The organism is uncultured Gulosibacter sp. (assembly GCF_963509965.1).
Classification (GTDB): domain Bacteria; phylum Actinomycetota; class Actinomycetes; order Actinomycetales; family Microbacteriaceae; genus Gulosibacter.
The window spans coordinates 1-55,413 of sequence record NZ_CAUPDE010000010.1; the positions used below are offsets into that span (position 1 = coordinate 1).

Below are 55,413 nucleotides of genomic sequence, written 5' to 3' on the forward strand. Positions count from 1 at the left end.
CAGCCAGCGCTCGCTGGACAGGGAAGCAGGTAGGAACGAAACCCAGGGCGATTCACTATGTGCAGGATGGCGAGTGGGTCTGTAAAGAAGTGACCGCCGTCGATGCCGACGGAAAACCACGCGAGCTCGGTAACTCGGTCGCGGTAAGCGATGCCCGGATTTCGGTGCCCGCAGGTAAGCATGTGCAATGTGCGATCACCAACGCCACAGCTGAACTCACAGTGCTCAAAGAGGTGCCAGATGACCTGGAACCCAAAGCCACCTTCGTTGAAAGCGACTTCACGCTCGATATTGACCCGGGAGCCAATGATTACGGCCTGACACCAACAGCAGGCATCGTCGGGTCGAATACGGCTACAGGCGAAACCAGCATCGCGGTGCGGCCCGGGCACAAATATCGGATCACCGAGAAAAGCAACGACGAAAAGCTCGCCTATGTCAACGTCAGGGTTGAAAAACTCAACGACGACGGTAGTTGGAACGAAATTGACCCCACAGCGGTCACGGTTGAAGCCGGAGAACATCTCACCATCCGCTTCGTCAACGTCCCGCCCGGGTCAGTGCCGCTACCGCTTACGGGAGCCTTCGGCAACCCGGCAACGATGATCGCCAGCGCAGCGGTGCTCGCCGTAATCGCGGCATCGGCCTGGTATGTGATGCGTCGAAAACGCGCCACCCCGGCTGCAACCACCCTGCTTGACGACTAGCCCATCCACCTAACAACTTCACACCGAGACGTTCCCGGCGCGACCGCGCAGTGGGACATGAGAGAAAGAGAAACTATGAGAGCACGATTCACCGCGCTTACTAAGCGCGTAACCGCAATCGCTGGCGCGGTCGCGCTGACCACGGCCGCGCTCCTTGCCGGCGCGGGTGCCGCGGCGGCAGACCCCATCGGCCCCGGAAACATCGACTTCGATGCGCACGGCAGCATCACTGTGCACAAGCACGAGCAGCCGAACCCGCAGGGTGAGGTTGGCGACGGCAGCCTTCAGAACGTCGACTCCGCTCCGATTGAGGGCGTGGAGTTCACGGTTGAGCAGCTCGACATTGACCTGCGCGATCCGGAGGTCTGGGAACGACTCAACGACATTGATCCGGCCAACCCGGGCCCTAGACTCAGTGGTACTAGAGCCGGTCAGACCAAACCCGACTGTACTGTGACATTCGAAAACCTCCCTGTCGGTGTTTACCTGGTGACTGAGACTAACGGTCCTAGCAACGTCGTCACGAAGGCCGCACCGTTCATCGTGGTTGTCCCGATGCCGGTCAAAGGTAACTGGACCTACGACATCCACGCCTACCCGAAGAACCCGGTGTCGACTCTCGACAAGACGCTTGACGAGACAGCTGGGCAGGCTGCGCTCGGCCAGGGCGACGAGGTCGTCTGCAACGTGAAGTCGACTGCCTCGCACTCGCCAACAACGACACCCTCAAGAAGTACGAAATCAACGACTTGCTTGATGGCCGTCTTGGCTACGTGAATGTCACCGACGTTCAGTACGACGGCACTGCGCTCGACCCGACCGACTACACGGTGACCGCACCGGCTGCGAACCAAACCGGTGAAGTAGCCGTTGCGTTGACCGAGCAGGGCCTCAACAAGGTCAAGGCCAACTCGGGTAAAGATCTCACGTTCAAGCTCGTCACCGTGGTAATCGACGACATCGATGATGGCGCGATCCCCAACAATGCCACCCAGATCACCAACATTAACGATCAGGAAACCAAGATCGAGTCGAACGAAGACATCACCTACTGGGGTTATGTCAACGTGCTCAAGCAGGACAAGGCAAACGCCAAGAAACTGGTCGGCGCCGAGTTCCAGGTGTTCCCAACCGAAGCCGATGCGAAGGATGGCACGAATGCAATCACCATCAGCGGTGAGACTACCTTCACCACCGCGGCCGACGGCACCCTGAAAATTGGTGCCCTGAACTTCGGTGCTGATGGCACGCAGCGTGACTACTGGATCAAGGAAACCAAGGCGCCCACCGGATACGTGCTTGACGAGACTGTCCACAAGGTGACCGTAAAGCCCGGCCAGAACGCTGATGTTGTTTACACCATCGACAACGTGAAGCACGACGTGCCCGACCTGCCGCTGACCGGTGCTACTGGCACGGCCCTCTTCGCTGGAATAGCCAACCTGAGGTCATGATGTTCACAAGCCTGAGTCGCCATCGGTGGCGAACTATTGCGCAGGTAGCCGTCGCGGTTGGGCTGGTAGTTAGCCATCTTGCGTGCAGCATCGCCGCACGCGCGCACGCCGTGACAGGCACCCCCGTGCCCACCGAGCCGACAGTCGTTGACCTCCCCGTCAACACCGGTGGTTTAGCTGCTCAGGGGTTCTATATCGTCGGCGGACTGTTGCTGGCCGGAGCGCTCGTACTGGTGCTGGTGGTTGCACTTCGGAGCCGACGCCGATGACTCGCCTGCAACGCTGCCAGCACGCATCCACCGTCACCAGCTCGCGCGCGAGTCGCATCCTCATCGGGGTATTCCTGCTGGCCGGCGTCTGTATCGCTATCTACCCGATGACAGCGCGCTGGTTCAGCCAGCTCGCACAATCGGAACTCATCGGTAACTACAGTGTCGAACTCAGCTCGGTAAGTCAGGCATAGCGGCGCGAGGCACTCGATGCCGCCACTGAATACAATGCGCAACTCAATAGCGGCAGTGCCTTCGACCCATTCACTCAGGGCATCGCGGGAACTGACTCGCCGCAATACCGCGACTATCTCGCACACCTGTCAGGGGTGCCCACTGGGGTGATGGCGCGCATCGTCATCCCAGCCATTGAAGTCGATCTGCCCATCTATCACGGCACTAGCGAAACGGTGCTCAACAAGGGCGTCGGGCACCTATTTGGTACGGCACTGCCCGTTGGTGGCGCCGGCACCAGGTCGACACTTACCGCGCACTCGGGTCTGGCCGACGCGGTGCTGTTCACCTTCCTCGAACGTCTCAAACCGGGTGACGTGTTTCATATCGAGGTATATGGCGAGCGGCTCAGCTATCGAGTGTTCGAAATTAAACAGGTTGAACCGCACGACACGCAGACAATTGCCCCGGTTCCCGGACGCGACCTGGTGACGCTCGTCACCTGCACACCAATTGGCATCAATAGCCATCGGCTGATCGTCACGGGCGAGCGAATCGCGACCATTGTCGATGAAGATCACCCCGTACCCGCCGAGATTGACCTGCCCGGATTCCCCTCGTGGGTAGTTATTCTTGGCGTCTCGCTGCTGCTGGTGATCGCCTACGCGGCGCTTGGCGGCGGTAAGGGCGCGCGCCACAACGCCTACGCCGGTGACCCCAAACTCAGTGCTGTCAGCGAAGACGAACTCGGCACGCAACTGCGTTATCCGTTCGGTGCGATCGAAACCGGTACCGAAACTGGTTAGTCGAGCACTGTGTGTGCTCGGCCGGCGTGTATCGGTGGCGCGAGGCTCGTGGTATATCTCAATCGCCGGATGTATCTGTGCACGGTTTGGGGATCTTTGTTAACACTGACCATTGGTAATCGCTAGCCTGTACTCTGACCCGTACTACGAGGGGATGCAATGAACAACGAGTCGATGGGAAACGTGCCCGAAAATACCGGCCAGAACCCACACCAGTCGCGGCAGGCCGATGCACAATCACCGCTACCACCGCTGCCACAACCCGGCACACAGCAGCCACAGGGCTGGAATCAGGCGCAACCTGCGGGTGCCCAATACGGTCAGCCGCAACCACAGTACGGGCATGCTGAAACGCATCCGGTTACGGAAGTGCTGCCACCGCTTCCCGAGACCAATCAGCTGCAAGACCGCACCGCCAAACGGCGCCGACGCAATGGCTGGATAGTGGGCATCTCGGCCGCGGTCGTGGTAATTCTTGCCCTCGGAGCGTGGGGAGTGCTCGCGCTCACCTCTCGATCGGGAGCCGATAGCCCGCAGGCCGCGGCAGAGAAGCTGTTGCGCTCGGCCGCAGAGTTTGATGTCGTCACCGTCAGCCAGATGGTCGCACCCAGCGAGCTGGGCGTAGTGAGCGGCCCCGCCCAAGAAGTGATGAAAAGCGGCGGTGGCGGAAACCCCGACGCCGACATTCCAGGAGTGCAATCGGCGCTGCAAGAACTCAACGCGGCTGGCAGCTCCAGACTCGAGAACTTCCAGACCGACAACACCGACATTGCCGATGGGGTGGTGGCAATGCACGTTCAATCGGGCGAACTCGTTATCGAGGGTGATAGCGAACGCTACCAGCAGGCGCTCAATGATCTGCAGACGGCAATGGCATACGAGTCGGCTCTGCTCGAAGGCGCGAGCGAAGACGAAGCGGTGCGTCGCGCGAAAGAAGACGTCGAGCCGGTGACCGATCTCACGCTGCCCAAGACCATCGATCTCACGGAACTCAATGAGACCCCAACGATGGGCATGGATATGAAGCTGAGTCTTGTGGCAGTGCAAGAACGCGGACGCTGGTACATCAGCCCGGTCATGTCGATGATCGAAACCATCAACGTTTCTAGCGGTAACCCCGTCAAGCACGGCAATGAGGTTCTGCCGGCAAAACCCGCAAAAACTCCCGAAGAAGCCGGGATGCAGTTCGTTGACAACCTGGTGGGCGACGTCATTGGCCTCAGCCAGGGCTCTGGCACGCTGGACGGCACGATCGGTTCGTTGGCTCTGCCCGAACGACGTGTGCTCTCGATCTTCGTGCTACCGATGCTTGAACAGGCCCTGGGTAGCGGCGGGGGGGTTGGTGGTCGCCTGCCGCAAGTGACGCTCAGCGGTGAGTTCGAACGTGTGTCGGGCTTGGGCGAGGTCATGGTGCTGCCGAAGAATGTGAAGGTCAGCGTCGGAGGACAAACGCAGGTGACACTGACGGGAACCTGTGCACAACTGGCAATGGGCGGGCAGAAAAGCTGTCTGAGTGACACCGTTCCAGGCTTCAAGGCACTCGGTCTCGACAAACTCGGTCTTGTGACTGTGAAAGAAGACGGCGGCTATGTAGTGAGCATCTACGACACCGTGCGGGTATGGGCCCAGACCGCGGGCGAGAACTACCTCAAACTGCGCGATGCCGGCGAACTCGACAAATTGAATGGCTGAGACACTGCGGTAGTGCAGGGGCGCGCGACCACTTCTCAGATGAAAGGAAAACCATGATCGTAACCACCACGAACTCCGTAGAGGGGCACCCGGTCACGCAGTATCTGCGCGTGGTCTCGGGCGAAACCATCGTCGGTATCAACATGTTCAAAGACATCGGTGCGGGCTTCCGCAATATCGTCGGTGGCCGCAGCGCGGCCTACGAGGGTGAGGTGCAGCAGGCACGTGAGACGGCGCTCGGTGAGATGGTGCAGCGTGCCATTGAGCTGGGGGCTCAGGGTGTTGTTGGTGTTGACATCGATTACGAGTCGCTCGGGCAGGGCGGCATGATGATGGTGTGCGCCAGCGGCACCGCCGTTCGGTTCCAGTAGCGCCCACCGCACGCTAACATTCGCTGAGCCTGCTTGAAGCGTTGTTCGCATAGGCTCAACTCGACTCGACCACTGGCGAGTCATCTCTCACACAATAAAAAGGAGCCCATCATGGCAGACCTCAACGGCGACGGCAAAGAAAGCTTCGGCGAAAAGGTACAGAGCATCGGTAAGACCATCGGTGAAAAGGCCGGCGAACTGCGTGACAGCGAGGGCGTGCAGAACGCCATCCACGGTGCCGGTGAAGCGGCCAAGAAGGTTACCGGTGGCAAGTTCGACGACAAGATCGACGAGGTCGTTGACAAGCTCGACGGCCCCAACAACTAGTCACCGCGCCCCAAAACTGCGAGCGCCCCGGCAATCGGTTCGATCCGATCGGCCGGGGCGCTCGCACGTATTCGTGGCCGCTACATCGTGTCGATCAACTGCTGGGCCAGTTCGACAGTTGTGCCTGGATTCACGATGGCGAACCGCATGATTGGTTCGCCACGGTGTGACGATGGGGTGACGAATGCCAGCTGTTCATCAAGCATGCGCTCGCTCCAGCGCTCGTAGTCGGCAAGATCCCAACCGATACGGCGGAACGCCACCACCGACAGATCCGGCTCGCGCACCAGCTCGAGGTTCGGGTGCTGACGCACTCGCTCAGCAATCGCATGGGCGGTGGTGATGCACTGTTCGATCGCAGTGCGATAGGCACCAGCACCGTAGGTCGCGAGCGAGAACCACAGCGGCAGCCCGCGTGCTCGGCGCGAGAGTTGGATACCGTAGTCTGACGGGTTCCAATCGTCGCCCTCGAGGGTGTCGAGATAGCCCGCCTTCTGCGTGTGGGCGATGCGCGCCAGCTGGGGTTCGCGGTACAGCAGCGCACACGCATCAAAGGGGGCGAAGAGCCACTTGTGCGGGTCAACAATGAGTGAGTCGGCGGCATCGATGCCGTTAAACCGCTCTCGCATCGCGGGTACGAGCGCGGCCGCCAGGCCGTAGGCGCCGTCAATATGCAGCCAGAAATCGTAGCGCTGTTTCAGTTCGGCGATCGAGGCAATGTCGTCGACGATGCCGAGATTGGTTGACCCGGCGGTCGCAACCACTGCAACCACCGCATCCCCGTATTCAGCAAGCGCCGCCTCGACAGCTTCGCCGGATAGGCGACCGAGGTCGTCAACCGGCGCGGTCACCACATCCACGTCCATCACTTGGGCTGCTGACACCACCGATGAGTGGGTCTCGGCGCTGCAGATCACGACCCAGCGCGAGGGAAGTGCGCTACCCGACTCGGTTAGTCGGCGTCGGTGTGCGTCGCGAGCGGTGACCAGCGCTGAAAGGTTACCGATGGTGCCACCCTGCATGAACGCGCCGCCGGCGGTTTCGGGTAGACCAAACTCGCGGGCGAGAAAGGCGAGCACCTCGTTCTCGGCGTACACGGCACCGGCGCCATCGAGCCAAGAGCCACCAAACACAGAGGAAGCCGACACCACCATGTCGAAAGACACGGCGGCTTTCGTGGGCGCCGAGGGGATAAAAGCAAGGTTGCTGGGGCTATCGGTCGAAACGCAGGCCGGCGCGAGCACTCCCTCGAACATCGCCAGCGCCCGTTCAGAGCCGATGCCGTCTTCGCAGATTGAGCCGGGAGCCAGCCGCCGGAACTCTTTAAGGGGGAGCGGCTTATCGAGTGGCACATCAAAGATGAGACGCCGTCGCGAGTAGTCGATCACGCGGTCGATCATGGTGAGCATCTCGGGTGAGACCTCGTGCATCCGGGTAGCGCCGGTGGGTTCAGGCAGAGCGTGGGTTGCGCTCATCGTCGAGCGTTCCTTTCGTTACAGGATGCGGTGCCGATAGGGATGGTGCGGCACCGGTTACGACCGTCGCTGGTCGCCGGCATATAGCCTAGGACTGGGTGTTAAAAATTGCATCGGGATGCACGCGCCGAGAGCAAAATCGAGGCTCAGGAAATTCCGACACGCCCGGGTTGCACGAACAGTTCAAGCCGGGCTAAGATTCTTGAGTTCAATACTTCGGACGGGCCCGGCGCTCTTCGCCGTGAATCCATCCGAATCACTGCCGAGTCAGTGCAACGCCGTACCGGGTACAGGCGCTGCCGCCGGTAGCAGAGCACGGCTCGGATGGGCCCAGACCCAAGTGTCTGACTCACCCTGCCGTCACATCTGCCCGAGTGTAATCGCGCTCCGGGTCGGTGAACTTGACAGATACATAGTGGTGCACGCCGACTGCAGCGCAGTCCAAATGCAAGTGAGGCCGACCACGGCCGATTCGATCAAGGCCGCAGGCCAGAGAAACAGGAGTGGACATGGCGGGACAGAAGATCCGCATTCGACTGAAGTCGTATGACCACGAAGTCATCGACAACTCCGCGCGCAAGATCGTCGACACGGTTACCCGCGCAGGCGCATCCGTCATCGGGCCCGTCCCGCTGCCGACCGAGAAGCAGATCATCACCGTGATCCGCTCACCTCACAAGTACAAGGACAGCCGCGAGCAGTTTGAAAAGCGCACCCACAAGCGGCTGATCGACATCGTCGACCCGACCCCGAAGGCTGTCGACTCGCTCATGCGTCTCGACCTTCCGGCCGACGTCAACATCGAGATCAAGCTCTAGAGGAATCCATGGCTACCGCAACGAAGACATATAAGGGGCTGCTCGGCACCAAGCTGGGCATGACCCAGATTTGGGACGAAGAGAACCGCATGGTTCCCGTCACCGTCATCCAGGTGAGCCCGAACGTCGTGACCCAGATCCGCACCCTCGAAAAGGACGGATACGAGGCTGTTCAGATTGCCGCGGGTGCGATTGACCCGCGCAAGGTGAACCAGCCCACTGCCGGTCACTTCAAGGCCGCGGGTGTCACCCCGCGCCGTCACCTCACCGAGATCCGCACCCCGGATGCATCCGAATACGAACTCGGTCAGGAACTCAACGTCGACATCTTCGAGGTTGGCCAGGTCGTAGACGTGGTCGGCACCTCGAAGGGTAAAGGCTTTGCCGGCACCATGAAGCGCCACAACTTCGCAGGTGTGGGCGCATCGCACGGTCAGCACAAAAACCACCGCAAGCCCGGTTCGATCGGTGCTTCGGCCACCCCCAGCCGCGTGTTTAAGGGCACCCGCATGGCCGGCCGCATGGGTAGCGACCGCGTTACCGTGCAGAACCTCACCATTCAGGGCGTCGACGTCGAGCGCGGTCTGCTGCTCGTCAAGGGCGCCGTGCCCGGCGCTAAGGGCCGACTCGTATTCGTTCGTAACGCAGTGAAGGGAGCCTAGCCAGATGGCTACCAACACCATTGACGTTCTCGACTCGACCGGTAAGAAGACCGGCACCGTTGAACTCCCAGCCGAGCTCTTCGACGTCGAGATCAGCATCCCTCTTGTGCACCAGGTCGTTGTGGCCCAGCAGGCCGCAGCCCGCCAGGGCACGCACAAGACCAAGAACCGCGGCGAGCGTCGTGGTTCGGGCCGCAAGCCCTTCAAACAGAAGGGCACCGGTAACGCCCGCCAGGGTTCGGTGCGCATGCCGCAGCACCGTGGTGGCGGTATCGTTCACGGCCCCGTACCGCGCGACTACTCGCAGCGCACCCCCAAGAAGATGATCGCCGCCGCCCTGCTGCAGTCGCTCTCAGACCGCGCTCGCGGTGGCCGCATCCACGTGTTCACCGAACTCGTCACCGGCGAAGTGCCCTCAACCCGCACCGCCAAGGCTGCCGTTCGCACCGCTGCCCAGGGCCGCAACGTGCTCGTGGTGGCCGACCGTGAAGACACGCTCACCCGCAAGTCGGTGCGCAACCTCGAAGAAGCCCACATCATCGCCGCCGACCAGCTCAACGCATACGACGTGCTGGTTGCTGACGACGTTGTCTTCTTGAAGGACGCCTTCGACGCGTTCGTCGCGAGCAAGACCAACACCACCGTTGAGGAGCAGTAGACATGAGCGCAATCAACAAAGACCCGCGCGACGTGATCATCGCCCCGGTGATCTCTGAGAAGAGCTACGGCCTCATCGACCAGGGCCAGTACACCTTCGAGGTAGACCCCCGCGCCAACAAGACCGAAATCAAGATCGCCATCGAGCGCATCTTCGATGTTGAGGTCGCAAGCGTTAACACCATCAACCGCAAGGGCAAGACGCGCCGGACTCGCTTCGGCATCGGCAAGCGCAAAGACACCAAGCGCGCCATCGTCACCCTGAAGTCCGGCTCGATCGACATCTTCTCGAACGTCGGCTAACCGGAGAACTAGAGGAAGAACCATGGCGATTCGCAATTACAAGCCCACGACCCCGGGTCGTCGCGGCGGTTCGGTCTCGGAGTTCACCGAGATCACCCGTTCGACCCCCGAGAAGTCGCTGCTGAAGCCGCTGCCGAAGACCGGTGGCCGCAACAACCAGGGACGCATCACCACCCGCCACATCGGCGGTGGCCACAAGCGTCAGTACCGCGTCATCGACTTCAAGCGCAATGACAAGGACGGCATCAACGCCAAGGTCGCTCACATCGAGTACGACCCGAACCGTACCGCCCGCATCGCGCTGCTGCACTTCGTTGACGGCACCAAGCGCTACATCATCGCACCGAACAAACTCAAGCAGGGCGACATCGTTGAGTCGGGTCCCAACGCCGACATCAAGCCCGGTAACAACCTGCCGCTGCGCAACATCCCCACCGGTACCGTTGTGCACGCCGTTGAGCTGCGCCCAGGCGGCGGTGCCAAGCTCGGCCGCTCGGCCGGCGCCTCGATTCGTCTCGTTGCTAAGGACGGCCCCTACGCGCAGCTGCGGCTGCCCTCGGGTGAAGTTCGCAACGTCGACGCTCGCTGCCGCGCCACCGTCGGTGAGGTTGGTAACGCTGAGCAGGTGAACATCGACCTAGGTAAGGCCGGCCGCAAGCGCTGGCTCGGTGTTCGTCCCACCGTTCGTGGTGTCGTGATGAACCCGGTCGACCACCCGCACGGTGGTGGTGAGGGTCGCACCTCTGGTGGCCGCCACCCGGTGAGCCCCTGGGGTCAGAAGGAAGGCCGCACCCGCAAGCCGAACCTCGAGTCTGACAAGTACATCGTTCGTCGCCGTCCGACCGGCAAGAAGCGCAAGTAGTAGGAGTTCAAGAAGATGCCTCGCAGTCTGAAAAAGGGCCCCTTCGTCGACGAGCACCTGCTGCAAAAGGTGCTGAAGCAGAACGACGCTGGGTCGAAGAACGTGATCAAAACGTGGTCGCGCCGCTCGATGATTGTGCCCGACATGATCGGCCACACCATCGCCGTGCACGACGGCCGCAAGCACATCCCGGTGTTCGTCACCGAATCGATGATCGGCCACAAGCTCGGCGAATTCGCGCCGACCCGCACCTTCCGCGGCCACGAGAAGGACGACAAGAAGGGTCGCCGTCGCTAACGCGAGGGCACAAAGGAGGAAATCATGGTGGAAGCGATCGCGCGTGCGCGTCACATCCGCGTCACCCCTCAGAAGGCTCGCCGCGTCGTCGACCTCGTCCGCGGCAAGCAGGCGCTCGAAGCGCTCGCCATTCTGAAGTTTGCGCCGCAGGGCGCATCCGAACCGGTCTACAAGGCAGTCGCATCGGCAGTCGCGAACGCTCGCGTCATCGCCGACAACTCGAACGAATACCTCGACGAGCGCGACCTGTACGTATCGACCATCTACGTCGATGAGGGCGTCACCCTCAAGCGCTTCCGTCCGCGCGCCCAGGGCCGTGCCGGACGCATCAACAAGCGCACCAGCCACATCACCGTCGTCGTCTCGACCCCCGAGACCGGCGCCGACGAGCAGAAGGCGGAGAAGTAATGGGACAGAAGATCAATCCGTACGGCTTCCGTCTCGGTATCACCACCGACCACCGGTCGCGCTGGTACGCCGACTCGACCAAGCCGGGCCAACGCTACGCCGACTACGTGGCTGAGGATGTGCGCATCCGTCAGCACCTCAACGAGTCGCTCGACCGCGCTGGTGTATCACACATCGAAATTGAGCGCACCCGCGACCGTGTCCGCGTAGACATTCACACCGCCCGCCCGGGCATCGTGATCGGTCGCCGTGGTGCCGAAGCTGAGCGCATCCGTGGTGAGCTTGAAAAGCTCACCGGCAAGCAGATTCAGCTCAACATTCTTGAGGTCAAGAACCCCGACCAGGATGCACAGCTGGTTGCTCAGGGCATCGCCGAGCAGCTTGCCGCCCGGGTGGCCTTCCGTCGCGCAATGCGCAAGGGCCTGCAGGGTGCACAGCGTGCCGGTGCCAAGGGCATCCGAATCCAGGTGTCGGGTCGACTCGGCGGCGCCGAAATGAGCCGTTCAGAGTTCTACCGCGAGGGCCGCGTGCCCCTGCACACCCTGCGAGCCAACATCGACTACGGCTTCTACGAGGCAAAGACCACGTACGGCCGCATCGGTGTGAAGGTGTGGATCTACAAGGGTGACCTCACCAACAAGGAGCTTGCTCGCGAGCAGGCAAACATGAAGTCGCCGCGCGACCGCGGTGACCGTTCGCGCCGCAACCGTCGCAACGACCAGGTTGCTGCTGGATCGGAGGCGTAACCCATGCTGATTCCCCGTCGAGTCAAGCACCGTAAGCAGCACCGTCCCAACCGTAAGGGTCAGGCAAGCGGTGGCACCCGCGTGATGTTTGGTGACTACGGCATCCAGGCACTCTCGCCCGCCTACGTCACCAACCGACAGATTGAGGCTGCGCGTATTGCGATGACCCGCCACATTAAGCGTGGCGGTAAGGTCTGGATCAACATCTTCCCAGACCGCCCGCTCACCAAGAAGCCCGCCGAAACCCGTATGGGTTCTGGTAAGGGTTCGCCCGAGTGGTGGGTCGCGAACGTCAAGCCCGGCCGCGTGCTGTTCGAGGTGGGCGGTGTTGACGAGCAGCTCGCTCGCGAAGCGCTCACCCGCGCGATTCACAAGCTGCCCCTGAAGGCGCGCATCATCACCCGTGAGGAAAGCGAGTAAGCAATGGCGATTGGATCGAAGGAGCTCGCCATCAACGAGCTCGACACCATGGAAGACGCCCGTCTCGCCGAAGAGCTGAAGAAGGCCAAGGAGGAGCTGTTCAACCTCCGCTTCCAGTCGGCTACCGGCCAGGGCGAAGAGCGCGGCCGCCTCAAGGCAGTCAAGCGCGACATCGCGCGCATCTACACGGTGCTGCGCGAACGTGAGCTGGGCATCCGCACCGCTCCCGCACCCGCCGAGCCCAAGGCCCGCAAGCGCGGTAAGAAGGCAGAGGCAGAAGCCGAGGCCAAGGAGGAGACCAACTAATGGCTGAAAACACCGTATCGGCAGCCGACAAGGTCGCCGCCGACAAAGACGCTGCGCAGAACCGCAACTACCGCAAGACCCGCCGCGGCTACGTCGTGAGCGACAAGATGGATAAAACCATCGTCGTGCTCGTTGAAGACCGCGTGAAGCACCCTCTCTACGGCAAGGTGCTGCGCCGTTCCACCAAGATCAAGGCACATGACGAGCAGAACACCGCCGGCATCGGCGACCGCGTGCTCGTCGCCGAGACCCGTCCCCTCAGCGCCGACAAGCGCTGGCGGCTGGTCGAGATCCTCGAGAAGGCGAAGTAGGCCCCGCCTACCCGCTGTAACAGCCAAGGAGACTGAGACATGATTCAGCAGGAATCGCGACTCCGTGTCGCCGACAACACCGGTGCCAAGGAGCTGCTCGCCATCCGCGTGCTCGGGGGTTCGGGAAAGCGCTACGCCGGCCTTGGTGACGTGATCGTCGCCACGGTTAAAGACGCCATCCCTGGCGGTAACGTCAAAAAGGGCGATGTCGTCAAGGCAGTAGTCGTTCGCACCAAAAAGCCCACCCGTCGCGTTGATGGTTCATACATCAAGTTCGACGAGAACGCCGCCGTCATCCTGAAATCAGACGGCGAACCGCGCGGTACGCGTATCTTCGGCCCCGTGGGCCGTGAGCTGCGCGACAAGCGCTTCATGAAGATCATTTCGCTCGCCCCGGAGGTGCTCTAACAATGGCGAAGATTCGCAAGGGTGACCTCGTCGAGGTCATTACGGGCGCAAAGCAAGAACGCGGCGGCGACCGCGGTAAGCAGGGCAAGGTGCTCGAGGTGCTCACGCAGCAGAACCGCGTGATCGTCGAGGGCATCAACCTGGTTACCAAGCACAAGCGCCCCCAGCAGACCGCAGCAGGCGCAACCGCCGGCGGTATCGAGGTTGTCGAGGCACCCATTCACGTTTCAAATGTGATGCTCGTCGACCCCGACACCGGTAAGCCCGCTCGCGTGGGCTTCAAAGAAGAGCAGGTTACCAAGGACGGCGTGACCAAAACCGTTCGCACCCGCTACTTCAAGCCCTCGCGTCGCGCTGCAGCCGAACCCAAGAAGAAGGCTGCCGCGAAGAAATCCACCAAGTCGACTGCAAAGAAGACTGAGAAGAAGGACAACGAGTAGCGCATGACTGAAACCGCTGTGGAGGCTGGCAAAATCCAGCCCCGACTCAAAGTCAAGTACCGCGACGAACTGCGCGCCAAGCTCCAAGAAGAGCTCGGCCTGAAAAACGTCATGCAGGTGCCCGGCCTCACCAAGATTGTGGTGAACATGGGTGTCGGCGACGCCGCTCGCGACAGCAAGGTAATCGAGGGCGCGATCAACGACCTCACCCTCATCACCGGCCAGAAGCCCAAGGTGAACCGTGCCCGCAAGTCGATCGCACAGTTCAAGCTGCGTGAGGGCCAGGCAATCGGTGCCAACGCGACCCTGCGCGGCGACCGCATGTGGGAGTTCCTCGACCGGTTGCTCTCGCTGGCACTGCCGCGTATCCGCGACTTCCGCGGGCTCTCTGAGAAGAACTTCGACGGGCACGGCAACTACACCTTCGGACTCACCGAACAGGTTATGTTCCACGAGATCGACCCCGATAAGATTGACCGTCAGCGCGGTATGGACATCACCATTGTGACCACCGCCGACAACGACGATCATGGCCGTGCGCTGCTGCGCGCACTCGGCTTCCCGTTCCACTCACGCACTGGTCGCGAGTAGGACAACCCTAATAAACCCGACCCGGCAACTTCCGGGTCGGGTTCCACCACAGGTCGGCGTCCCCTGGCCGGGGCGTCGAAACCAGGCGAAAGGAAAACCGCGTCATGTCAATGACCGACCCCGTAGCAGATATGCTCACGCGTCTGCGTAACGCGAGCAACGCGCACCACCTCTCGGTGACGATGCCGGGCTCGAAGCTCAAGAAGAACATCGCCGAAATCCTCAAACGCGAGGGCTACATCACCGATTGGAGCGCCGAAAGCGCCCGCGTCGGTGAGAACCTCAGCATTGAGCTGAAGTTCGGCGACGACCGTCGCCCCGCCATCACCGGCATCAAGCGCGTGTCGAAGCCCGGTCTGCGTGTCTACGCACGCTCAACCGAACTGCCCACCGTATACGGTGGCCTCGGCATCGCCATCATGTCCACATCCTCGGGTCTGCTTACCGACCGTGAGGCTCAGCAGAAGGGCGTGGGTGGGGAAGTCCTCGCCTACGTATGGTGATCGAATATGTCGCGAATTGGTCGTCTCCCCATCGAAATTCCAGCCGGCGTCGAGGTCAAGGTCGACGGTCAGCTGGTGAGCGTTAAGGGCCCCAAGGGTCAGCTTGAGCTGACCGTGGCAAACCCCATCGAAGCGAAGGTCGAAGACGGTAACGTCGTCGTCTCGCGTCCGGATGATGAGCGTGACTCGCGTGCGCTTCACGGTCTCACCCGCACCCTGATTTTCAACAACATTGTCGGTGTCACCCAGGGCTACTCGAAGGCCCTCGAGGTGGTGGGTACCGGCTACCGCGTGCAGCAGAAGGGCAGCGATCTCGAGTTCGCCCTCGGATTCTCGCACCCGGTCAAGTTCGCCGCCCCCGACGGTATTCAGCTCAAGGTTGAAGGCCAGAAGGTCACCGTTGAAGGCATCGACAAGCAGCTGGTCGGTGAAGTAGCCGCCAAGATTCGGAAGATTCGTCCGCCCGAGCCTTACAAGGGCAAGGGCATCCGTTACGAAGGCGAGCACATTCGTCGCAAGGCCGGAAAGGCTGGTAAGTAAGCATGGCTCACAAGAGCAAGCAGGCAGCCCGTGCCCAGCGGCACGCCCGGCTGCGCAAGAAGATTATCGGCACCGCAGAGCGTCCTCGCCTGTGCGTCAGCCGTTCAACCCGTCACGTATTCGTTCAGGTCATCGACGACGCCAAGGGCCACACGCTGGTTTCGGCTTCGACCCTCGAGGCCGAACTGCGCGACTTCGATGGCGACAAGACTGCCAAGGCCCGCCGCGTAGGCGAGTTGATTGGCGAACGCGCCAAAGCCGCCGGAATCGAATCGGTCGTTTTTGACCGCGGCGGTAACAAGTACGCCGGTCGCGTTGCGGCCATCGCCGATGGAGCACGAGAGGCAGGGCTGAACCTGTGAGCGAAATCATCGAAAACAGCGAAAACATGTCGGAAGCCCCCGTCGAGACCGCTGCTTCGAGCGAATCGAACCAGCGCGACGAGCGAGGTGGACGTCGTTCGGGTAACCGTGACCGCGCTCAGCAGGAGCGTGGTGGTCGTGGCCGCGGCCGCGGTCGTGGCCGCGATGACCAGTCGAACGAGTTCCTCGAGCGCGTGGTCACCATCAACCGTGTTTCGAAGGTTGTGAAGGGTGGTCGCCGCTTCAGCTTCACCGCCCTGGTTGTCGTCGGTGACGGCAATGGCCTGGTGGGTGTTGGTTACGGCAAGGCACGCGAGGTGCCGCTGGCCATCTCGAAGGGTGTCGAGGAAGCGAAGAAGAACTTCTTCCGCGTTCCGCGCGTCCTCAAGACCATCCCGCACCCGGTGCTCGGCAGCGCAGGTGCCGGTGACGTGCTCCTGCGTCCGGCTGCGCCCGGTACCGGTGTTATCGCCGGCGGCCCGGTGCGTGCCGTTCTCGAATGCGCCGGTGTACACGACGTGCTGAGCAAGTCGCTCGGTTCGTCAAACACCATCAACATCGTTCACGCGACGGTCGACGCCCTGCGCCAGCTCGAAGAGCCCCGTGCAGTAGCTGCCCGTCGTGGTCTCGACGTCGAGCGTGTCGTGCCCGAGCGCATCCTGCGCGACCAGGCACGCGAGGCCGACGAGGCCGCCAAGGCTGCAAAGGCTGGTGCGTAATGGCAACCTCAATCAAGGTGACCCAGATCAAGTCGGTCATCAGTGAAAAGCAGAATCAGCGCGACACGCTGCGCTCGCTCGGACTGAAGCGTATCGGCGACAGCGTTGTTCGTGAAGACTCGCAGCAACTGCGTGGATACCTCCGCGCGGTCGCGCACCTGGTCAAGGTGGAGGAGGTCAACGAATAATGGCGAACAACGACAACGTGCAGGAATTTGAGGATGGCGGTCTGAAGCCGCACCACCTGCGTCCCGCTGCCGGTGCAAAGAAATCGAAGACCCGCGTGGGTCGCGGTGAAGCTTCGAAGGGTAAGACCGCCGGTCGCGGTACTAAGGGCACCCGGGCACGCACCACCGTGCGTCTCGGCTTCGAGGGTGGCCAGATGCCGCAGCACATGCGCACTCCGAAGCTGCGCGGCTTCAAGAATCCGTTCCGCGTCGAGTACCAGGTTGTCAACCTGTACCAGCTCGCCGAACTGTACCCCGAGGGCGGCGACGTGACCGTGGCCGACCTCGTGAAGAAGGGCGCGGTTCGTAAGAACGAGTCGGTGAAGGTGCTCGGTACCGGCGAGATCACCGTGAAGCTGAACGTCGAGGTCGACAAGGTCTCGGCTTCGGCCAAAGAAAAAATTGAGGCTGCCGGCGGTAGCGTCAAATAGAACTCACTGTGCAATTGTGGGGTCGGTGCGCGAAGCACCGGCCCCGCGGTTGTTTTCCGCATCCGGCGATCGTGCCCGCGGCCGTCAGTGCACCGCTCACTGTCGACAAGTTCGGTGGCGGCAAGGTATTCGTGCGCTGGCAACGCCAAATAAAGACGAGTTGCACAAAACGGATGCGAAAAATCAGTGGGCCGTTATTCTCACTGTTGGCGAGATTACCGTTAAACTGGAGGTTGCGGTGCCCAAAAACCGGGCCCGCAGTCGTGCAGCGACACCACTTCCCGCCGCCAGTGGGCGGCCCCGAATGACCAGAAATCGAAAGCAGGATCCGCAGCGTGTTCAACGCCATCGCCCGGGTGTTTAAGACACCTGATCTCCGCAACAAGATTCTGTTCACGCTCGGCATTATCGTGATCTACCGTCTCGGAACCACGATTCCCGCACCGTTCGTGAACTTTGTGAACGTGCAGGAGTGTATTGCCGGTGTCGGCCTCGACGGCAGCGCCAACCTGCTCAATATGCTCAACATGTTCTCGGGTGGTGCGCTGCTGCAGCTATCGATCTTCGCGCTAGGCATCATGCCCTACATCACCGCGTCGATCATCATCCAGCTGCTGCGCGTGGTGATCCCGCGCTTTGAGACGCTGCACAAAGAGGGCCAAAGCGGTCAGCAGACGCTAACCCAATACACGCGGTACCTGACCATCGCCCTGGCGCTGCTGCAGTCGACCACGCTGCTCACCATGGCGCGCACCGGCGCGCTGTTCGGTGGAAACCAGTCGGCAGCGTGCCGCGGCGTTGTCAGTCTCGTCCCCGAGGCCGGTGCCGGTGATGTTGTCACCAACGTTGTGCGCATGCTGCTCATTGTCGGCACGCTCACCGCGGGCACCGCGGTCATCATGTGGTTCGGTGAGCTCATTACCGAGCGCGGTATCGGCAACGGTATGTCGCTGCTGATCTTCACGTCGATTTGCGCGAGCTTCCCGCAGGCCATGTGGTCGCTTGTCAGCGGTGCCGGTGGAGCGCTCACCTTTAGCATCATCACGGTGCTGGCATTCGCCATCCTCGTTGCCGTGGTGTTCGTCGAACAGTCGCAGCGACGCATCCCGGTGCAGTACGCGAAGCGTATGGTGGGCCGTCGCACCTACGGTGGCCAGTCGACCTACATTCCGATTAAGGTGAACCAGGCCGGTGTGATCCCGGTGATCTTCTCATCATCCATTCTGATGCTGCCGGCCATTGTTGCCCAGTTCGCACAGCCCGCGCCCGGCCAGCCGCCGGCAGAGTGGGTCGTATGGGTGCAGAACAACCTCATCTCGGGCAACTCACCCGTGTACATGGTCGCCTACTTCCTGTTGACAATCGCGTTCGCGTACTTCTACGTGTTCATCGCGTTCAACCCCGACGATGTGGCAGAAAACATGCGCCAGCAGGGTGGGTTTATCCCCGGAGTACGTGCGGGTCAGTCGACCGCCGGCTACCTCACCTACGTGCTCAACCGCATTACCTTCCCCGGTTCGATCTACCTCGGCATCATTGCGATGCTGCCGCTGATCGCACTGGCCACGGTGGGCGCCAACCAGAACTTCCCGTTCGGTGGCGCATCAATCCTGATCCTCGTGGGCGTGGGTCTTGAAACGATGCGGCAGATCGACGCCCAATTGCAGCAGCGCGAATACGAAGGACTTCTCCGATGAGCAACGCAGTACGTCTTCTGATTGTTGGTGCCCCCGGCGCGGGCAAAGGCACCCAGGCAACGGGTCTCGCCGAAGCATTCGGCGTACCGGCCATTTCAACCGGCGATATCTTTCGGGCCAACATCAAAAACGGCACTGAGCTGGGCAAGAAGGTGCAGGAAATCACCGCACAGGGCCAGCTCGTGCCCGACTCACTCACCAACGAACTCATTCGCGACAGGCTCTCACAGCCCGATGTCGCGCCTGGTTTCTTGCTCGACGGCTACCCCCGCACTGTTGGGCAGGTGGAGTTTCTCACCGAACTGCTCGCAGCCGACGGCGCGGCAATCGACGCAGTGGTGCAGTTGGTGACCGACACTGATGCTGTGGTTGCGCGACTGCTCAAGCGTGCCGAAGAACAGGGCCGGGTTGACGACACCGAAGAAGTGATCCGGCACCGCCAGCAGGTGTACGCCAACGAGACCGCGCCAGTGGTCGAGGTATACCGTGAACGCGGCGTCGTTGTAGATGTTGACGGTATGGGCACAGTTGAAGAGGTTGCTGCGGGTATCCTCGCTGCACTCGCAGACCGCGGGCTTGAACCGCGCGCCTAATCATACAGTTGTACCACAGGGGAGTCGCCGGGTTTGTTCGGTGACGCCCCTGTTTTATTGGCTTGTGCGCAGGCAGTGCCGGTTGTGTGCCACAACGCAAGGGCCCCTTTCATCACGGGTTCCCTCGGCGCGCGAGGTCGTGTTGCGATGAAAGGGGCACCTGCTGGGTGAGGCGCCGGTTAGGCCTTGAGCACTACCTTGATTGCCTCGTTCTTCGCGGCGTTGGCGAACACATCCCACGCCTCTTCAATGTCGTTGAGCGCGAAGGTGTGCGTACCCATCTTCTCGCTCGGCAGCTTGCCCGATGCCACCATCTTGAGCAGCGTCGCGGTGCTGGTCGCATCCACAAGACCCATGGTGAGGGTGTAGTTGCCGATCCACATGGTGTCAAGCGGCAGCTCTACCGGCTTGCCGTGCACACCGAGGTTCGCGATGTGGCCGCGCGGGCGGGCGAGCGAGGCGGTGAGCTGGAGGGTTTCGGGGTAACCGACGCACTCCATCGCGACATCGACCCCGAGGCCGTCGGTGAGCGCCAACACTTCTTCGCGAGTGTTGGGGCCCGAAACGACGGTGTCGGTGGCGCCGAACTCGAGGGCATTCTGCAGGCGGAACTCGTTGGTGTCGATGGCGATCACCTTGGATGCACCCCACAGCGAGGTGGTCATGATCGCGGCGAGACCGACTGCGCCGGTGCCCACCACGGCGACTGTGTCACCGGGGCGAACCTGGCCGGCGAGCACACCCACTTCGTAACCGGTGGGCAGCGAGTCGCTCAGGAATACGGCCTGCTCATCGGTGACGTGTTCGGGAACGTGGTGCAGCGACCCGTCAGCGAACGGCACCCGAACCTGCTCGGCGAGCGTGCCGTCGATCATGTGGCCGAGAATCCAGCCCACTCCAGCTTCGTTTGCCTGGCAGTGGTCGGGGAAGCCTTTCTGGCAGTAAGAGCACACGCCACACTTCGACACGCAGCTGACGATGACCCGGTCGCCAACCTTGAAGTTGGTGACGCTGTCGCCAACAGCGATGACGTGACCGACACCCTCATGACCGAGGATACGACCGTCAGTTACGGCGGGAACGTCGCCGCCGAGGATGTGCAGGTCGGTGCCGCAGATGGTGGTGGTGTCGATTTTGACGATGGCGTCGGTGGGTGCCAGGATTTTCGGGTCTGGCACCTCCTCCCACGCCTTCTTACCGGGGCCGTGATACACGAGTGCCTTCATGATGAACTCCTTAGTTCAGTAAAGGGAGGGGGATTCGTGAGTGTAAGTAGACGACTCGACAACCAGGTGAACGCCTGCTGACTAGGCGAACGCGTTCTGCCCGGTGAGGTGCTGGCCCAAAATCAGCGTGTGCACCTCATCGGTGCCCTCGTAGGTGCGCACCGATTCGAGGTTGTTCGCGTGGCGCATAATCGACTGGTCGAGCAGGATGCCGTTGCCGCCGAGGATAGTGCGTGCCTCGCGGCAGATGTCGATGGCGATACGGCAGTTGTTGAGCTTGCCAACCGAGATCATGTGGCGCTCGAGTTTGCCCGCATCCTTGAGTCGGCCGATCTGCAGCGCCAGCAGCTGTGCCTTGTTGAGTTCGAGCGCCATGCCCACGAGCTTTTGCTGGGTGAGCTGGAACGCTGAGAGGGGTTTGTTGAACTGCTTGCGTTCGTCGGCGTAGCTGGCGGCCGTGTTGAACGCATCCCGAGCGGCACCGATCGCACCCCACGTGATGCCGTAGCGTGCCTCGTTGAGGCATTCGAACGGTGCGCGCAGGCTCTTCGCTTCGGGTAGGCGGTGCGCTTCGCTGAGGCGCACATTGTCGAGGTGCAGCTCGGTTTGGATCGACGCGCGCATCGACATTTTCGGTTCGAGCGCTTCGGCCGAGAAACCGGGGGTGTCGGTGGGCACGATGAAGCCGTGCACGCCGTCGTCGCTGCGCGCCCACACGATCGCGATATCGGCGATGGTGCCAAGCCCGATCCAGCGCTTGGTGCCGTTGAGCACCCACTCGTCGCCGTCGCGCACCGCGGTGGTTTGCATATTGCCGGGGTCGGAGCCGGCTTCGGGTTCGGTCAGGCCAAAGCAGCCGATGACGCGGCCGGCGGCCATCTCGGGCAGCCACTGCTGCTTTTGCGATTCTGAACCGTGTTTGGCGATGGCGCTCATCGCCAGCGAACCCTGCACCGAAATGAAGGTGCGCAGCCCCGAGTCGCCGGCTTCGAGTTCTTGCATGGCGATGCCGTATTCGACGGCGCTGCGACCGGCGCAACCGTAGCCTTCGATGTGCATCCCCAGCAGGCCGAGTTCGGCCATTTCGGGAATGATCTCGGTGGGAAACACTGCCCGCTCGTACCAGTCGGCAATATTGGGGCGGATGCGGCGGTCAACAAATTCGCGCACGCGGTCGCGCAGCGCGATTTCATCGGCGCTGAACTGTGATTCGAGATCGAGCAGATCGTAGCGGTCGGTCATCAGGGTTCCTTTCTGGAAGGCCGCGGCTGCCTGTTGGGCGCGGGGAGTGGCTCTAGTGAGATTTGGTGGTCTGATCGGTGGGCAGGCTCGATGGCTGAGCGCGCAGGTAGGCACGCAGGGCTTCACCGTCGGCGTCGAGGTCGGGCGCGCCCACTGTGGGCATCGGGAACTCGGGTGTGTAGCGCACGGGGTGGCGGATGCCGCGGCTGGTGCGACCGTCGCGTTCGAGTTCGACCACGGGGTCGACGCCCACTTCGCGGGCGAGTTCGATGCCCTCTGAGATGGTGGCGACGCGCCCCACTGCCAGGCCGAACTCGACCAGGCGACGTTCCCATTCGTCGGCGGTGGCCGCCTGGAGCGCTTCTTCAAGCAGTGGTCGCAGCGCGGCGCGATGTTGTACGCGGGCTGGGTTGGTGGCGAAACGGTTGTCTGCTGCAATGTGGGGGATACCGAGTTCGGTCACGAATTTCGCGAACTGTCCGTCATTGCCGATTGCCACGGCGAGCTGCCCTTCGCGGCAGGCGAGCGTTTCGTAGGGGCAGATTGAGGGATGCGCGTTGCCGAGTCGTCCGGGTTCGACTTGGGCGCCGAGCACGGCCTGTGCTTGGTTCGCCAGCGCCGCTTGCAGGCTCGAGAGCAGGTTTACTTCGACGAGTGTGCCGGTGCCGGTGAGGTCGCGTTGGCGTAGAGCGGCGAGTATGCCGATGGTGAGATCGTGGGCCGCCAATAGGTCGACGAGTGCGACGCCCACTTTCATCGGGTTGCCGTCGCGTTCGCCGGTGATGTGCATCAGGCCGCCCAGTGCCTGCACCACGAAGTCGTAGCCGGGGCGGCCGTGGCCGGTGCCGCTCGATCCGAAGCCGCTGATGCGGGCGATGATGGCGCGTGGGTTGAGGTCGTGAATTTCTGTATCCGACAGCTGTGCCCGCTCGAGTGTGCCGGGAAGGAAGTTGTCAACCACAACGTCGGCTTCTCGTACGAGGCGGCGCGCGAGTTCGATATCTTCGGGATCTTTCAGGTTGAGTGCAATCGACTGCTTGTTTCGGTTGACCGATTGAAAATAAGTGGCCATGCCTTCAGCGTCATAGGGCGGCCCCCAAGTTCGGGTGTCATCGCCGAGTGCTGGCCGTTCGACCTTGATGATTTTGGCGCCGAGGTCGCCGAGTGTCATGGTGGCCCAGGGGCCGGCGAGGATGCGCGAGAAGTCGGCGACGGTGATCCCGTGTAGGGGTGCGTTGGAAGCTGGGTGTGTGGTCACTGGTTCTCCGTTGAATCAGGTCGCGACTGTGAGCGGTAACTGGGGCGCGCACAGATTAGCAAGCGGTCTGTAATTGGCAATTCTAGGCGCGGATTGCGAACGGTGCATGCTGCGCGTGGGTACTTAGCACATTCTTTCGTGAATGGATGAAAGTTCAGCAAATTCACAGTTTTATGCGCGGTGGGTGCGTGCCTTCCTGAGGGCTCTGTGAACTCTTCGGTCGCAGGGGTTGGGCTTGCCGAAGAAAACGCCAGGTCAATGCCTGAAAGGCTGCAGCTGGGAAACATTGTTCGTTCAACTGGCGCGTTAGTATCGCCGGCGCATTCAGTCAGTACACCGCGAATCAATACGAGAGGGGGGCGCAGTGGGCGAGCTGTTTACACCAGCGCCGGGCACTGGGGCCAATCAGCTTCTCGGTGTTGATGCGGCAAAGGCCTCGTTTGAGCGGGCGTTTGCGCGCGCAACCGCAGCGCAGGCTGCTTCGACGAGTGTGCTGGTTACCGGCACGATCGGTTCGGGGAAAACCTCGCTGCTGCGGTGGGCCGCTAGCCGTGCCGAACAGCTGGGCTGGGTGACGCTGTTCGTGTCGGTGCATTCGGGAATCCGTGAGCGAATGCTGGATGACGAACTTCCGCGGCTACTCATTGAGTGCGCGGGCCCGATGCGCATGTCGCGATTGAGCGCGCGTGCGGCCGAGGTGTTGAACTTCAGTGGTTATGCGGGTGACAGCGACACCGCCTCGATTTACGAGCAGATCCGGGTGCTTTCGGATCTACTCGTAGAGCAGCAGCGGGGGCTCTTCCTGGCGCTCGATGAGGCGCATCGTGATGCTGGTGAGGGATATGACCAGCTGCTTGCCGAGGTTGATAGGGCCGTGGCCGAGGTGCCGAACCTTGTGGTGGGTATTGGGGCGATGCCTGAGTTCACCGAACGCATCTTTCGCGACCGGGTGCTACGTCCGCGCACCAGCGAAGATTTTGTGAAGCTGGGTCGCCTGTCACATCTTGAAGCCGTGCAGTTGCTCGAGCGCGGTTTTGCCGCGGCAGGTCTCACCGTGAGTGAATCGAGCACGGATTTGCTGGCGCGATTTTCGGCTGGTTACGCACCAATGTTGCAGGCGATGGGTTCGGTGCTCGTCGACTGTGCCAGCTCGCAGCTACCGACGCAGTCGGAGTTGAACCAGGCGGTGGCGTTCGGCTACCGAATCGTGCACCGCCTGTATTACGTGCGGTTGCTGCGTGAACTTGCTGCTGCCGACCTGCGGTTGCTTGCCGAGTTGGCGCATGCAGGGCAGCGGGCAAGCGGCGATGGTGCGACGGTGTTCTCGGCGGCGCCGCTGTCGCTTATTGCGCTCGCGGATGGGATGCGTGAATCGGCCGATGTGGTGCGGGCGCAGCTGACGCGGTTGGTGACGCACGGGGTGTTGGTGTTGAACGAAGCCGATCAGGCAGAGGTCGCGCTACCGATGCTGCGTGAATCGCTTGTTAGTGAATCGTCACGGGATGCAGTGCCGGTGCGGCGGATCAACGAGGGGAGGCGCTCATGAGTTCGGAATTTACCCCGGCTGCGAGTGACAGCCCCGCTGTATTGCGTCAGGCCGAGGCACTTGGCGAGGTAGCTCTCGCATCGGTGTCGCAAGTCAATCTTTCTCAAGCAAGAAGTCAAGAAACTCGGGGAGAAGAAATGGATATTAAAAAAGCAATTGGTGAGGGCTTCGAAACGGCGGTTAAGGAGAACCAGCTTGTAAACGTTTACGAAACAGTGCGTGGTGTTGTCACAGCTGAAAATAATGAGCAGCGCATGGACGCTCTTGACGAGGGCTTTACTCGTGCAACCCTCCCAGGAAACATATACCAGGGAGTGAGAGAGTACCAAGAAGAAACAAGCGAGAATGAGCGGCCCGCGCACGAGAAGCTGCGGCCTCTTGAAGCGGAGATTCTAAAAGACAGGGGGATCGAAGTCGATCCCAGTGAAGTTGACCACTCATATAACACAGTTCGACGCGAACCGGGCGAAAAGAAACCTGAGCTCGAGGGCACCGGAATCTATGCTTATCAGGCTGACGATAGCGCTGCCGCTTCGCAAGCGGCAAGAGAGATGCGCGACAATCCGGAACCTGGTAGCGGTGTCTTTTACGTTGACTGTGATGGCGCAGACGGGGGCTGGGACGAATTTAACAAGCAGTACGGCGTTACAGCGACACCAGCCATGCAGGAGAAGTTTGACGAACTGTCAAAGAGCGGGGCTCGTCAAACTGATACTTCCGGAGGGATTGGTGCTGGTGCAGATTTTGGCATCACGGACTCTGCGAAGTTGAGTGTGGACGGCAGCTTTGAAGGGGGTCAACGTAACCGCCCAGATGCTAGTGACTCTGCACGCGCCGATGCAATTCAAGACGCGGTGCTCGGTAACTTTGATTTTGCCTACTCGGTCGATCACATCAGAACCGCGGCGGTTGCCAACGCCGAGGCCGGTGAATCAACCACTTTGATTCTCGATAATGGCGACGCGCTCTCGGCCGAACATCTTAAAGAGATCGACGAGCTTGCGGCGGATCTTCGTGAGAATCAGGGCGTTGACTTCAACGTCATCGTCACTGGTGTAGAGCAGTTGGACGAAGCGGGAAACCCCCAGGAGCTTGGGGACTATCTTCGTGACAATAGGTTGAACGTCGACCAAGAGAACCCTATCCCCGCGCATCTCGATCCCGAGAGAGACAAGCCTGGCCCCGAACAGCCGGAGCCTGAGCAGTCTGGTCCCGAGCAACCGGAACAGCCGGGGCCTGAGCAGTCTGGTCCCGAGCAACCGGAACAGCCGGAGCCTGAACAGCCTGCTCCCGATCAGCCGGGTCCCGGACACCCTGCTCCTGAAGAGCCTGCTCCGGCTCCTGAACAACCCGTCGCCGTACCGGGCGGTAAGCCGGGCCAGAACCCCGCGAATATCGAGGGAGACCACAGCGTGGTCAACCACGGCAACATCAATGTCAACCACGGCAACATCAATGTCAACCAGGCTGACGTGACTCACAACCAAAAAACGGAGTTGTCCGTGCAGCAACCCCTTCCTCAGCACCAGGTGCAGCTGCAGCCGATGCCGCAGATCCCCCAGGATCTGCGGCTGGCAGAGATGTCACAGCCCGTCTACCGCCCCGACGAGAACCCCGGACAGGTTTCGCCGGCGCCGTACCAAGATGGCGCAACCTTCGTTCCGGCAAACCACCAGCCCGGGGTTACCGCGCCCACCGGCGATATCCCCAACTTCAACGGTTTCGGGTTTGACACTCAGACACAGTTTGACGAGGGCACACTCAAATCACAAACGACGTTCGAAACGCCCATTGGCGGCGCGCAACTATCCGCTTATATTGGCCAGGAAGGGATCGGCTTTAACGCACACGGTATCCCGGCCAACCAACCAATCGACGGCCCGGACGCAACTGTGGCACAGCCGAATGGCGGTGCTCAGTCGGTCGGGGTGAACCAGCAAGACGAGACCGCTGCGCCCGCCGAGCAGCCCGCTGTGGTTGCCGAACAGCCGTCGATGACGACCAGCCACGATCTGAGTGCTGAGCTCGATGTCGAGGTGAACGTCTCGTACAACCAAGCCACGTACGAGCAGCCGCAACCTGCGCTCGACCAATCGGTTCGTGGCCAGTCGACTCCCGAGCAGCTGTCTGACCAGCAGGGCACCGGTCAGGGCACCGCTGCCGCCGAGGCGCAAGCTAAGGGGAAAGTTGGTGTCGCCGACCTAGCGGCTGATGCTGATGGCGAAGTCAAGAGCATCCAAAACCAGGCTCCAACTGCCGGCCAGCAGATTCCACAGCACACGCAGTCGATCTAATCCCACTCAACAACCATGGCCCGGGCTCGAAACCCTTCATCAGCTCGGTTTCGGGCCCGGCTACCATGCGCAACCACTCCAGAGAATCCATCGGATAAGCGAAACGAACAATGAGTCTTACAGACGAACTCAGCCGCGGCAATATGCAGCTCATACAGGGAACGGGACGCATGGCGCAGCATGTGCTGTTGCGCTACTCCATGCAGAATGATGGCAAGCAGACGATGCAAGACATCATGCAGGGCGGCAAAGAAATGTCGCAGCAGGCCGGAAACATTTTTGACCGTGGGCAAGAAGCGGCAAATCAAGCACATCACGGCGCTGCACAGCTGCCCGGCGGCGGCGCACCCGGCACCGCCGCAGTTGAGGATGGCGGGATGCCCGCGCTGCCGGCACTCCCACTTCAGGCCGCGCACCAGCCGCCACCGCACTCCGAACCCCGGAAGGTGGTCGTCGACGACATCCCCAACCATGACGCCGATGGCGTGCCAGCAACGCAACTGACCGGCGCCGAACTCGATACCTATCGCAGCGAGTTCGCGCAGCACAACGTGCAGTTCGACTATGAACAAAAAGCCGACGGAAGCCTCGAGATGACATTCGCGAGCACCTCCACCACCCAGCTCGCCTACGCGCTCGACCAAACCTCGATGACCCTGGGGCAAGAACCGCAGCTGAGCAGTGAACAGCTACCCAATGAGGTAGACGCGATGGCACAGCAGGTTTCACCAAACGATCCAGCGCTCAACAACCCCGACCTCTACCTCGATATGGGGATGAACCGCTAGCCCCACATGTCAACGAATGAGTTACAAACCGATCCCATCAACCCGCGCTGGCGTGCGCGAAAACTTGACCCTGCCCGCATGACGCCACTAACTCGACAGCAGCTGCGCAATGAGGCAGAAACGAACACCGACCGCGCAACCCAAGAGCAGCACGAAGCTGCCGACCGCTGGCTCGAAGCTGTTTCGGTCACCGGCGACGAGCTTATTAGCCAGGCTGACGACTACCGCCACACGGTGTCCGCCCAGCAACAAGCCCAGCAAGACCAGCGGCTGGCTCGCGAACAACATGTTTTAGATGAAGAACGGCTCGAGCATGACCGCCTACAAAGCGAATATCATCGCCGGCCCGAACACACGATGCACCACAGGAGAGACGAAAAGTGAAGCAACGCACACTCATTCTGGGGGCGATCCTGACTGTGGCCGGTTTCTGGGCCGGAGACAAGATCAGCTACCAGGTGCGCGCTGATATTGCCGCTGGTGAGAAACCCACTGATGTCGCCCAACAGTTCTGGTTCGATCTGCGCAACCCGCTCCACCTGTCGTTCGACGGGTTCGACCTCCTGATTGGCGTCGCAGTGGCATTCATCCTGCTGCTCACACTGGCCTACCAAACAACGAAGACCCGCAGCACCCGTGCCGGCGTCGAACACGGCTCATCGCGTTGGGGCGATGAACGCGATATTAAACCGTTCATCGACTCCGACTACCGCCAAAACCTGCTCTTTAGCCGCACCGAACGGCTCAGTCTCGACTCGCGTAAAACCCAACGCAACCAGCACGTCATGGTGATCGGTTCAAGTGGTTCGGGTAAAACTCGCTACTACGTGCAGCCCAATATTGCGCAACTCAACCAGTCGTATGTGGTCACCGACCCCAACGGCGAAATCATGCAGGCCACCGGGGCCAAGCTCGAAGCAGCCGGCTATAAGGTGCGCTCGCTCAACCTCGTCGACTGGTCAAAGACCGAAACCTTCAACCCGCTCGCCTACTTCAGTGCCGAACAGGCTGAAGTTGACTGCATGATCCTGGTGCAGAACATCATCTCGAACACCACCGGCAAAGCGGCCGACAACACCGGCGGCTTCTGGGAAAAAGCCGAGCGCGCACTGCTCACCGCACTCGTTGCCTACGTGTACGGGCGCAAGGGTGCCGAAGGCACACTCAACGATGTCATCGAACTGCTCGCCAAGATGCAGACCTCTGAAGCACAGGAAGGATTCATCTCGGAGGGCGACAAGGTGTTTTTGGGGATGAAGAAAGTGCTCGACAAGCACGACCCCAACAACCCCAAGAACGCCAATCGCGAATACGACGACTCAGCACGCACAACACTGCGAATGTGGCAGTTCTCGTGGAGCCAGTACAACATTTACACGCAGGGCGCTGGCGAGACCCGCAAGAGCGTGCTGATCAGCCTCGGTGTGCGGCTCGGACCGCTCCACATGCCGGCCCTCTCCCGGATGCTGTCGGGCAACTCGATCGAGGCGGCCAAGATTGGTGAGGAACGCACCGCGGTCTTCCTGATCATCCCCGACAGTCACGAGACGTTTAGCTTCTTAGTGTCGGTGTTTTACGACATGTTCTTCCAAAAGAACATCGCCCTCGCCGACGCCCTCCCCGAGAAGCGGCTGCCGGTGCCCATTCACTGCTATATGGATGAGTTCGCCAATATCGGCAAGCTGCCAAGCTTCCACACCAAGATCGCGGTGATGCGTAAGCGAGGCATCGCGGTGAGCGTAATCATGCAGAACTATGCGCAGGGGAAGTCAATCTACGGCGACGATTGGGAAACCATCGTGGGTAACTGCGACTCGAAACTCTTCCTCGGTGGTGACGAAGAATCGACCACCAAGTGGATCGCCAACCGGCTCGGTAAAGAAACCATCAACCAGCGCGACGACACGAGCCAGCGGGGTGGGCAGGGATTCGGCACTGCCTCACAGATGTTCCGCAAAATCGGCCGCGAACTGCTCACCCCCGATGAGATCGCGCGACTTGACGGCGGCGAGTGTCTCTACATGCTGCGCGGTGTGCCGCCGTTCCGCAGCAAGAAACTCAAGCCGGTGCCGAGCGGTTCGTACGAGTATGTGCCTATCTCGGAACGCTCGACCGACAGCGAGCCGTCGGAGCCGCCGAGCGATTCAGACACCGCAGCCGATAGCGGCGAGCCGCCCGCGCTGCCCGCGCCGCCGCCAGCGGCAGCAAGCGCACCCACCCAGGTGACCACGAACTATGTGCAGCCCCAGTCGGTGCGCAGCGCACCGGTGACGCCCACCGACCGCGCCCGGTTCGCAGCGGCGGGCAAGCGGCTGAAAGCGGCAACCACACAACCCCTTCCGCCCGTGGTCAAATCAGCGCCCAGCGCTGCCAACGATACCGCTGCAGCCGCACCGCAAGGCTAGAGCCGTTTAACGCATCCCACTGTGGTCAGATCTCTTCGGTCGGGCCACAGTGGGATGAAGTTTATGGCCGGCGTGGCGTTGGGCGCAGCACCTCAGCGTCGTTTTCGGCATCAATGACACCACCCAGGTTCGAACCCCAGCACCACGGTTTGTCATAGCCTTCACGAACCGCACAAGTGGTGAAACGGCTACCGAACAGGTCGGTTACCTTCGCCATGCTCCCAAAATCGACCCGAGTGGGTGCCATCGGGTCACTCGGGGCACCATTACCAATCTGGCCGACATTATTTGACCCCCAGCACCACACCTCATCGTTACTCGACGCACAGGCGTGGCTCTCGCCCGCCCACAGATGCTGCACCGGTTTATCGGCCAGCTCGGCAATCTTGGCGGGTGTCACCGAAGCACCATCTTTCTGACCGGTCTGCCGCCACTTGTTATTGCCCCAGCAGGTGACACCGAGACCGTCGGTGGCGCAGGCGAAGTGCATCCCCGCCACCAGTTGGGTAACTTCACCGTCAAACTTGATCACGTTCGGCCCGGGGGCTTTTTCGTCACCGAGCCCGAGGGCCCCGTTGCGGTTACTGCCCGAACACTGCACCGAATTGCCGTAGGTGACACAGTCAAACGACTCGCCCGAGGCTCGAAGCCGTTGAGTGTCGGCGAGGTGGCCCGAACTCGAGCCGGGTGTGGCGGCGCCGTTCGAATCAGGCTGCTGCGCGGCATCCGATGTCGATAGCGGCGCCGCATCGTGCGACGACGTGCCGCGGATCATCGTCACCGCGGTTACGCCGCCAGCGAGCACCAGCAGCGCCAAACTTCCCGAGATCAGGGCGGTGCGCCGCGCCGGATTGCGTCGATGCGATTTGCGCGGCGGGCGCACGCGGGCCGGTCGAGGGTGCGTTGCCCTGCCGCCCCGGCGTGGTTTTTCAAGCGGCGGCACCGGGGGTGGGGCAACATTACCCGAGCGCAGTTGGCCCAGGTGCGCGAATGCCCAATTGCGAAGCTCTGGATAGCAATTGGGATGCTCGCCAATCTCAACGAGCGCGCTGTCGTCGAGCACATGCGGGGTTTGTGCAATGCGGTAGAGTCCCTCGGCATCCACAGACGGGCTAATCACTTCGCAAAACCCCTTCCTCTAGAGACCGGTCGGCTCGGTCAGACCAACAATTTCTGCCGACCCGTCATTGTGCATCCTGACGGTAAACAGCCAGGTCGCCTGGCCATAGGCAATCGTTTCGCTTTCGCCGCCCTTGGGCAGGTGCAGCGTGTACTTCACCGGTTGCGCAATGTGCAGCAGCTGGGGTGAGTCGTCAGCACTGCCGGCAAGAGTTGCTGTCGGGATGTCGGATACGGTGACCGAGGCGCCGGCAATATCGCTCATGGATACAGCAAACGGGCTGTCGTTGACGAGTTCTGCCGGTAGCCACTTCGACACCCGGTCGCGTCGCTGCGCCACCGTTTCGCCCTGCTGCCACGGCACCAGCTCGGTTGCCGCATCACGCACGAGTTCAGCTGCCGAATCGGGAATCTCGGTGATGACCTCGGAATAGTCGTTCATTCCGTCGGGTGCGTTCGGGCGCAGGGTTGAACCGATCCGCGGGGTTGGAGTGGCGGTGGTGTTTGGTGGCAGGTCTCCCTGCGCGGTGGTAACGGCGGGTGCGGTGCCGCCACCAACACGCGCACTTACGAACCACACCACAAAGCCAACGAATGCGATCAGCAGGACGCCAACGAGCATCCCCACAATTACCTGACGATCAGATCCGCGCACGGCCCCGCCTAATACCAGTGCGGATCGTTCGAGTTCCAAAACTCGAGCGCCGCGGAGGGGGTGCCGTAGGTGTCTTTAATGTATTTGAGCCCCCAGTCAATCTGCGTGGCCGGGTTCGAACGCCAGTCTTCACCCGCTGACGCCATCTTCTCGGCAGGCAGCGCCTGCGGAATGCCGTAGGCACCAGAGCTTGGGTTTTCAGCGTTCCAACGCCATCCCGACTCGCCCTCCCACAGGCGGGTGAGAGCGACCATCTCACCCTCATCCCATCCGAAATGGGCCAGCCGCGAGCGGGCGTAGTCGCGGGCATCCTGTGGACCGTACAGCTGTGAGGTGACACCGGCACCGAGCGCGTTACGCACCGGGTTGGCGGCGTTGGTCTTGAACACCACGCCACCCTGAATGAACGACGCAACCTGCTCGGGCGTGTAGGTCTGTTGAAAATAGCGATTTTCGCCGTAGTGTTCGGTGAGAATCGAGCCGTCTTCATTGCGCACCGCCACATAGGCCACGTGCCCGTAGGGGCCACCGCTGCTACCGGCACCGACATATCCGGCCGGAACCGAGAAAATATCGCCGGGCCCGGGCATTGTGGTTACCTCCCAACCGGGCATATTGCCCGGCAGCCCCCAGTCTTTACCGTCGCCGCCCAGTGGAGTGAGATCGCCCCAGGTTTGTGACCACGGCTCACCGTAAGTGCCCTGGTCACGGTTGATGCGCCAGGCAACAAAGTCGGTGCAATTGCCGTAGGCGTAACCCATCGGCGACATTCCCTGGCCGAAGTTTTGTGGGTAGGGGTAGTCGTCAATCTGGCTGGCGGATGCGGCAGCAGGCACCGAGCTGTTTTGCAGCGTCATTAGCCCGTAGCCCGTGCCCACCAGCAGACCGATTATGATCACCACCGTGATGGCGCCCGCGGCGATCGTTGAAAACGCTGCCGAAACCGCGCTGTTCACTACCGAAGAAGCGGCACCGGCGGCGGTGGTTAAAGCCGAGGTAACGGCAGTGACCGCACTCGAAAACGCCGTGCTCTTGGCGGCGACGGCACCTGCCGCAGCGGGCGCCGCCGTGGCGGTAGTTGCGGCGCCGTTCGTGGATACCGTGGTGGCGAGCTGTGTGGCCATGATTCCGCCTTCGGTGGCCCGTTCTACGAGCGCCCGAGTGCTGTGGGTGATCACGGTGGTGGTGCCACGGATGCTGTCGCCCACGAGCGTAGCAGCGCCCTTTGTGGCAGCCTGCACACCGCTCGACGCCGACGACTGCACGAGGTGTTGCTCGCCGCGCACCTGAACTATTGCTGCTTCGGTGGCCGCGTTAGCGCCCTGGTGCACCATCATGGTGCCGCGCGAACTCACCGATAATACGTCGCCGTGACCGCCCTCATCGTCCTGCTGCCCGCTGTGGGTCGAACCGACGCGGTTGATGAGCGAGCTGCCTGCCATACCGCCCTGGAAGGCCGTCAGGGCGCCTAGCTCTATCGCCTGCTGTCCCTGTTCGGCCGCCATTCGAAAACTCTCGCGGCCAGTTTCGGCGCCCTGCTGGAGGCTCGCTTCACCAACGTCTTTCGAGCCCGCGGCGGCTTCAGTATCCGGGTAGGTGAGGGTGTATCCGCTACCAGCTGGTGAGTTCATCGGCGATTTTGCTCCTGGAACTTCGTCGTGAACAGGCGGTACATATCGGTAGTTTCAGGGATGGTGCTGTCGAACGGAATCGTTGCTGTTCCCATCCGGAAAAGCCCGTGACCGCTTGGCACATTGCGGAAGTATGACGACTCCTGCTGGCTGAACCCAAACAGCTGCTGCAGCGCGCGGGCGTCGGTTTCTTTTTGGTTGAGCAGCGCGAGCACGTCCGAGTTCGCGAGCATCAAGCGTGCGCGCTCGTTCAACAGCAGCTCTTCGATGTTTTGGGTAAGCCCCGTCGGGTTCAGGCCGTATTTGCGTGCCCGCTTGAACACGCTCTGGAAGTAGCGTGCGGCGTAGTCGTTGGCGAACAGCACGTGAAACTCATCCACGTACAGCCACGTGACTCGGCCGCGTGCTCGGTTACGCACCACGCGCGACCACACCTCTTCAAGCACCACGAGCATTCCGAAGGTGGTCATGTCTTGACCCAGTAGCGAGATATCGAACAGAGTCAAACGGTTGTCGCGATCGACATTGGTCGGAAGCGCGAACCCCGAGAACGAGCCCTGCGCATAAAGCTCGAGCGAAGTTGCGATCTGCTGGGCTTCGGGTTCGGGTTGAGCACGCAGCGCATCGAACAGACTGCGCAGCGTGGGCTGTTCGCGGGTGCGGGGGCTGGCCGATTGGAACTCGTTATACAGCTGCGATGCGGCACGGTCGATGATCGAGCGGGCTGCCGAGTTGAGACCGAACTGACCACCGATAAGCACCTCGCACATCGAGAGCACAAACTCGCTCTTGCGACGCACCGGGTTGTCATCCATCTGGTCATCCGCCAGCTCCATCGGGTTGATGGCCGAGGTTGAACCGGCGTGAATCTCGATGCGCTGACCGTTAAACGCCTCGATCAGCGGCAGATATTCGCGTTCGGGGTCGATGATGATGACATCGTCGTTGGGGTGGCTTGCAAGCACCTGCGCGATCTCGCTCTTGCCGAACATTGACTTACCGGCACCCGAGGTGCCGAGGTAGAAGGCGTTTCCGTTCATGGTGGCCTGCCGTGAACCAATGATCAGGTTGCGCGACAGCTTGTTGACGCCGTAGTAGAGGCCGCCCTCGTCGAGGAGTTCTTGCACCGTGAACGGCACGAGCACCGCGACACTCGCGGTGGTGAGCGTGCGGAAAAGCGGCAGATCGCAGCGGCCCAGAGGTAGGGCCGCATTGAGCGCGTCTTCGTTCATCCACTTGGTGGTCACAAACTCACACGAGTGGCGGCGACCAACTTCACGCACCCGGTCGACGCGGTGCGCGAGCTCTTCTTTGCTGGGAGCCTGCACCATCACGAGCATCGTGGTTGAGAACAGCTTCTCGTTTGACTGCTCGAGCTGGCGACGCAGCTCCACCGCTTCTTGATGTGCGCGGCGCAGCGAGTGGGGTACAAGGTCGGCCGAGTAGCCCTGTTTGGCTGCCCGTTTCTGTTCGTTCGCGGTTTGAATCTCCATGTCGGCGATGCGCCGGTTCACATGGAGTAGGCCCTCGCCCGGATCGAATGGGCGGGCGTGCAGCGAAATCGCAATGTTGGTGTTGATTTCGGTAAGGTCACGGATCAGCTGATCAGACAGCCACGCCGGTAAGCGGTCGAGGAAGAGGATCTGCGCGTAGGTGTCTGACTCGCTCGACAGGCACACCGTGTTGGGGTCGGTGAAATCAATTGCCCAGGGCGCCACCACATCTTTGGTGGTGAGCCCCGAAACCGCCATTGATGAGTAGTCAAACTCGAGGCGGCTTTCGGGTCGCAGCAGGCTGTTGAGGATACCGACGCGACCATAGCCCGACACCATTTCAGCCTTGCAGCCACCAACTGCGCGCAGGAAGGTGATCGACTCGTTAGCCAGGCGCATCAGCCGGGTGTGTGCCGACTCGTAGTTGTCGGCATCAATCGTGATGGTGGCGTATTTCTCGGTGACGGTGTCGTTGCGGCCTTCCGAAAGCCGCCAGTCGATCATGTCGTTGTATTCGGCGCGGTACGCGTCGAGCCCGTCGCCGCGATACTCCATTTCGACGGCGCGACGCAGCGCGGCGCGGTCGACGCGGCGGTTAATCACGCTGATCTGCAGGCTCTGCGAAGCATCAAACGAGTTGACCCACTGGGCGTAGCGTTCGAGCAGCGCCTCCTGGTGTTCACGGGAGGCCATCTGGTAGTTAATGTCGCCAAGTTTCAGCGTGATCGAGTAGCGGCGCTCATCGAGCACGCAAATGCCGCTCTCGGTGAGCCCGAGGTAGGCGAGTACATCCTGGGCGGTGTTTCGGGTGCGACGCGAATACGACTGTTTGTCTCGCTTTTTGCGTCGCGCACGTCTCGTGTCGGCGTCGAAACTTGTGTGGCCGGCCTCGTAGTTATCGGCCACACTCGACGACTTCGTTGCGGTTTCGCCGTGTCGACTGAACGGGGGCACCGTAGTCCTTTCGTTGTTCGTCTACCTTCCAGACCGGCTCTTGCGCGTAGACGCGCCGTTTTGAGTTCCACTGATGTGCGATCACATAGCCCGCGTATTTCTCAAACGGCAGGCCGCGCGGGCGTACCCAACCGATCGCTCCAAAAGGAACTGCAATAAGTGCAGCCAGCCACTGGCCGAGGTCTTTCATATCGAGTACGTAGAAAATTGCGAAGACCCCTCCACCGAGCACCAGGGCGCACAGGGCACACGCCAGCTGCCGCCAACTCATACCCATCATGACCTTGGCCTGGTAGTCAGTGATCTCTTTGTAAACCTTCACTTCAAGCGCCATGACTAACCCGCCTGCCCCACGATCGACTTAGCGAGCTTGCTCGAGCCGATGACAACGAAGATCATCAGAATCGCTGCCAGCGACACTGGCAAAACGGCCTTTAATGCCCAGCCGGTCACGGTCATCCCCGTGGGGCCGATTTCTTGTGGGTCGGGAAACACCGCAAAACCGCCGTATTGAATCATCAGCTGGTACAGGTAAATGCCCAGAAGTAGCGTGGCGCCCTGCAGCGAAACCGAACCGTAGGCGCGCAGATATCCCACCGCGATGCTCTTTGTTTCGGGATGCGCGGCGAACGCGATTGGCAGCGTCGCAAATGCGGTGAGTGCGTAGATCTCGATGAAACGGAAGATAACCACGGCCTGGGCGACGATCACCGCGAGCCACGAAATGATGAACGGCAGTGCCATGATGATGAGCACCGGGATGGCGTTGACCATGTTCAGGTGCGGTTTGATTTGGTCGCCAAGCTTTCCCGCCGCCGTGGTGTCGGTAGTGGATGCGGATGCCGCAACACCCTGCGTGATGGTTTCAGTGATGCCGCTGATGGCCTGCAAAATCTGTGGCGCATACTGCACCGCCACAATCAGCAGCACGAACTTAAACATCGTGCCGGCGATGATGCGCACGCCGATCTGCCCGTCACCCTCAAACTTCGAGGCGTTGCGGGCAAGTTCGACCACAAGCATGAGTGAGAGGATCACAGACGCGACCGGCCGCACAACAGTGTCGGCAATCTGACGCATCGCCTCGTAGGCCACCGGGCTGGCTTCTGAGATCGGGGTCATGGCGCCCTCACCGATTTGGCCAAGGTGGTAGCCGCCAACGGCGTTGAGCAACTCAACGACGACCGAAACGATTGGGTTGTCCAAGAAAACGCCTCTTAGCTCGAAAACTTTGGCGGGGATGCACCCACCCTGCCGAGAATGCTGAAAGCGTTAGACGGTGACTTGGCTAAACAGCTGCGCTGCGGCGATGATGAGGCCGCCGCCGACGGTCTGCCAAACGCCAGACTGTGTTTGCGGCCCGTTTTGGTCTTTCAAGCCACCGGCGAGCGTGATAACACCCCAGACAGCCCAGAGACCGCCACCGATTGTGGCAAAGGTGACAAACAGGCCCAGCAGAGTGTTGAGCATCTCCAATTGAATAAGCCCCTTCCTAGCGGCTACGCGTTGATGCGACGGCGGGTGTTCACGACGGTCAGTGACATGCCTGCGGCAAGCAGTGCGCTAGCGGCACCGCCGAGCAGCAGCATCGAGTCGTCAGCACCGGTCTCGGCGAGCTTGGTCTGCTGTTGAGTGTTGGTGCTGCGAGCGGAGCCCTGTGAATCGGTTGACTGTGCAGCGTCGTCGCTGTGCACACTTTCAGCATTGCCGGTGCCGGGGGCAGTTTCTTCGGCTACCTGCGGGGTAGCGGGTGCGAATCCGTGGTCGGGAGCTGGTGCGGGAGCGGGGTCGGCCTCGCCTGCGCCTGGCTGACCGGAGCCGGGTTGGCCTGCGCCTGGGTTGCTCGGCTCGGGCTGGACGGGCGGATTGCTCGGTGCGGGTTCGTCGCTTTCGCCGGGGGTGGGGGCGGGTTCTGAGGCCTCGCCGTCGTCGCCGGGGGTGGGGGCGGGTTCTTCGCCCTCGGGCTCGCCGGCAGCGGGGGCTTCGGTGCCGTTGCCGGGCTCGTCTTCGACCACGCCGCCCTCATCGCCGGGTGCCTGCTCTTGGTCGTCGTTCAGACCGGGCTGGGGCTGCACATCGGCATCCCGTGCGAGGTAGAACGAGGCAACCTGTGCATCGGCAACGGGCGCTGCTGCGAGGGCTTGCTCCTGCTGTAGTGCGGGCAGAGCAAACGCTGCGGCAGCGGTGAGGGTAATGAGGTCCACAATCAACTCCGAAACTCGTTGGAAAGTCTTTAAAGTCTTTCCCGCGCGGTTCACGTAGCGGGTCAGCGGGCAGAGTGTGTCGAGTTGAAGTTAACGATCGGCGAACTTTGCTTGCGGGTGTAGAGCAAACGGTGTCTCGGAGGGCACTTTCGCTGTCGTTGATGGGTGGCTGGTTCGGCTGCGAAGCTGCTTGGGTAGCGCTGAGGCAAATTTCTTTGAACCTGGCAGATATTTGCATGACTGATGCGTCAAGAGTTGCGTATACCTCCGACTTCATTAGTATATTTCTCGCAGTTGTGCATCGCTGTGGGCTCAAAGATGAGACCGGCACTGCTGTATTGACGTTAAGGACGACGAATGACTCAGAACGTGACGTCGGTAGACGTGACAAACACGGCTGAAACCGCTAGCGAGTTCAAGCGAGATATGGGTTTTTGGGGCAACCTTGCCCTCGGGTTCACCTATCTATCGCCAGTGGTGGGTGTTTACACAACGATTGCGGCTTCACTAGCAATCGCCGGACCGCCGGCCTTTTGGATGCTGGTGATCGCCGGTGTTGGGCAGTTGCTCGTGGCGCTGGTTTTCGGCGAAGTGGTTTCGCAATACCCCATTGCTGGCGGTATTTATCCGTGGAACCGTCGACTCTGGGGGCCGAAGTGGGGCTGGCTCAGTGGCTGGACCTACATGATCGCCATTAACGCCACCATCGCCTCGGTTGCCTACGGTGCCGGCCCCTTCCTCAGCGCGCTATTCCGTATCGAAAACACGCCGCAGATCAACGTGTTGCTGGCCCTGGGCATCCTGCTATTGGCCACGCTGGTGAACTTTGGTGGCACCAAGTTCTTGGCCAATGTGGCCTTCGCCGGTTTCGTCGTCGAGATCATCGCCACTGTCTTCATCGGCGCGTGGCTGTTGATCGGTGCTCGCAAGCACGACCTGTCGATTCTGTTCCAAGATTTGCGTCCGGCCGACATGCAAGAGTCAATGCCGTTTGCGACCGCGTTCATCGGCGCGGCAATCTTCGGTATCTACCTCTACTACGGTTTCGAGGCCAACGGTGACGTTGCTGAAGAGGTTCACAACCCGAGCAGCGTGATTCCCAAGGCGATGCGCATGACCATCTACGTGGGCGGTATTGCCTCGATGTTTATCGCGCTCGGCCTCATCCTGGCAATTCCCGACCATCAGGCAGTGATCGCCGGCACCGCCACCGATCCGGTCGGGGCACTGTTCCTCGACATCTTCGGTCCGGTCGGGTTCTCGATCGTGATGATCATCGTGCTGGTGTCGTACCTGTCGTGCACAATTTCGTTGCAGGCAGCCGCCTCACGCCTGATCTACTCGATGGGTCGCGACAAGGGGTTGCCCGGCTACGCGCTGCTCGCCAAGTTCAACCGCCGTCGCGCCGTGCCACCCTACGCGCTGCTCACGGCGGGTGTGTTGCCCGCAATCGTGGTGATCATCTCGCTACTGAGCGCCGATGCACTGCTGGCGATCATCTCGTTCGCGGCGTTTGGTATCTATCTGGCGTTCTCGTCGGTTGTGGTTTCGTCAATCCGCGCCCGCTTCAAGGGATGGCGCCCGAAGGGTGACTTCTCGATGGGGAACCTCGGCTGGGTGGTTTCGTTTGCTGCGCTCAGCTACCAGGTGTTCGCCATGGTGCTGCTGTTGCAGCCGGCGGCCGATGTGCCGTGGTACCAGGCCTGGCTCGTGGCGATCGTGGCCGCAATCGTGCTACTGATCGGCATTGGCTACCTGTTTGGGGCGAAACCGCACCTGCGCAGCACCGGCCCTGCCGGAGATGCATCCACCGGTGTGGTGAACACCTACTACGCCACCCCTATTGCGCAGTCGGAAGAGATTGTCGACCTCGCAGTGCGACTTGATGGCGGTAGACCGCATATCTATCCCGACAACCAACGCCAGCGCTAACGCGCCGATCAGGAGACAGCCCCGACAACAATTGGCCCCGTTCGACGAAAAACCCTGCGTATTGCAGAGCGACCTCGTCGAACGGGGCCAATTTAGCGCCGATGCGGGAAAACAGCGGGGCCGCCGGCTTTCGCGCGGCGGCCCCAGACTGACCTTGTTTACTGTGCAGCTTCAAGCACACCCGGAAGCCACTCGAGTGCGACATCGCTCGGCAGATCCCACGATGAAGCATCGTGGCGACCATACTCGCCAACTCGCGTCGCGCCCAGCTCAGCAAGTCGGCGGTCAATAATCTCGCTGCCCTGGCTGTAGGTCTCCTCATAGAACGTGTCGCCCAGGCCAAACATGGCGTAGCGCACGCCGCTGAGGTCGCCGTCGAACTCGGCGAACTTCTCGTAGAACGGTTGCGCGGTGTTCGGCAGTTCGCCCTCGCCATGCGTCGAACAAACGACGATGTAGAAGCGGTCGTTGGTAAAGCTGCTCGGTTCAAAATCTTGCAGGTCGAACACTTCTGAGGCGTGCCCCTCTTCGGTGAGCTTGTCGTTCAGATCCTGTGCGATCAGCTCGCTATTGCCAGACTCGGTGCCATACAGAACGGTGATGTCCATGTGATTCTCTTTCGTGATATGGAATGACGGTGGTTAGCGCTTCGCTGCGCGCACCATTGATTCGTGGTCGGGGAACTTCTTTCGGATGCGGTTGGGCGCGGCTGCCTCTTGCTCAGCGGCATCGATTCGCTGCCACTCGGCGTAGCTTACGGCTCGTTCGTGCACCGACTCGGGCAGGGCGGCAAAGCCACGCTTTTCGGCGTCGATTGGCAGTTTGCCCTCGTCGAAATCACGGATGATCTCTTTGGCGACATCGACCGAGTCGGCGCGGTTTGCGGGGATGGCGCCGACCGGGCCGCGCTTGAGCCAGCCCGAGCGGTACAGGCCCGGCTCGATGAAGCCGAGATCACTCGGCGAGAAATCGATATCGGTGGCGTAGTGCCAGTGTCCGGGGGCATTCACGTCGAAGCCAATCGCCGAGATGATGGTGTCGGCTTCAATTTCGCTGGCTTGGCCGGCGGGTGCGGCGGCAAGCTGGATGCCGGTGACGTGAGTGGTGCCGAGTACGCGAGCTGGGTCGGCACCGAAGATGAAGTGGACGTGCGCGCGCGGCTGGTCGACCTCGAGCTCGGCGAGCTGCGCGAAGGCTGCCTCACGCTTCTTACCCAGCTGGTTGTCATCAGTGGCGGGGGAGCTGTTCGCATAGCTGAACTTCACACCCGCCACCTTCGCCAGTTCGCGAATCATCGCCACATCGGCTTTTGCGGTGGCGATTGGCGAGCGGCTGAGCACGGTGATGTCGGTGGCCGGTTCGCTCAGGTACTGTTCGAGCGCGACCGGGTTGACATCGCTGCCGTCATAGTCCGACCCATCCTTGATGAGGAAGCGCACCATGTCGATGGCGACGTTGCCGGCGCCGACGACCACGACACGCTTACCAATTTCGGGCATGGGCAGTGCCGGTCGCGGTACCGAGTTGAGTGCGTTGATGATGTCGCCCGAGGCGATTACCCCCGCAAGTCGTGAGCCAGGCACCGACAGCATCCGGTCGCGCCAGCGTCCTGTGGCGAGTATGACCAGGTCGAAGGCGTCGCGCAGCTCATCGAGCGTGACGTCGGCGCCCACCTCAACATTGCCCGCGAAGCGGTAGTCGCCAGCCTGGAAGGCGCGGTCGAACTGGCGAGTAATCGACTTGGTGTGCTGGTGGTCGGCGGCTACGCCATAGCGAATGAGCCCATAGGGTGCGGCGAGCCGGTCAAAGATGGTGATGTCTGCGTCGGGCCACTGACGCTTAAGTGCCTGAGCAACGAAGCAGCCACTGGGGCCGCTGCCAACAATCGCGATATGGCGGGGAGTCTGGCCACTCATGAGAATCCTTTCTCAGTGGTTGTTTAACGTGTTTTCACAAGCGGTTGCGACGCTGCAACGTCGATTGTGAAACTTAAGTTCTACTCGACAAACATTACCTAATTTTCGATGTCAGGCAAGTGTTCGTGCTGCCAAATGGCCTAGAAGCGCGTGTTTATGCGGGATTGAGGTGGATGCTCACCAGGCTTGCGCTTCTGAGGTGAGTGTGATTTTATACATTCACCAAAGGAGGTTTACCTGCAGCTGCTCAGTGTCGAGCAGTGGGCCGGTAGGAAGGGAAAACTGATGACCACCAGCGTGACCCACCAAGACTTGCCATATTTCGACATCGCCGATCCGTCGTTCTCGATGTCGTCAGAGCAGGTTCGCGATGCGCGTGAGCGCTCATGGTTGGCAAAGACAAACTACGGATACGCCGTACTGCGCTACGCCGAAGTAGCCGAGCTGCTCAAGAGCCCCAAGCTCTCACAGGGCAGCGCCAAATGGCCAGACCACCACGGAGTGCACTCGGGAATCTTCTACGATTGGTGGAGCAAAAACCTCCTCGTGCTCGAAGGTGATGAGCACCACCGCATCCGGCGGCTGCTGAACCCGGCCTTCTCGCCCTCAGCAGCGGCGCGACTCACCCCCGAGTTCACCGCCGTTGCCGAAGAACTCGTCGACGAGTTTGCTGACCGTGGCGAATGTGAGTTCGTCGCAGATTTCGCAGAGCCGTTTGCGACGCGGGCACTGTGCATCATGCTGGGCCTGCCACACGAACACTGGCCGTTCATTGCTCGCCACGCCAACACCATTGGCTACGCCCTGAGCATCACCGTTAAAGAAGATATCGAGCGCATCGACGCCGCAGTCGAAGAACTGTACGACTTCGTTGAAGAACTCATCCAAGAACGCATTGCCAAGCCCGGTAAAGATGTGATTTCGCGACTCGTGCAATTCAGCGAGTCGGGCGACAAGCTCAGCCCCGAAGAGCTGCGCAACGCGATCGTGCTGATGTTGTTCGGTGGCATGGACACCACTCGTAACCAGCTGGGCCTGGCGATGCAAACGTTCATCCGCAATCCCGAAGAGTGGGAAAAGCTTGCTGCCGACCCCAGCCTCGCCACAGCAGCGCTCGAGGAGGCGCTGCGCGTCAACCCCACCACCCGTTGGGTCACTCGAGAGGTGGTTGAAGATTTCGAATATCAGGGGCACCAGTTCACCGCTGGTACGACAGTGCACCTGTTCACCTATACCTCTGGGAACGACCCGGAGGCCTACCCGGATGCAGGCATCGACATCACCGCAACCGATCGCAAGCCGCACTTCACTTTCGGTGGCGGCATTCACCACTGCCTCGGGCACTACATCGCGCGTGCTGATATGAGTGCCGCGCTGCCGGTGCTCGCATCCCGGCTGAAGAATCTCGACTGTCCCGGCGGTGATGAATGGCTGCCAGACTCGGGCAACACCGGCCCGGTCAAGCTGCCCATCACATTCGAGAAGCGTCAGTAACCCAACAAACTTTCATCTAGACCGCAATTGGAAGGCCGGCCAACCGGCTCAACTACAAGGGAGTAGTGATCAATCATGACCACCATTGAAACCCCCGGTGATCTCACCTCGGTGAAAGATCCGTTCGTCGAGAAACTCCAGACGCAGGCGCTTCACATCGGCGGTGACAATATGGCCGATGTTTACCGCGAACGCATCGACGAGGCGCTTCGCGACAACAACGCCCTGAACCGTCGCCGCGAGGCGAATCTCGAAAACGACACCGTCGAGGCGCTGAAAGAGAAGATCGAGCGCTCGGGAGTGGAATACATCTACTACCAGCTGCCGACGCTGCGCTCGCGCACTGTCGCCAAGATGGTTCCGGCGAAGCACATTGTTCGCAACCTTGAGAACGGCGTGAAGTTCACTCGCAACGCTCTCATGGATTTCCAGAACGATGTGTTTGGTAACCCGATCGGTGCTGATATTCACTCCAAAGAGTTTCTCGGCATGCCCGAACCGGAAACCTTCGACGCACTGCCCTGGGACACCCAGGTTGGTCGTATCTTCGTTACCGCCTATGAACCAGAGCACCTCACCACAGTGGGTGGGCGTCCGAATGCGCTCGATGCGCGCGCCAACATGAAGCGCACGCACGCACTCATGCAAGAAGTTTTTGGCTACACCATGAAGTCGGGTACTGAACCCGAGATGGTGTGGGTTGGTGAATCCATTGCGCCCAAGCTCATTCCCGGATACAACCCCGCCTACCAGGTGGAATACCTCGAGGGTATGCGCCCGATCTACAAGCGCGTCCACGAATACGCCACAGCCCTCGGGTTCAACATGATCGAGGGTGACTACGAAGACCGCGGTCAGATCGAGCTCAACTGGATGTTCGACGATATTGAGCTCACGGCCGACCGCCTGGTTACCTACCGGCAGATTTGTTCGCAAGTGGCGCGCGAGTTCGGTGTTGAGGCCTCATTCATGCCCAAGCCGTTCCTCGGTGAAATGGGTGCCGGCTGCCACCACAACGTCTCACTGTGGGACAAGGACGGCGAAAACATCTTCGCTATCCCCGGCGTCTCAGAACTGCACCTGTCGCAGCTTGGCCGCTGGGCAATCGGTGGCGTACTCAAGCACGCTCCGTCGATGATGCTGGTGTTTGCCTCCACCGTGAACTCGTACAAGCGGTTCTGGGACCCCGGCCAGTTTGCACCGGCGCGCGCCGACTGGGGGCTTGACGACCGTGCCTCGATGATTCGTATTTCTGCGAACGGTCGCGCTGAAATCCGAGTTCCCGATGCCTCGGTGAACCCCTATCTTTCGCACGCGCTGATCACCGCCGCCATGGCCGATGGCATCGGCAACCGGATTGAACCGCCGGCTGCTGGTGAGGCTGGCCCGGCGCTGCCGCGCACTCTTGGTGAAGCTGTTGATGCGTTCCGCGAGAACGACTTCGCGTCGCGTCACCTCCCCGACGACATGGCCGAGGTGTTCCTCGAAATGAAGTCAAACGAGTGGGCCCAGTACTGCGGCACCGTCTCGCAGTGGGAGTTCGACCAGTATTGGCAGGCGATCCCGTGAGTCGAATTCAGGATGGCGAACTGCGGCTCGCATGCATCGATTCGGCCGCAGCGCCGCTGTTTGATCTTTCAACAGACGGCGGTAAGACTCGAACCGGATATGAACCCGAGGCTGCTGCACTCGTAGCTGCCGAGCTCGGACTCAAACTGGTTTGGTGCATAATGCCGTGGGACCAGATGCTCCCAGCGGTGCAGCGCCACGAGGTTGATGCGGTGTGGTGTGGTCAGGGAATAATTCCCTCACGTCAGCAACAGGTCAACTTCACGCGCCCCTACGCGGTGTTCAATGAGTCGGTGCTGGTACGAGCCGGCGACCCGGCGCGCAGCCCCGAAGACCTGGCCGGCTACCGCGTCGCCGCCATCGCAAATAGCGCCAATATGCGGCTGGCGGAAACCTTCCCGGGCGTAGAACTCGTGCCATTTGCCTCATCAGACGATGTGTTTGGCGAGATGATTGAAGCGGTGCGTAACGGCACAGTTGACGCCATGGTCGATGATGATGTCGTGACAGTGCCGCTCGGAGATGAACCAGAGTTCGACCTGGCGTTCACCGCTGAAACTCGCAACCCCTGGGGTGTTGGGGTCGCCAAAGACAATCCCGAGCTCCTGGCCGAACTGGATGCGGCTTTGGGGCGAGTGATTGCCGATGGCCGGCTTGAAAAGGTGTGGCAGAAATGGATGCCGCAATTGCCGTACCCTGCCGAGCCGCTTTTCAACGGAAGACCAAGCTAAATGGTTGCCGAACAGAAACCACTGATCGCGGTCCCGGCGATGTCGTCTAGCAAGATCCAGGGACTTCGCTACTCGGGAACGGTCGTTGCGAACGCAGTGCTCGATGCGATTGCTCGGGCCGGCGGGCAGCCCATCGTTTTCTCTCCACATCATCCTTTTTCGGCGTGGGATGAGATCGACGGTCTGGTGGTGCCCGGGGGTGCCGACGTGAACCCGGCTCGTTATGGGGCGATCGCAGACGAGCACGACTGGGCTACCGACTTCGATCAGCAAGACGACGCGGATGCTGCGGCTATTAGCGCCGCTGAGACCCGTGGCATCCCCGCGCTGCTGATCTGTCGAGGCCTGCAGCTGTGGAACGTTGAACGCGGTGGCACGCTCATCCAACACCTTCCCGAAGAGCCGATTAATCACGTCGGCTCCGAACACGGTGTCGCTATCAAGCCAACGAGTCGGCTCGCAGCAGCGCTCGAGGGGCTTACTGAGGTGGAGGTATCGAGTTACCACCACCAGGCAATCGGCGAGCTCGGAAAAGGGCTGCGAGTTGTGGGCCGTTCAACCGACGGCACTGTCGAAGCAGTGGAAGATCTCGACCTGGATATTGTGGCCGTGCAGTGGCACCCCGAAGATCGCGCGAATCGACTTGCAGTCGATCAGCAGCTTTTCGACTGGGTCGTTGCTCGAGCACGTGCGAGGCGGGAGGGCCGATGAGCGACTGGACAATTGCACTCGAGGACGTACTGCCGAACCCTCCGTCTGATGGGAGCGCGGGAGTGAACATCGCCGTGGTCGGGCAGCTCAACCTGCCCGACCAGGACGAGGGAACCTATGAACTCCTTCTGTCGTTCACGCGTACGGCCCTGCAGCAGCTGGCAGATCTAGGCGCCGACTTTACCTTCATCGATGTGACCGACGATGCGGAGCCGGATTACCAAAGCATTGTGTCTGCGGACGCGGTGATCATGCTCGGCGGGGGAGACGTTGAGGCTACTCGCTATGGGCATGATGGCCCGGTGCCGAACGAGTATGGGGTCGACCCGCGTTCGGATAGCCGCCAGCTGCGCGTCATTGCTGAGGCGGTTGCGGCTGATCAAACGATGCTTGCAATCTGCCGGGGATCACAGCTGTTGAACGTGGCAAGTGGCGGCTCGCTCATCCCCAACCTCCCCGATGGCGAGCATCGAGGTCTACCGGGCGAACCGATGTTCATTGACGATGTCGTGAATATCGATGTGCAAAGTCCCCTGGGTGAGATCTACCCCGGAAGAGAGAACCTCACGGTGCGTAATGGCCATCATCAGGCGGTCGACAGGGTGGGAGACCACCTCAAAGTTATTGCGCGAGCACCGGATGGTGTCATCGAGGGGACGATGCGCACCGACAAACGGTGGATCGTCGGTGTGCAGTGGCATCCGGAAGATCCGGCTGGCCCGCCTGACGACCGTGCCGCGATCTTCGCGGCGGTTATTGATGAGGTGAAGCGGCGGCGCGCAGCCGTGCCTAGTCTCTGATCTCGCGGATGACGAGGTTCATGGTTGGCACCGTGGTCGGGATACTGACCACGGTGTCATCCTTTTCCAGGGTGGCGTTGTTGCCGGGCATGAACTGTGAAGAGTTCACCGCAATAATGCGTCCGGCAGTGTTGGTCAACGCCATGATGGCCGGGATGTTGCTGACATGCTCGAAAAAGAGCCGCTCGATTTTTGCCACCGGGATGTCTGCGGTCGCGACTCCGATAAACCTCTCCGCGACGATCAGCGGCTGGCTAAATGTGACGATGAAACCATCAACACCGAGGAAGTCGATATAGGGCCCCGCAAACTTGGGTTGGCCGCTACTGGCTGGCACCGAGTACCAGGGCAGCGGTTTGAAATCGTAGTACTGGGGAGATTTTGGGTCGTAAACGAATCCGTATGGCTCGATCCCCTCGCTACCGTGCACCCACCACTGACAGATTTGATCGGATGCGATCATTCGGTCGGGGTTGAAAACGAACCCGGCGCCATCAGTGATTGGGTGGCGGGCCAAGAACTGTTCGCTCAGTGCGCGCAGGGCCGCAATCTGTTCGGGCGAAAAAGGCGCCACCCGGTATCCCGGTTTTTGCAGGGTGATCATGCCACGGTAACTCTCGGCGAGCTCAATCAGGTCGTTGTGAACAGCGTTCACGGTGTCTGCGAGCACGGCTTGCAGGCGTTGGAGCTGCGAGTTTTGTGTCAGATCGGTCACATTAATTCCCTTCGGCGCTGTGCGTCATTGCCAGCGTGAGTTTTTCGTCGATCAAGTGGTATGAGTCTTGCTGGATTCGTTCGATAGTGCGCGACTCTGCGGCATCCCCATCGCGGGCTTCGATGGCATCGATTATCTGGTGCAGCGAATCGGAGATCGCTTCGATGTTGCGCTGTCTCGATATTGGGGTCCAGAGTAGATCAGCGATCTCGAGTTGCAGCGGCAGCTCAAGCGCGAGTAGGCGCCGTGACTGCGCGGCTACGGTGAGTTCGAGCCAGAAACGGCTGTGCACTCGCGCCTGCTGATCGGTTGAGACTGCATGCCGCAGTTCATCAGCCAGGTGGCGGAGCCGTTCGCAATTGTCTTCGCTGCTGCGTGTGGCGGCGAGCCTGGCGCACATACCGCTGATAGCGCTGCGTTGGTCGCCGATATCTCGGAGGTCAGCGACCGAATAGGTGTCGAGTTTTGCGGATACCGCGTCGCGCGACGAGACCGGCGTGTCAACCACGAATGTTCCGCCGTTTCGGCCCCGACGCGTCTCGACGAGCCCCCGGTCGCGAAGCTGCGCGAGTGCTTCGCGAAGCGTGGCAGGTGAGACACCGAAAGATTCTGACATTTCGGCTTCGCTCGGTAGTCGATCGCCAGTTTGAATGATACCGATTGCGATGGAGTCGTGCAGTCGGCTTACGACCGCTTCCACCCGGTCTACTGCGGGAAGGGCACGGTAGATGTGCTGGTCGAGCGCGCCGCTCGCGGTGGGCAGCTTGATGGCTGCTGTTGGCGGGTGCGCCGGATCAAGCTCTGTACCCACTGCGTTCCCTCAAATCTTTGGCTGCGAATCGAAAGCCTGGTCTCACATCACTCTACAAATAGCTTGTGGGGCCGTGAAAATTTCACGGCCCCACAATAACCACGCCCAGACGCTACTGTTTACGTCGCTTTGCCTCGACGATGCGGATCAGCTCTTCTTCAGCGTTCGCACCGGGCTTCACGCCGCCGGGGATACCGACGAAGAAGATCAGACCGGCAAGCCACCACAGACCGAACACCACCCAGGGCTCGATGCCCAGCTGTGCCGGCATGAACGGCAGGTAGAGGGCGGTGAGGAACGCGGTGATGAGCGCCGATGCCACACCGATCACGATACCGAAGTTGCCGCTACCACCGATGCGCAGCGGACGCTCCATGTTGGGTTCGCGGCGGCGCAGGATCACGAACGAAATCGACACGATCAGGTAGGCGATCACGATCATGGGCGAGCCTGCATCCACGATCCAACCGAGAGCCTTCGAACCGAAGAACGGCGCGATCGTGGCGATACCACCGAGCACCAGCAGTGCGTTGACAGGGGTGCGGGTGCGCGGGTGCAGCGTGCCGAGCCAGCGCGGCAGCATGCCCGACTGTGCGAGCGAGTAGATGAGTCGCGAGGCACCCATCTGCAGTGAGTTCCACGAGGTGAGAATACCGGCGATACCGGCAGCCACCATCAGGTTGGCGAAGAACTGGTTGCCGAACAATGCGCCCATGGCATCAGCCGCGGGGAGGTTCGACTCGGCAAGTGCCGCATCGTCGAGTGCCAGCGAAACGGTGAGCACGATGAGGATGTACCAAACCGCGGCGATCGTTACCGAGATGAACGAGATGCGGCCAACCTTGCGCGGCGGAAGGTTCACTTCTTCGGCGGTCTGCGGAATAACGTCGAACCCGACGAACATGAACGGCACAACCACGAGCACCGCGAAGAACCCGACCTGGCCGTTGACGAACATCGGTTCAAGGTTGGCGGGGCTGCCGCCGGTGAAAGCACCGATGAGCTGCAGCGCGCCGATGGCGAACAGGAACAGCACCACGAACATCTGGAAACCACCGGCGACCTTCACGCCGAGGATGTTGATGATGGTGATCACGATCGCCATGATCGACCCCACCAGCGCCCAGATGAGGTACACCTCGGATTCGTTAATGGTCCACAGGTGGATGTGCTCGAGGTCAACAACGTACCCAATAGCTCGGGGGAGAGCCACGGCTTCAAAGGCCACCACGGTCGCATAACCACCGGTAATTGCCCACGAACCGATGAACGACCAACGCGGCCCGAGCGCGCGCATGATGTAGTTGTGCTCACCACCGGCCTTCGGCATCGCGGCCACGAGCTCGGAGTAGACGAGCGCCACGATGGCCATCATCAGACCACCGATGAGAAACGCTCCGGCGGCGCCGAACGAACCGGCGCTGGTGATCCAGTCGCCGACCAGGGTTACCCAGCCGAAACCGACCATGGCGCCGACGCCGAGGGTCAGGGTGCTGAGAGCACCGAGCGAACGTTTGAAGCCGGGGTTATTGCCGTGCGTGTCTGACGCCGGTGCTGCTGACTTCGAGGGAGATGTGGACATCTTTGTCTCGCGATCTGTCATAGATGAATGAATAACTGAGCGTTACTTGGGTAGAACCTAGCAATATGCTGACAGTCGCGCAACATTATTGTGATGTTGCTCTAGGATGCGAAAACGATTCATTTTCTACGGGAATAGGCGTCTGCGCGTACGCTAGAGGAGTTATGCGCACATCCCTCTATAAGTCTCACGACGAACTCAAGATGATGGTCCCGGCGGGGCTGCTCACCGCAGCCGCGCTCGACGCGGTCGAAGCAGCAATCTGCCCGGGGATCAGCACCCTCGAACTCGACGCGATCGCCGAAAAAATCATCCGTGACGGCGGCGGCGTGCCGAACTTTCAACTGGTGCCGGGTTACTCGCACACCGTCTGCGCATCGGTGAACGATGCGGTGGTGCACGGCATCCCCAATTCGACGCCGCTCGAACCCGGTGACGTTGTTTCAATCGACTGTGGTGCCAAACTCAACGGCTGGAACGGCGACTCGGCGCGCACATTCATCGTGCCGGGAGAAGTGACGCGCCCCAATGCATCCGAATGGCTTGCCGAAGCCAATCGCGTGAGCGACGCCACCCGAGCCGCGATGTGGGCAGGTATCGCCGCCTTCGCATCCGCCCGCCACCTCAACGATGTCGGCACCGCAATCGAAGCCGCCATCGACGAGCAGCCCGGGCCGCTTGGCAACCTCGAAAACTACACCGGTCACGGTATCGGACGCGATATGCACGAAGAGCCAACCGTGTTCAACTATCGGGTGCGCCGGCGCGGGCCAGTGGTGCGTGCGGGGCTCGCGATCTGTATCGAGCCGATGCTCACCGGCGGCAGCCCCGACGTCACAGTTGACGACGACGGTTGGACGGTGCGCTCGGCTGACGGTACGGTTGCAGCTCACTGGGAGCACACAGTCATTCGTCACGCCGACGGTATCTGGGTGACCACCGCCGAAGACGGTGGTGCCGCGGGGCTGGCAAACTACGGCGTGAAACCGGTGCCGCTGGCATAGGCCGCTGCGGTGTCATCGACGAAAAACTAGCCGGCAAGGTGCGTCGTTGCGGCGGCCGTCACCAGCCCCACAGCAATGATCGTGGCTGTGGCAACCGCGCCGAGCACCAGCGGTCGCGGGCCGAGCTTTGCAATCGACCGCAGGTGCACATTCAGCCCCAGCGCGAACATGGCCATGGCAAGCGCTGCGGTCTGGACGAATGTCGCAGCGTTGAGCAACGGTGGCGGCAGCAAATTCAAGCTGCGAATCACCACACAGGCGATAAACCCCAACACAAAATAGGGTACGAGCGGTGAGCGTTCACGGCTCGGCCCAGCCAGCTCTTCGCGATTAATGAAGCCCAGTGTCGCCATCACCGGAGCCAGTAACAACACCCGACCGAGCTTCACCACGATCGCAACTGCCAACGCGCTGGCACCAACAATCCCACCCGCGGCAACAACCTGTGCGACCTCGTGGGTGGTGAGCCCAATAAACAACCCGGCAGTTTCGGCATCCATACCAAACAGCACCGTCAGTGCGGGGCCCAGGGGAATCATGATCGTGCCGAAAATCACCACGAGCGCGACCGCGGTCGCGGTGTCGTCATCATCCGCATCCGTCACCGATTTCGCGCCGGCAACGGCAGCCGCACCGCAAATCGAAAACCCGCACGCGATCAGCATCCGCAGGCGGCGATCAACGCCGAGCCGGTCGCCGACAGCCATTGTGACAGTGAAGGTGATCGTCACCGCCGACACGATGGCAATCAGTGCGATCCAGCCCAGGCTGAAGATGTCGCCCGCCGCGATCTGCAGGCCAAGCAGCACAATTCCAAGCCGCAGGATGGGCCTTTCGACAATGGCGTCGCCCGGCATGAGCTGTTCGGGAACTGGGAAGAGATTGCGCCAAGCAATCCCAGTGAGCATCGTGATGAGCAGGGGGCTCAGTGGTGGCAACCCTGGCGCAATGATCATCGCCAGTGTGGTGACGGCCAACGCGACGGCAATGCCGGGAAGATATTGCCGATACCGGATGCGATCTATTGCAGGCATGCTCGAAGTCTGCGATTCGCAACGGATGTGCGGAAGCCCTCATTTGCCGATGCTGACATATCATTTTGATATGTTTACCGGTGCTGGGCAACTACAGCAGATACCGATGTCGACGTTGCGCCTGCTTGTCGCACTCGCCGAAGAAAGCTCAATCAGTGAAGCCGCGCGTCGGGTCGGCATGGCACAATCCAACGCCTCGCGCAGTCTAAAAAATCTTGAATCGCAGGTCGGCGTGCAGCTCGTTTCAAGGTCGCACGCGGGATCGCAACTCACCGACCGGGGCAATCTGCTCGCACTGTGGGCGCAGGAAGTCGTGCTCGCCACCGATCGACTGCTGGCCGGAGTGAACTCACTGCGTGGCACAAGCGGCGGGCAAATAATCGTTGGTGCCTCGCACACGGTGGCCGAACACCTGGCGCCCGAATGGCTCGCAACGTTTCATCGCCAACCACGCGCGGTGACGGTCACGCTCGATATGGAAAACTCCGAGCGCGTGCTCGACGGGGTGGCGCGAGGAGAGTTTGCCCTCGGGTTTGTCGAGTGCCCGCAAGTGCCCGACAGCTTTGCGCAGGCACAGGTGCGCGTGGATGCACTCAAACTCATCGTGCATCCGGGTCACGAATGGGCACAATTGGCGCAGCGAGATCAGCCGCTATTGCCATCAATGCTGGCAAAAACCCCGCTGATTCTGCGCGAAGCCGGTTCGGGAACCCGCGCGGTTGCATCGGAAGCACTCGCCCCATACGGCGGCGTGCGCACACTTATGGAACTCAACAGCACCTCGGCGATTGTTCGCGCCGTTGAAGCGGGTGCAGGCCCGGCGCTACTGAGCGGGCTCTCGGTTGAAAACGGTATTCGCGAGGGGCGACTGGTGGCGGTTACGGTGCTGGGACAGTCGCTCACCCGCCAGATTCGCGCGGTATGGATGCCGAGTTCGGTGCCGCGAGGCGAGGTGCAAGAACTTCTCCAGATCGCGGTGAAGACGCAATCGCTGTAGTTCGTTGCTCGGGGTTTGAGGCCATCAATAGAATCGATATTGCGCCACGAAGACAGTGAGGAGACGTTCATGACCGCACCAATCCGCGTGACCATTACCGGAGCCGCCGGAGCTATCGGCTACGCGCTGCTATTCCGAATCGCATCCGGGGCAATGTTCGGTTCGCAGCAACCGGTTGAGCTGCGTCTGCTCGAGATCCCGCAGGCCGTAGATGCGGCGGCAGGCACGGCACTCGAACTGAGCGACTGTGCGTTTCCGCTACTGCGCGACGTGAACGTGACCGATGACGCCGGCACGGCATTTGACGGCAGCAACTACGCCCTGCTGGTGGGGGCCATGCCGCGCAAACAGGGGATGGACCGTGCCGACCTGCTCTCGGCAAACGCGGCAATCTTCTCGACTCAGGGGCGTGCCATCGGTGCGCGCGCCGCCGACAATGTGCGAGTGCTCGTGGTCGGGAACCCGGCCAACACCAATGCCGCAATTGCCCGTGCTGCCGCGCCCGATGTGCCGGCCGAACGCTTCCACGCGCTGATGCGACTCGACCACAACCGCGCCATCGGGCAGCTCGCGCAGCGCGCCGCAGTGGCGCCGAGCCAGGTGCGCAAACTTACCGTGTGGGGCAATCACTCAAACACCCAGGTGCCGGATATCGACCACGCGCTCATCGGTGACCGTGCGGTACGCGAATGCATCGCTGACGACGCCTGGCTAGATGGACCGTTCATTGAGTGTGTCGCCAACCGCGGCGCAGAAATTATTCGCGCGCGCGGTGCATCAAGCGCTGCCAGCGCGGCCTCAGCAGTTATCGACCACGTAGCCGACTGGCATCACGGCACGGCCACGAACAACTGGGTGACCGTGGCACGCCCCTCGCAAGGGGAGTACGGCGTGCCGGAGGGTCTGGTGTTTGGGATGCCCGCAACCGCATCCGCCGGGGAGTGGCACACGGTCGAGGGCCTCGAGTGGAGCGACCGCACCCGTGCCGCGATTGCTCGCACCGTGGCTGATCTTGAGGGCGAACGAGATGCAGTGCGCGAGCTCGGCATCTCGATCTAGTGCGGGTTCCCCGTCGGGCGAAAACCGAGGGGCAGCCCCTTGCCAAACGGGAGCGAAAGACCTTATAGTAGACAGTCGGTGTTTCTGCACGCGCCCGCGCGTGTACTGCACTGATTCCGCATGACCGGCATGTGGGCAACGATATCAAAGCGATTAGTGAGGCTATGGCCAAGAAGGACGGCGTAATCGAGATCGAGGGCACGGTGGTGGAAGCACTGCCGAACGCGATGTTTCGCGTGGAGCTCTCAAATGGTCACAAAGTGCTTGCGCACATCTCAGGGAAGATGCGTCAGCACTACATTCGAATCCTTCCTGAAGACCGGGTAATCGTAGAGCTCAGCCCCTACGACCTCACCCGTGGTCGGATCGTCTACCGCTACAAGTAGGCCCACAGCTGGATAAGGAACGGCCGGCGCACCCGCGCCGGTACGAGGCCAGCGACTCAAAAGGACACCTCATGAAGGTCAACCCCTCCGTAAAAAAGATTTGTGACAACTGCAAAATCATCCGCCGCCACGGCCGCGTCATGGTGATCTGCAGCAACCCCCGTCACAAACAGCGCCAGGGCTAGGCGAACGAGCTTCGGCTCGAACAACTCAATACAGAAATTGCGACGATAAGAACCCGCACACGGGGGACACCTCCGGGCCTGAGGCCGGAGCCCAGT

At 61.2% G+C, this 55,413-nt stretch carries 61 protein-coding genes and 3 pseudogenes; 46 read left to right on the plus strand and 18 right to left on the minus strand.

Annotation, left to right across the window (positions count from 1 at the left end; translation table 11 throughout):
* The 8 genes and pseudogenes from RQ865_RS07190 to RQ865_RS07225 all read left to right on the plus strand — a co-directional run.
* A partial coding sequence (locus RQ865_RS07190) for an LPXTG cell wall anchor domain-containing protein (protein ID WP_311478493.1) occupies positions 1-707 on the plus strand: 707 nt, incomplete at its 5' end.
* Positions 708-782: 75 nt separating this feature from the next.
* Positions 783-2,161 (plus strand): annotated as a pseudogene (locus tag RQ865_RS07195) (SpaH/EbpB family LPXTG-anchored major pilin).
* Positions 2,158-2,430, plus strand: a complete 273-nt coding sequence (locus tag RQ865_RS07200) for a hypothetical protein (RefSeq protein ID WP_311478494.1) — start codon at positions 2,158-2,160, stop codon at positions 2,428-2,430. The pseudogene RQ865_RS07195 and the gene RQ865_RS07200 overlap by 4 nt, the downstream one beginning before the upstream one ends.
* Positions 2,427-2,624, plus strand: a complete 198-nt coding sequence (locus tag RQ865_RS07205; protein ID WP_311478495.1) for a hypothetical protein — start codon at positions 2,427-2,429, stop codon at positions 2,622-2,624. Before RQ865_RS07200 ends, RQ865_RS07205 begins: the two co-directional genes overlap by 4 nt.
* 18 nt (positions 2,625-2,642) lie before the next feature.
* Positions 2,643-3,410: pseudogene (locus RQ865_RS07210) on the plus strand (class C sortase); the annotation flags it as partial.
* Between the two features lie 159 nt (positions 3,411-3,569).
* The gene (locus RQ865_RS07215; RefSeq protein WP_311478497.1) at positions 3,570-5,102 is read left to right on the plus strand and encodes a hypothetical protein; all 1,533 of its coding nucleotides are present in this window, start codon (positions 3,570-3,572) and stop codon (positions 5,100-5,102) included.
* Positions 5,103-5,155: 53 nt separating this feature from the next.
* Positions 5,156-5,473, plus strand: a complete 318-nt coding sequence (locus RQ865_RS07220) for a YbjQ family protein (RefSeq protein WP_311478498.1) — start codon at positions 5,156-5,158, stop codon at positions 5,471-5,473.
* A gap of 111 nt (positions 5,474-5,584) precedes the next feature.
* Positions 5,585-5,800 carry an Rv0909 family putative TA system antitoxin gene (locus RQ865_RS07225; RefSeq protein WP_311478500.1) on the plus strand — a complete coding sequence of 72 codons (216 nt, stop codon included), beginning with the start codon at positions 5,585-5,587 and terminating at the stop codon, positions 5,798-5,800.
* Positions 5,801-5,880: 80 nt separating this feature from the next.
* Here RQ865_RS07225 and RQ865_RS07230 read toward each other — a convergent pair whose 3' ends face one another.
* Complete coding sequence (locus RQ865_RS07230) at positions 5,881-7,275, minus strand: aminotransferase class V-fold PLP-dependent enzyme (RefSeq protein ID WP_311478501.1); 1,395 nt, start codon at positions 7,273-7,275, stop codon at positions 5,881-5,883.
* Between the two features lie 509 nt (positions 7,276-7,784).
* Between RQ865_RS07230 and rpsJ the strand changes: the two genes are divergently transcribed.
* The 22 genes and pseudogenes from rpsJ (at position 7,785) to RQ865_RS07340 (ending at position 19,576) form a co-directional block, all read left to right on the plus strand.
* Positions 7,785-8,093 (plus strand): 30S ribosomal protein S10, encoded by a 309-nt coding sequence (rpsJ, locus tag RQ865_RS07235; protein WP_311478502.1) that lies wholly within the window; start codon positions 7,785-7,787, stop codon positions 8,091-8,093.
* 8 nt (positions 8,094-8,101) lie between these two features.
* Positions 8,102-8,755 (plus strand): 50S ribosomal protein L3, encoded by a 654-nt coding sequence (gene rplC, locus RQ865_RS07240; protein WP_311478503.1) that lies wholly within the window; start codon positions 8,102-8,104, stop codon positions 8,753-8,755.
* Positions 8,756-8,759: 4 nt separating this feature from the next.
* Positions 8,760-9,413 carry a 50S ribosomal protein L4 gene (gene rplD, locus RQ865_RS07245; RefSeq protein WP_311478504.1) on the plus strand — a complete coding sequence of 218 codons (654 nt, stop codon included), beginning with the start codon at positions 8,760-8,762 and terminating at the stop codon, positions 9,411-9,413.
* Positions 9,414-9,415: 2 nt separating this feature from the next.
* Positions 9,416-9,715: a 50S ribosomal protein L23 gene (gene rplW / locus RQ865_RS07250; protein WP_201517577.1), complete on the plus strand. Its 300-nt coding sequence runs from the start codon at positions 9,416-9,418 to the stop codon at positions 9,713-9,715.
* A gap of 22 nt (positions 9,716-9,737) precedes the next feature.
* Positions 9,738-10,577: a 50S ribosomal protein L2 gene (gene rplB, locus RQ865_RS07255; RefSeq protein ID WP_311478507.1), complete on the plus strand. Its 840-nt coding sequence runs from the start codon at positions 9,738-9,740 to the stop codon at positions 10,575-10,577.
* Positions 10,578-10,592: 15 nt separating this feature from the next.
* Complete coding sequence (rpsS, locus tag RQ865_RS07260; protein WP_201517579.1) at positions 10,593-10,874, plus strand: 30S ribosomal protein S19; 282 nt, start codon at positions 10,593-10,595, stop codon at positions 10,872-10,874.
* A gap of 24 nt (positions 10,875-10,898) precedes the next feature.
* Positions 10,899-11,282, plus strand: a complete 384-nt coding sequence (gene rplV, locus RQ865_RS07265; RefSeq protein WP_201517581.1) for a 50S ribosomal protein L22 — start codon at positions 10,899-10,901, stop codon at positions 11,280-11,282.
* Positions 11,282-12,028, plus strand: coding sequence for a 30S ribosomal protein S3 (rpsC, locus tag RQ865_RS07270; RefSeq protein ID WP_201517582.1), 747 nt, complete (start codon positions 11,282-11,284; stop codon positions 12,026-12,028). The genes rplV and rpsC overlap by 1 nt, the downstream gene beginning before the upstream one ends.
* A gap of 3 nt (positions 12,029-12,031) precedes the next feature.
* Positions 12,032-12,448 carry a 50S ribosomal protein L16 gene (gene rplP / locus RQ865_RS07275; RefSeq protein WP_311478509.1) on the plus strand — a complete coding sequence of 139 codons (417 nt, stop codon included), beginning with the start codon at positions 12,032-12,034 and terminating at the stop codon, positions 12,446-12,448.
* 3 nt (positions 12,449-12,451) lie between these two features.
* Positions 12,452-12,754, plus strand: a complete 303-nt coding sequence (gene rpmC / locus RQ865_RS07280) for a 50S ribosomal protein L29 (protein ID WP_311478510.1) — start codon at positions 12,452-12,454, stop codon at positions 12,752-12,754.
* Positions 12,754-13,065: a 30S ribosomal protein S17 gene (rpsQ, locus tag RQ865_RS07285; protein ID WP_311478511.1), complete on the plus strand. Its 312-nt coding sequence runs from the start codon at positions 12,754-12,756 to the stop codon at positions 13,063-13,065. Before rpmC ends, rpsQ begins: the two co-directional genes overlap by 1 nt.
* Positions 13,066-13,104: 39 nt before the next feature.
* The gene (gene rplN / locus RQ865_RS07290; protein ID WP_201521640.1) at positions 13,105-13,473 is read left to right on the plus strand and encodes a 50S ribosomal protein L14; all 369 of its coding nucleotides are present in this window, start codon (positions 13,105-13,107) and stop codon (positions 13,471-13,473) included.
* A gap of 2 nt (positions 13,474-13,475) precedes the next feature.
* A pseudogene (gene rplX, locus RQ865_RS07295) lies at positions 13,476-13,820 on the plus strand (50S ribosomal protein L24); the annotation flags it as partial.
* A gap of 96 nt (positions 13,821-13,916) precedes the next feature.
* Positions 13,917-14,504, plus strand: coding sequence for a 50S ribosomal protein L5 (rplE, locus tag RQ865_RS07300; protein ID WP_311478514.1), 588 nt, complete (start codon positions 13,917-13,919; stop codon positions 14,502-14,504).
* A 104-nt stretch (positions 14,505-14,608) separates the two neighbouring features.
* Positions 14,609-15,007, plus strand: a complete 399-nt coding sequence (rpsH, locus tag RQ865_RS07305; RefSeq protein ID WP_311478515.1) for a 30S ribosomal protein S8 — start codon at positions 14,609-14,611, stop codon at positions 15,005-15,007.
* A 6-nt stretch (positions 15,008-15,013) separates the two neighbouring features.
* A complete protein-coding gene (gene rplF, locus RQ865_RS07310; RefSeq protein ID WP_311478517.1) occupies positions 15,014-15,547 on the plus strand; it encodes a 50S ribosomal protein L6 in 534 nt (177 codons plus the stop codon).
* Between the two features lie 2 nt (positions 15,548-15,549).
* Entirely contained in the window at positions 15,550-15,909 is a 360-nt protein-coding gene (rplR, locus tag RQ865_RS07315) for a 50S ribosomal protein L18 (protein ID WP_311478518.1), read from the plus strand.
* Between the two features lie 26 nt (positions 15,910-15,935).
* Positions 15,936-16,628: a 30S ribosomal protein S5 gene (gene rpsE, locus RQ865_RS07320; RefSeq protein ID WP_311478614.1), complete on the plus strand. Its 693-nt coding sequence runs from the start codon at positions 15,936-15,938 to the stop codon at positions 16,626-16,628.
* Positions 16,628-16,816 (plus strand): 50S ribosomal protein L30, encoded by a 189-nt coding sequence (gene rpmD, locus RQ865_RS07325; RefSeq protein WP_311478519.1) that lies wholly within the window; start codon positions 16,628-16,630, stop codon positions 16,814-16,816. Before rpsE ends, rpmD begins: the two co-directional genes overlap by 1 nt.
* On the plus strand, positions 16,816-17,286 hold the full coding sequence (gene rplO / locus RQ865_RS07330; protein ID WP_311478520.1) for a 50S ribosomal protein L15: 471 nt from the start codon (positions 16,816-16,818) through the stop codon (positions 17,284-17,286). The genes rpmD and rplO overlap by 1 nt, the downstream gene beginning before the upstream one ends.
* A 335-nt stretch (positions 17,287-17,621) precedes the next feature.
* Positions 17,622-18,983, plus strand: coding sequence for a preprotein translocase subunit SecY (secY, locus tag RQ865_RS07335; protein ID WP_311478521.1), 1,362 nt, complete (start codon positions 17,622-17,624; stop codon positions 18,981-18,983).
* Positions 18,980-19,576: an adenylate kinase gene (locus tag RQ865_RS07340; RefSeq protein ID WP_311478523.1), complete on the plus strand. Its 597-nt coding sequence runs from the start codon at positions 18,980-18,982 to the stop codon at positions 19,574-19,576. The genes secY and RQ865_RS07340 overlap by 4 nt, the downstream gene beginning before the upstream one ends.
* Positions 19,577-19,755: 179 nt before the next feature.
* Here the strand turns inward: RQ865_RS07340 and RQ865_RS07345 are convergent, their stop codons facing one another.
* The 3 genes from RQ865_RS07345 to RQ865_RS07355 form a co-directional block, all read right to left on the minus strand.
* Positions 19,756-20,802 (minus strand): zinc-dependent alcohol dehydrogenase family protein, encoded by a 1,047-nt coding sequence (locus RQ865_RS07345; protein ID WP_311478524.1) that lies wholly within the window; start codon positions 20,800-20,802, stop codon positions 19,756-19,758.
* Positions 20,803-20,883: 81 nt separating this feature from the next.
* The gene (locus RQ865_RS07350) at positions 20,884-22,044 is read right to left on the minus strand and encodes an acyl-CoA dehydrogenase family protein (protein ID WP_311478526.1); all 1,161 of its coding nucleotides are present in this window, start codon (positions 22,042-22,044) and stop codon (positions 20,884-20,886) included.
* A gap of 52 nt (positions 22,045-22,096) precedes the next feature.
* Positions 22,097-23,302 (minus strand): CoA transferase, encoded by a 1,206-nt coding sequence (locus tag RQ865_RS07355; protein WP_311478528.1) that lies wholly within the window; start codon positions 23,300-23,302, stop codon positions 22,097-22,099.
* Positions 23,303-23,666: 364 nt separating this feature from the next.
* Between RQ865_RS07355 and RQ865_RS07360 the strand changes: the two genes are divergently transcribed.
* The 5 genes from RQ865_RS07360 to RQ865_RS07380 all read left to right on the plus strand — a co-directional run bounded on the left by RQ865_RS07360 (position 23,667) and on the right by RQ865_RS07380 (position 30,335).
* The gene (locus RQ865_RS07360; protein WP_311478530.1) at positions 23,667-24,848 is read left to right on the plus strand and encodes an ATP-binding protein; all 1,182 of its coding nucleotides are present in this window, start codon (positions 23,667-23,669) and stop codon (positions 24,846-24,848) included.
* Positions 24,845-27,142 (plus strand): hypothetical protein, encoded by a 2,298-nt coding sequence (locus tag RQ865_RS07365; protein ID WP_311478532.1) that lies wholly within the window; start codon positions 24,845-24,847, stop codon positions 27,140-27,142. The genes RQ865_RS07360 and RQ865_RS07365 overlap by 4 nt, the downstream gene beginning before the upstream one ends.
* 110 nt (positions 27,143-27,252) lie before the next feature.
* Complete coding sequence (locus RQ865_RS07370; RefSeq protein ID WP_311478535.1) at positions 27,253-27,930, plus strand: hypothetical protein; 678 nt, start codon at positions 27,253-27,255, stop codon at positions 27,928-27,930.
* A gap of 78 nt (positions 27,931-28,008) precedes the next feature.
* Positions 28,009-28,314: a hypothetical protein gene (locus tag RQ865_RS07375; RefSeq protein ID WP_311478536.1), complete on the plus strand. Its 306-nt coding sequence runs from the start codon at positions 28,009-28,011 to the stop codon at positions 28,312-28,314.
* Positions 28,311-30,335, plus strand: coding sequence for a VirD4-like conjugal transfer protein, CD1115 family (locus RQ865_RS07380; protein ID WP_311478538.1), 2,025 nt, complete (start codon positions 28,311-28,313; stop codon positions 30,333-30,335). The genes RQ865_RS07375 and RQ865_RS07380 overlap by 4 nt, the downstream gene beginning before the upstream one ends.
* A gap of 61 nt (positions 30,336-30,396) precedes the next feature.
* Here the strand turns inward: RQ865_RS07380 and RQ865_RS07385 are convergent, their stop codons facing one another.
* From RQ865_RS07385 to RQ865_RS07420, 8 genes are all read right to left on the minus strand, one after another.
* Positions 30,397-31,455, minus strand: a complete 1,059-nt coding sequence (locus tag RQ865_RS07385) for a hypothetical protein (protein ID WP_311478540.1) — start codon at positions 31,453-31,455, stop codon at positions 30,397-30,399.
* 18 nt (positions 31,456-31,473) lie between these two features.
* The gene (locus RQ865_RS07390) at positions 31,474-32,109 is read right to left on the minus strand and encodes a hypothetical protein (RefSeq protein ID WP_311478541.1); all 636 of its coding nucleotides are present in this window, start codon (positions 32,107-32,109) and stop codon (positions 31,474-31,476) included.
* An 8-nt stretch (positions 32,110-32,117) separates the two neighbouring features.
* Positions 32,118-33,740 (minus strand): CHAP domain-containing protein, encoded by a 1,623-nt coding sequence (locus RQ865_RS07395; protein WP_311478542.1) that lies wholly within the window; start codon positions 33,738-33,740, stop codon positions 32,118-32,120.
* Complete coding sequence (locus RQ865_RS07400; protein WP_311478543.1) at positions 33,737-36,187, minus strand: VirB4-like conjugal transfer ATPase, CD1110 family; 2,451 nt, start codon at positions 36,185-36,187, stop codon at positions 33,737-33,739. The genes RQ865_RS07395 and RQ865_RS07400 overlap by 4 nt, the downstream gene beginning before the upstream one ends.
* On the minus strand, positions 36,129-36,521 hold the full coding sequence (locus RQ865_RS07405) for a PrgI family protein (RefSeq protein WP_311478544.1): 393 nt from the start codon (positions 36,519-36,521) through the stop codon (positions 36,129-36,131). Before RQ865_RS07405 ends, RQ865_RS07400 begins: the two co-directional genes overlap by 59 nt.
* 2 nt (positions 36,522-36,523) lie before the next feature.
* The gene (locus tag RQ865_RS07410) at positions 36,524-37,393 is read right to left on the minus strand and encodes a hypothetical protein (protein ID WP_311478545.1); all 870 of its coding nucleotides are present in this window, start codon (positions 37,391-37,393) and stop codon (positions 36,524-36,526) included.
* A gap of 66 nt (positions 37,394-37,459) precedes the next feature.
* Positions 37,460-37,657 carry a hypothetical protein gene (locus RQ865_RS07415; protein WP_230972667.1) on the minus strand — a complete coding sequence of 66 codons (198 nt, stop codon included), beginning with the start codon at positions 37,655-37,657 and terminating at the stop codon, positions 37,460-37,462.
* 29 nt (positions 37,658-37,686) lie between these two features.
* Positions 37,687-38,391 carry a hypothetical protein gene (locus tag RQ865_RS07420; protein ID WP_311478547.1) on the minus strand — a complete coding sequence of 235 codons (705 nt, stop codon included), beginning with the start codon at positions 38,389-38,391 and terminating at the stop codon, positions 37,687-37,689.
* 357 nt (positions 38,392-38,748) lie between these two features.
* Here RQ865_RS07420 and RQ865_RS07425 point away from each other — a divergent pair, with 357 nt between their 5' ends.
* On the plus strand, positions 38,749-40,323 hold the full coding sequence (locus tag RQ865_RS07425; RefSeq protein ID WP_311478548.1) for an APC family permease: 1,575 nt from the start codon (positions 38,749-38,751) through the stop codon (positions 40,321-40,323).
* Positions 40,324-40,481: 158 nt separating this feature from the next.
* On the opposite strand, the gene RQ865_RS07430 is transcribed toward RQ865_RS07425, so the two are convergent.
* Entirely contained in the window at positions 40,482-40,931 is a 450-nt protein-coding gene (locus RQ865_RS07430; RefSeq protein WP_311478549.1) for a flavodoxin domain-containing protein, read from the minus strand.
* A 33-nt stretch (positions 40,932-40,964) separates the two neighbouring features.
* Entirely contained in the window at positions 40,965-42,239 is a 1,275-nt protein-coding gene (locus RQ865_RS07435; RefSeq protein WP_311478550.1) for an FAD-dependent oxidoreductase, read from the minus strand.
* 285 nt (positions 42,240-42,524) lie between these two features.
* Here RQ865_RS07435 and RQ865_RS07440 point away from each other — a divergent pair, with 285 nt between their 5' ends.
* The 5 genes from RQ865_RS07440 to RQ865_RS07460 all read left to right on the plus strand — a co-directional run bounded on the left by RQ865_RS07440 (position 42,525) and on the right by RQ865_RS07460 (position 47,544).
* Positions 42,525-43,733 carry a cytochrome P450 gene (locus tag RQ865_RS07440; protein ID WP_311478551.1) on the plus strand — a complete coding sequence of 403 codons (1,209 nt, stop codon included), beginning with the start codon at positions 42,525-42,527 and terminating at the stop codon, positions 43,731-43,733.
* Positions 43,734-43,808: 75 nt separating this feature from the next.
* Complete coding sequence (locus RQ865_RS07445) at positions 43,809-45,302, plus strand: glutamine synthetase family protein (protein WP_311478553.1); 1,494 nt, start codon at positions 43,809-43,811, stop codon at positions 45,300-45,302.
* Positions 45,299-46,033 carry an ABC transporter substrate-binding protein gene (locus RQ865_RS07450; RefSeq protein WP_311478555.1) on the plus strand — a complete coding sequence of 245 codons (735 nt, stop codon included), beginning with the start codon at positions 45,299-45,301 and terminating at the stop codon, positions 46,031-46,033. Before RQ865_RS07445 ends, RQ865_RS07450 begins: the two co-directional genes overlap by 4 nt.
* Positions 46,034-46,744, plus strand: a complete 711-nt coding sequence (locus RQ865_RS07455; protein ID WP_311478557.1) for a gamma-glutamyl-gamma-aminobutyrate hydrolase family protein — start codon at positions 46,034-46,036, stop codon at positions 46,742-46,744.
* Entirely contained in the window at positions 46,741-47,544 is an 804-nt protein-coding gene (locus RQ865_RS07460; RefSeq protein ID WP_311478558.1) for a gamma-glutamyl-gamma-aminobutyrate hydrolase family protein, read from the plus strand. Before RQ865_RS07455 ends, RQ865_RS07460 begins: the two co-directional genes overlap by 4 nt.
* On the opposite strand, the gene RQ865_RS07465 is transcribed toward RQ865_RS07460, so the two are convergent.
* The 3 genes from RQ865_RS07465 to RQ865_RS07475 all read right to left on the minus strand — a co-directional run bounded on the left by RQ865_RS07465 (position 47,534) and on the right by RQ865_RS07475 (position 50,652).
* On the minus strand, positions 47,534-48,259 hold the full coding sequence (locus RQ865_RS07465) for a cache domain-containing protein (RefSeq protein ID WP_311478559.1): 726 nt from the start codon (positions 48,257-48,259) through the stop codon (positions 47,534-47,536). The two genes, RQ865_RS07460 and RQ865_RS07465, sit on opposite strands and share 11 nt — an antisense overlap.
* Position 48,260: 1 nt before the next feature.
* Complete coding sequence (locus RQ865_RS07470) at positions 48,261-49,070, minus strand: GntR family transcriptional regulator (protein ID WP_311478561.1); 810 nt, start codon at positions 49,068-49,070, stop codon at positions 48,261-48,263.
* Positions 49,071-49,182: 112 nt separating this feature from the next.
* On the minus strand, positions 49,183-50,652 hold the full coding sequence (locus RQ865_RS07475; protein WP_311478563.1) for an APC family permease: 1,470 nt from the start codon (positions 50,650-50,652) through the stop codon (positions 49,183-49,185).
* Between the two features lie 164 nt (positions 50,653-50,816).
* On the opposite strand from RQ865_RS07475, the gene map reads away from it, so the two are divergent.
* Entirely contained in the window at positions 50,817-51,656 is an 840-nt protein-coding gene (gene map / locus RQ865_RS07480; RefSeq protein ID WP_311478564.1) for a type I methionyl aminopeptidase, read from the plus strand.
* Positions 51,657-51,682: 26 nt separating this feature from the next.
* On the opposite strand, the gene RQ865_RS07485 is transcribed toward map, so the two are convergent.
* On the minus strand, positions 51,683-52,690 hold the full coding sequence (locus RQ865_RS07485) for a putative sulfate exporter family transporter (RefSeq protein WP_311478565.1): 1,008 nt from the start codon (positions 52,688-52,690) through the stop codon (positions 51,683-51,685).
* Positions 52,691-52,760: 70 nt separating this feature from the next.
* Between RQ865_RS07485 and RQ865_RS07490 the strand changes: the two genes are divergently transcribed.
* The 4 genes from RQ865_RS07490 (at position 52,761) to rpmJ (ending at position 55,317) form a co-directional block, all read left to right on the plus strand.
* Positions 52,761-53,687 carry a LysR family transcriptional regulator gene (locus RQ865_RS07490; RefSeq protein WP_311478567.1) on the plus strand — a complete coding sequence of 309 codons (927 nt, stop codon included), beginning with the start codon at positions 52,761-52,763 and terminating at the stop codon, positions 53,685-53,687.
* Positions 53,688-53,756: 69 nt separating this feature from the next.
* On the plus strand, positions 53,757-54,746 hold the full coding sequence (locus RQ865_RS07495) for a malate dehydrogenase (RefSeq protein WP_311478568.1): 990 nt from the start codon (positions 53,757-53,759) through the stop codon (positions 54,744-54,746).
* A 164-nt stretch (positions 54,747-54,910) separates the two neighbouring features.
* The gene (gene infA, locus RQ865_RS07500) at positions 54,911-55,132 is read left to right on the plus strand and encodes a translation initiation factor IF-1 (protein ID WP_124970725.1); all 222 of its coding nucleotides are present in this window, start codon (positions 54,911-54,913) and stop codon (positions 55,130-55,132) included.
* A gap of 71 nt (positions 55,133-55,203) precedes the next feature.
* On the plus strand, positions 55,204-55,317 hold the full coding sequence (gene rpmJ / locus RQ865_RS07505; protein ID WP_311478571.1) for a 50S ribosomal protein L36: 114 nt from the start codon (positions 55,204-55,206) through the stop codon (positions 55,315-55,317).
* The last annotated feature ends 96 nt before the right edge of the window (positions 55,318-55,413 follow it).

Bases quoted from the DNA above. Each gene is read 5' to 3' on its own strand.
- RQ865_RS07200 (WP_311478494.1), top strand. From the start codon at position 2,158: ATGATGTTCACAAGCCTGAGTCGCCATCGGTGGCGAACTATTGCGCAG.
- RQ865_RS07205 (WP_311478495.1), top strand. From the start codon at position 2,427: ATGACTCGCCTGCAACGCTGCCAGCACGCATCCACCGTCACCAGCTCG.
- RQ865_RS07215 (WP_311478497.1), top strand. From the start codon at position 3,570: ATGAACAACGAGTCGATGGGAAACGTGCCCGAAAATACCGGCCAGAAC.
- RQ865_RS07220 (WP_311478498.1), top strand. From the start codon at position 5,156: ATGATCGTAACCACCACGAACTCCGTAGAGGGGCACCCGGTCACGCAG.
- RQ865_RS07225 (WP_311478500.1), top strand. From the start codon at position 5,585: ATGGCAGACCTCAACGGCGACGGCAAAGAAAGCTTCGGCGAAAAGGTA.
- RQ865_RS07230 (WP_311478501.1), bottom strand. From the start codon at position 7,275: ATGAGCGCAACCCACGCTCTGCCTGAACCCACCGGCGCTACCCGGATG.
- rpsJ (WP_311478502.1), top strand. From the start codon at position 7,785: ATGGCGGGACAGAAGATCCGCATTCGACTGAAGTCGTATGACCACGAA.
- rplC (WP_311478503.1), top strand. From the start codon at position 8,102: ATGGCTACCGCAACGAAGACATATAAGGGGCTGCTCGGCACCAAGCTG.
- rplD (WP_311478504.1), top strand. From the start codon at position 8,760: ATGGCTACCAACACCATTGACGTTCTCGACTCGACCGGTAAGAAGACC.
- rplW (WP_201517577.1), top strand. From the start codon at position 9,416: ATGAGCGCAATCAACAAAGACCCGCGCGACGTGATCATCGCCCCGGTG.
- rplB (WP_311478507.1), top strand. From the start codon at position 9,738: ATGGCGATTCGCAATTACAAGCCCACGACCCCGGGTCGTCGCGGCGGT.
- rpsS (WP_201517579.1), top strand. From the start codon at position 10,593: ATGCCTCGCAGTCTGAAAAAGGGCCCCTTCGTCGACGAGCACCTGCTG.
- rplV (WP_201517581.1), top strand. From the start codon at position 10,899: ATGGTGGAAGCGATCGCGCGTGCGCGTCACATCCGCGTCACCCCTCAG.
- rpsC (WP_201517582.1), top strand. From the start codon at position 11,282: ATGGGACAGAAGATCAATCCGTACGGCTTCCGTCTCGGTATCACCACC.
- rplP (WP_311478509.1), top strand. From the start codon at position 12,032: ATGCTGATTCCCCGTCGAGTCAAGCACCGTAAGCAGCACCGTCCCAAC.
- rpmC (WP_311478510.1), top strand. From the start codon at position 12,452: ATGGCGATTGGATCGAAGGAGCTCGCCATCAACGAGCTCGACACCATG.
- rpsQ (WP_311478511.1), top strand. From the start codon at position 12,754: ATGGCTGAAAACACCGTATCGGCAGCCGACAAGGTCGCCGCCGACAAA.
- rplN (WP_201521640.1), top strand. From the start codon at position 13,105: ATGATTCAGCAGGAATCGCGACTCCGTGTCGCCGACAACACCGGTGCC.
- rplE (WP_311478514.1), top strand. From the start codon at position 13,917: ATGACTGAAACCGCTGTGGAGGCTGGCAAAATCCAGCCCCGACTCAAA.
- rpsH (WP_311478515.1), top strand. From the start codon at position 14,609: ATGTCAATGACCGACCCCGTAGCAGATATGCTCACGCGTCTGCGTAAC.
- rplF (WP_311478517.1), top strand. From the start codon at position 15,014: ATGTCGCGAATTGGTCGTCTCCCCATCGAAATTCCAGCCGGCGTCGAG.
- rplR (WP_311478518.1), top strand. From the start codon at position 15,550: ATGGCTCACAAGAGCAAGCAGGCAGCCCGTGCCCAGCGGCACGCCCGG.
- rpsE (WP_311478614.1), top strand. From the start codon at position 15,936: ATGTCGGAAGCCCCCGTCGAGACCGCTGCTTCGAGCGAATCGAACCAG.
- rpmD (WP_311478519.1), top strand. From the start codon at position 16,628: ATGGCAACCTCAATCAAGGTGACCCAGATCAAGTCGGTCATCAGTGAA.
- rplO (WP_311478520.1), top strand. From the start codon at position 16,816: ATGGCGAACAACGACAACGTGCAGGAATTTGAGGATGGCGGTCTGAAG.
- RQ865_RS07340 (WP_311478523.1), top strand. From the start codon at position 18,980: ATGAGCAACGCAGTACGTCTTCTGATTGTTGGTGCCCCCGGCGCGGGC.
- RQ865_RS07345 (WP_311478524.1), bottom strand. From the start codon at position 20,802: ATGAAGGCACTCGTGTATCACGGCCCCGGTAAGAAGGCGTGGGAGGAG.
- RQ865_RS07350 (WP_311478526.1), bottom strand. From the start codon at position 22,044: ATGACCGACCGCTACGATCTGCTCGATCTCGAATCACAGTTCAGCGCC.
- RQ865_RS07365 (WP_311478532.1), top strand. From the start codon at position 24,845: ATGAGTTCGGAATTTACCCCGGCTGCGAGTGACAGCCCCGCTGTATTG.
- RQ865_RS07370 (WP_311478535.1), top strand. From the start codon at position 27,253: ATGAGTCTTACAGACGAACTCAGCCGCGGCAATATGCAGCTCATACAG.
- RQ865_RS07375 (WP_311478536.1), top strand. From the start codon at position 28,009: ATGACGCCACTAACTCGACAGCAGCTGCGCAATGAGGCAGAAACGAAC.
- RQ865_RS07395 (WP_311478542.1), bottom strand. From the start codon at position 33,740: ATGAACTCACCAGCTGGTAGCGGATACACCCTCACCTACCCGGATACT.
- RQ865_RS07405 (WP_311478544.1), bottom strand. From the start codon at position 36,521: ATGGCGCTTGAAGTGAAGGTTTACAAAGAGATCACTGACTACCAGGCC.
- RQ865_RS07415 (WP_230972667.1), bottom strand. From the start codon at position 37,657: ATGCTCAACACTCTGCTGGGCCTGTTTGTCACCTTTGCCACAATCGGT.
- RQ865_RS07425 (WP_311478548.1), top strand. From the start codon at position 38,749: ATGACTCAGAACGTGACGTCGGTAGACGTGACAAACACGGCTGAAACC.
- RQ865_RS07430 (WP_311478549.1), bottom strand. From the start codon at position 40,931: ATGGACATCACCGTTCTGTATGGCACCGAGTCTGGCAATAGCGAGCTG.
- RQ865_RS07435 (WP_311478550.1), bottom strand. From the start codon at position 42,239: ATGAGTGGCCAGACTCCCCGCCATATCGCGATTGTTGGCAGCGGCCCC.
- RQ865_RS07440 (WP_311478551.1), top strand. From the start codon at position 42,525: ATGACCACCAGCGTGACCCACCAAGACTTGCCATATTTCGACATCGCC.
- RQ865_RS07445 (WP_311478553.1), top strand. From the start codon at position 43,809: ATGACCACCATTGAAACCCCCGGTGATCTCACCTCGGTGAAAGATCCG.
- RQ865_RS07455 (WP_311478557.1), top strand. From the start codon at position 46,034: ATGGTTGCCGAACAGAAACCACTGATCGCGGTCCCGGCGATGTCGTCT.
- RQ865_RS07460 (WP_311478558.1), top strand. From the start codon at position 46,741: ATGAGCGACTGGACAATTGCACTCGAGGACGTACTGCCGAACCCTCCG.
- RQ865_RS07475 (WP_311478563.1), bottom strand. From the start codon at position 50,652: ATGTCCACATCTCCCTCGAAGTCAGCAGCACCGGCGTCAGACACGCAC.
- map (WP_311478564.1), top strand. From the start codon at position 50,817: ATGCGCACATCCCTCTATAAGTCTCACGACGAACTCAAGATGATGGTC.
- RQ865_RS07485 (WP_311478565.1), bottom strand. From the start codon at position 52,690: ATGCCTGCAATAGATCGCATCCGGTATCGGCAATATCTTCCCGGCATT.
- RQ865_RS07490 (WP_311478567.1), top strand. From the start codon at position 52,761: ATGTTTACCGGTGCTGGGCAACTACAGCAGATACCGATGTCGACGTTG.
- RQ865_RS07495 (WP_311478568.1), top strand. From the start codon at position 53,757: ATGACCGCACCAATCCGCGTGACCATTACCGGAGCCGCCGGAGCTATC.
- infA (WP_124970725.1), top strand. From the start codon at position 54,911: ATGGCCAAGAAGGACGGCGTAATCGAGATCGAGGGCACGGTGGTGGAA.
- rpmJ (WP_311478571.1), top strand. From the start codon at position 55,204: ATGAAGGTCAACCCCTCCGTAAAAAAGATTTGTGACAACTGCAAAATC.